A 54,979-nucleotide genomic window follows, 5' to 3' on the forward strand; every position below is an offset into this window, starting at 1 on the left:
GACCCAGGCGATGACGCTCGCGCTCTCGCTCTACCTCTTCCAGAACGACAGCGGCCTGCGCGGCAATAACGGCCTCTCGGGCCTCCAGAACATCCCCGGCCTCGCCCAGACCAGCCAGGCGGTGATCTCCATCGCCTTCTTCTGGGCCTCAGCGCTCGCCCTGGCGCTCGGCTACGTGCTCTTTGCTTGGGTCACGTCGGGCAAGATGGGCAGCGTCATCCGCGGCATCCGCGACAACGAAAGCCGGGTGCGGTTCTTGGGCTACCATGTCGAGACCTACAAGCTCTTCGTCTTCACCCTGACCGCCGTGGTCGCAGGCCTCGCGGGCGCGCTCTATTACCCGCAGGCCGGGATCATCAACCCGGCCGAGATCGCGCCCATCGCCTCGATCTATCTTGCGGTCTGGGTCGCCATCGGCGGGCGCGGACGGCTCTACGGCGCGGTCCTCGGCACGGCCTTCGTGTCGCTTCTGTCGAGCTGGTTCACCGGCGGCGGCGCGCCGGATGTCGATCTGGGCGTCTACCGCATCCAGTGGACCGACTGGTGGCTGTTGCTCCTGGGCCTCTCCTTCGTGGCGGTCACGCTCTTTGCGCCCAAGGGGCTGGGCGGCCTCGTGGACCTCGTGAGCGACCGCCTTCCGCCCTTCCGTGTCGGCGATTACGGTCCCGACAAGGGCGCGCTGCGTCGCGAGGAGGGGCAGAAATGAAATCGCTCCTCGAATTGTCGGGCGTCTCGGTCTCCTTCGACGGGTTCCGCGCCATCAACAACCTGAGCTTCCAGATCGGCGAGCCTGAGCTTCGCGCGATCATCGGCCCGAACGGGGCCGGCAAGACGACCTTCATGGACATCATCACCGGCAAGACCCGCCCCGATGAGGGCCGGGTGATCTGGGGCGAGAAATCGGTCTCGCTCCTGAGGATGTCCGAAAGCCAGATTGCGCGCGCCGGGATCGGGCGCAAGTTCCAGAAACCCACCGTGTTCGAGGCGCAGACCGTACGCGAGAACCTTGCCATGGCGCTAAAGAACCCGCGCGGGCCCTTCGACGTCCTGCTCTATCGCAAGACCGAGGCCGGAGCCGCACGGATCGAAGAGTTGGCCCGCGAGGTTGGTCTTCACGACGATCTGCCGCGTCAGGCAGGCGCGCTGAGCCACGGTCAGAAGCAATGGCTGGAGATCGGGATGCTGCTTGCGCAGGACCCGCGCCTCCTGCTCGTGGACGAGCCCGCCGCGGGCATGACGCCCGCCGAGCGCGAGCACACCACCGACCTGCTGAAGCGCGCGGCCCGCACCCGCGCGGTGGTGGTCGTCGAGCACGATATGGAGTTCGTCCGCCGTCTCGACTGCCGCGTGACCGTCCTGCATGAGGGCTCGGTTCTGGCCGAGGGCAGCCTCGATCACGTCACCGCCAATCGCGACGTCATCGACGTCTATCTGGGCCGCTAGGAGGCGCATATGCTCGAGATCCGCGACCTGACCCTGCATTACGGCCAGAGCCAGATCCTGCACGGCATGTCTCTCGATGCCGCCCGCGGCGAGGTGACCGCGGTGATGGGCACGAACGGGGTCGGCAAGACCTCGCTCCTGAAGGCCATCGCCGGGCGCCACCCCTATTCCGGCGGCACGATCCGGCTCGATGGCGAGACGCTCTCCCATCCCACCGCCTACCAGGCTGCCCGCGCCGGGATCGCCTATGTGCCGCAGGGGCGCGAGGTGTTTCCGCTGATGACCGTGCAGGAGAATCTCGAGACCGGCTTCGCCTGCCTGCCCCGCGGCGAGCGAGGCGTGCCCGGCCATATCTTCGAGCTTTTCCCGATCTTGAAGGAGTTCCTCGGGCGGCGCGGCGGCGACCTCTCGGGCGGCCAGCAACAGCAATTGGCCATCGCACGCGCTCTGATCGCGCGCCCGAAGGTGCTTCTGCTTGACGAGCCGACCGAGGGCATTCAGCCCAACATCATCCAGCAGATCGGGCGGGTGATCGCGACGCTGCGAGACGAGGGCGCCATGGCCATCGTCCTCGTGGAGCAGTATTTCGACTTCACCTGGGGGCTGGCAGACCGGTTCACCGCCGTGACCCGCGGCGAAGTCTCCCTGTCCGGCAAGGCCGGTGAGGTCGACCGCGACGCGCTTCTGGCGCAGGTCTCGATCTGACAGGAGCGCGAGGACGCAGCGGCGGGGCTTGAGGCGCGCCGTCCTGCGGCCTAACGATCCGGGCGAAGGAGTGCCCGATGCGCGACACCGCCCCCCTGCCCCTGACCCGCGACCTCGTCCTGATCGGCGGCGGTCACACCCACGCATTGATCCTGCGCCGCTGGGCGATGGACCCGCTGCCGGGCGCGCGATTGACGCTGATCGACCCCGGCCCGACCACCGCCTATTCCGGGATGCTTCCGGGCTTTGTCGCCGGGCATTACGCGCGCGAGGAACTCGAGATCGACCTCGTGCGGCTGGCGCGCTTCGCGGGCGCACGGATCATCCTTGGACGTGCCGAGGGCATAGACCGCGCGTCCCGCGAAATCCACGTCGCGGGACGGCCGCCAGTTGGCTACGACATCGCCTCGCTCGATATCGGGATCACCTCGGACCTTCCCGACCTGCCGGGCTTTGCCGAGCACGCGGTTCCGGCCAAGCCGCTCGGCCCCTTCGCCGATGCCTGGGCCGCTGCGCGCGACATGCCCGGTCCGGTTGCCGTCATCGGCGCAGGCATCGCCGGAGTGGAGCTGGCCATGGCCATGACCCACGCGCTCCGCGAGCGTCATGGCGCGGCCGAAGTGCATTTGGTCGAGGCCACCACGGCGCTCTCCGACCAATCGCAGGGCGTTCGCCGGAAACTGCTGGGTCAGCTGCGGGAAATGGACATCACCCTGCACGAGAATGTCCGGATCGTGAAAGTCACCCGCCGCGGCGTCACGCTTCAAGACGGCACGGAAATCCGCGCCCGTTTCGTCGTCGGTGCGGCCGGAGCCCGTCCGCAGACTTGGCTGTCGCAGACGGGGCTGGAGCTTCACGAGGGCTTCGTCTCGGTCAATGCCCGCCTGCAAAGCTCCGATCCCGCGATCTTCGCGGCCGGAGACTGCGCGCATCTTACACATGCGCCGCGCCCCAAGGCCGGGGTCTATGCGGTGCGCGCCGCCGATACATTGCTGAAAAATCTCAAAACCGCCTTGGGATCAGGTTCTTACAAGCAGTACTTCCCGCAAAAAGACTATCTCAAGCTGGTTTCTCTAGGGGACCGCTCGGCGCTTGCGACGCGCTCGGGCTTCAGTCTCTCGGGGCCTCTGCTCTGGCGCTGGAAAGACCGGATCGACCGCAATTTCATGGAGAAACTGCAAGAGCTTCCGCAGCCGAAACCGGTGGCTCTGCCCTGGCCGCGCTCCGCCGGGATGACTGAGGCCCAAGGCCCGAAGCCCCTTTGCGGAGGCTGCGGTGCGAAGCTCGGACATTCCGCCCTGTCCGACGCATTGGCGCGGCTCCCGGAACCTCAACGTCGCGATGTAACCAGTTCGAAATTCGACGATTCAGCGATCCTGACCACCGGCGACGCGCGACAGGTCATGACCACCGACCACCTGCGCGCCATGGTCGAGGACCCGGTGGTGATGACCCGCATCGCCTGCCACCACGCGCTCGGCGACATCTGGGCGATGGGCGCCCGGCCGCAGGTCGCCACGCTCAGCCTGATCCTGCCCCGCCTCTCGGACGCGCTCGCGGCGCGGACCATGTCGGAAATCATGCAGACCGCGTCGGAGATCCTGCGCGGCTGCGGCGCCGAGATCGTCGGCGGTCATTCCTCGATCGGAGCGGAGCTGACCATCGGCCTGACGCTGACCGGCTTGTGCGACCGTGCCCCGATCACGCTGTCTGGAGCAAAGCCCGGCGACGCGCTCATCCTGACCAAACCGCTCGGCTCGGGCACCATCCTCGCCGCCGAGATGCAATACGCGGCCCCCGGCGCGGCGGTCGCGCAGGCGCTGGAGGCGATGTGCCACTCGCAGGAGACCGCCTCGCGCCTCCTCGGCGACGCGCACGCGATGACCGACGTGACAGGGTTCGGACTGGTCGGCCATCTCCAGAACATTGCCATGGCCTCGGGCACCGGCGCGCGCATCGACCTGGCAAACGTGCCCTTCCTGCCGGGCGCAGTGGATCTGGCGGCGCAAGGCCATCGCTCCAGCCTCTACCCGCAGAACCGCGCAATCGTGACCGACGCGCCGGACACGCCCGAGGCCGCGCTGCTCTTCGATCCCCAGACCTCGGGCGGATTGTTGGCCGCCGTGGCGCCCGACACAGCCGCCGCACTGCGCGACGCGCTCCGCAACGCGGGCTATCCGGCGGCGCTGATCGGCACCGTCACCGACCGGATCGGTCAGATCGAGATCGTCTGAAGCACGGCCTCGATCTCGGCGGCGGCCTTGTCCTGCGCCGCCGCGTCGAGGCTCTCGGCCGCGATCCGCGCCACGATCTCGGGTGCGACCGCCTTCATCGAGCGGCGATAGGCCGGATCGTAATGCTCTTCCATCAGCGCTTGCGTGAGCCCGCGCCGGTCGTCCACCGCGATCCGGTCCATCCACCCGTCCACGACCTCATGCCCCCGGAAGCGCCGGAGCGGCGTGAGCTTCTCGCGCAGGCTCTCGGCATCCGAGAGGATGTCGTCATAGGCCTCGGTCAGGTACTCGGCACGCGCCGCGAGCGGCACCTCGATCTCGATCCAGGGCGCGGCCTTCATCGCCGCCCAGAGCGAGGGCGGCAGGGTGATCTCGCCGATCTTGGAGCTTTCCGCCTCGACCACCACCGGCCGCCCCGGGTCGAGCGCGTCGAGCGCTACGCCAAGCGCCGTCTCGAACCCCTTCTGGTTCGGTTGTCCCCCCACCTGCCCGCCGAGAAGCGAGCCGCGATGCCGCGCGAGCCCCTCGAGATCGAGCACCTGAACTCCCCGCGCCTGCAGCCGCCCGAGGATCTCGGTCTTAGCGGTCCCGGTATAGCCCCCAAGCTGCACCAGGCGATGCGGCAGCGGGCGCTCGTAGAGCACCGCGTTGACCAGCCGCCGGAAGCTCCGGTAGCCGCCGTCGATCACCTCTGCCCGCCAGCCGATCTCGCGCAGCATCCAGGCGAACGACCCCGAGCGCTGCCCGCCCCGCCAGCAATAGACGAGCGGCCGCCAGCCGCCCTCGTGATGCGCGAGCGGCCCCTCGATATGCGCCGCGGCGTTGCGGAAGACGAGCGCCGCGCCGAGCTTGCGCGCGAGAAACGGCGATTGCTGCTTGTAGATCGTCCCGACCCGGGCGCGTTCCTCGTTGTCGAGCACCGGCAGGTTGATCGCACCCGGCACATGATCCTCGGCGAACTCCGCGGGGGAGCGCACGTCGATCACGGTGTCGAACCCGTGCGAGAGGATCTCGGGAAAACTGTTGAACGCGCGCGCCATGGCCGCGATCCATAGCGCCTGAGGCGGCCCACGAAAAGCGCGCCCGAAGCAGTTTTCGCAAGCGCACCATTTTCTGCCCGAGCCCTACTGGACACCGCCCGACACCTCGGCTATTTCGCCCCCACCCGAGGGCCCCGCCCTCACCCGTGCCCGGGTAGCTCAGGGGTAGAGCAGTGGATTGAAAATCCTCGTGTCGGTGGTTCGATTCCGCCCCCGGGCACCACAACGCCATCCAATTGCATCCCATATCGTCTAACAGTACCCTGTATTCGTAGGGTTTTACCGGATTGATTGTCCAGCCACGTCCTGCCGCGTACAGCGTAATCTACCCTGTTCGGGGGTATGTTTCGGGGTACGTGACCATATGGAACAAGGCGATACCCCCAATGGTGATGCTGAGTGATGCGAAGATTCGTGCGATCAAGCCCCGGGCCAAGCCGTTTAAGCAGTCGGATTTCGACGGCCTCTATCTTCTCATAAACCCGAACGGCTCGAAGCTCTGGCGGTTCAAGTACCGTTGGCAAGGCAAGGAAAAGCTTTTGGCGCTGGGCAGGTATCCGGAGATCACGCTGTTCGAAGCGCGGACATTGCGCGATGAAGCCAGGCGGCTGATCGCCACCGGCGAGGATCCCGCAGAGCTCAAGAAGGCCCAGAAGCGCAAACAGGCGTCTGAGCAGAACGACACGTATCGAAATCTGTCCGAGGCGTTGTTGGAGAAGAAGCGTCGCGAGGGCCGCGCCGCAGCGACCTTGACGAAGGCTGCCTGGTTTCACCGTCTCCTGTGCGCCGATCTCGGCCATCTTCCAATCGCGAGCATCACCGCCCAAGACGTGCTTATCCCTCTTCGGAAGGTGGAGCAGCGCGGGAACTACGAAACGGCGGTTCGGATGCGCTCCGCGGCTGGGGCCGTGTTCCGATATGCGATTGCTCTGGGCAAGGCCGAGAACGATCCGACCTTCGGTCTCAAGGACGCGCTGGTACGTCCGAAGACCACGCACAGGGCGGCGGTCACCGATCCTGACCAGCTTGGCGCTTTGTGTCGCGCAATCTCCGGGTTTTCGGGACAGCCAACCACGAGGCTTGCCTTGCAACTCCTGGCGCTCACCGCGCTTCGACCTGGAGAACTGCGGATGGCGGAGTGGGCCGAGGTCGATATTGGCGAGGCGACATGGACCATCCCCGAAGCACGCGCCAAAATGCGCCGTCCCCATATTGTGCCGTTATCTGAACAGGCGATCGCGCTTCTAGAGGAACTCCGCAAACTCACCGGATATGGGCGCTTTCTATTCCCCTCCGTCCGCTCTTCGAAGCGCGTCATGAGCGACAACACACTTAATGCCGCCCTGCGGCGTCTCGGCTATAGCAAGGAGGAGATGACTGCGCACGGGTTTCGGGCCACGTTCTCGACCTTGGCCAACGAATCTGGTCTCTGGCATCCGGATGCAATCGAACGCGCTCTGGCCCATGTCGAGAAGAGCGAAGTTCGTCGCGCCTATGCCCGCGGCCAGCACTGGGACGAGCGTGTGAGACTGGCGCAGTGGTGGGCAGACAGTTTGGACAAACTTGCACAGGATCGGGACCCGCATGCTCGATGACTCAGAAGGATCGGCGAAACCAACCGAACGCCTGATGCAGGGCTGGATTTATCGAGAGACGTGGACTACAGAAGAAGCGCTTTTTCTGGCGCTGGGCATATCCCCCGATCAAGAGACAGTTGAATACTGTCTGATTGCGCACGCAGCGCGTCTCGACCGCGCCAGACGCGACGGCATGGACCGAGCCACTCCTCTTGCCTGGCTTTGGTGGGGAGAGAGAAATGGCTTTCCTTACCATCACGAATGGTGGCTTGCAGTGACACCGCGTGGCCCGATTGGATATGACGGGCGACACTTTGCGTTTCACCGAAAAGAGATGCTTTCGGACGCTTATCTTCGATTTGAGCGCCAGTTGATCACCAAGTGGGCAAGGATGCCGAGTTGGACTCCTCAGGAAGCGCTCGACATTTCCCTAAACTTCGAACCGTTCACCTCTGTAAACTGGCTCGGGGAAGGTCCTGAGTTCGGTCCGACAATTCGAGAACGCGAGGATCGGTTCAAACGTCTCAATCGAGCGGTTGCGATTGGCGAGATATCGGAGACGGCGACCCCGAGGGACTATATCCGGTGGCTTGATCGAGCCGGATATATCGTCTCGGAGGCCTGGAGGCGGGCTGTTGGACTTCTGGAGGGGAATGACGTGCCCGACCAAGCGTTAGCCATGCCTTCTGAAAACGAACACCTGCGCCGCGAGCTTGAGGAAAAGGTTGCGGAACTCGAAGCCAGGTCTGTGCGCGAGCAGGCCGAACTCAAGGCATTGTCCAAGGAAAACCAGGCACTACGACATCAACTGAGAGACCGCGCCGAGGATATTGACGCTCTTCGGGCGGAGGCCGACGTGGGTGCGGCAAAGTATCAGGAAGCCATGAAGACCCTCGAGGAACTCAGAGAGAGTAACGAAGGGCTGAAGGCAGATCGCGACACGCGGCAAAAGAAAGCAGCACAAACTCGGCGGATCGTCAGCCTCCAGAAAGCGCTTCTGGCAGCTGTCGTCGACGGATTCGGTTACTCGCCGCGCGAAGGAGGATCAGGCATAGCGCAACATATTTCGGATGCGGCCTCTAGCCTAGGCTTCTCCCTGACCGCGCAGACGATCACATCGCACCTGAAAGAAAGCGCCGACGCGCATGTCTCTCAAGATGATTGGGAGCACCTTTACCCAAGAAAATAAGGGGTTCTCGTTGAATTCAACGGCCGTCCGTTGAATTCAAACCGGCCTTTGTCGCACCGGATCACGCTTGGCTCCATCACTCGAAACAAGGATGGACAACGTGACTTTCGACGACCTCCCAAACGACGCGCTGCTGCGCGAAAAACAGGTCCTTCACCCACATGGGCCTGTTCCCGTCTCCCGATCTACCTGGTGGGCAGGCGTGCGCAGCGGGCGGTATCCCCAACCGGTGAAGCTTGGTCCGCGCACCACGGCCTGGCGTGTCGCCGACATCCGGACACTTCTCAAACAGGGGGTGCTCTGATGTCGAAGAGACGCGATGAGACCCAAGGGCTGTTGGACCTGTTCTCGGCGGTAGGCATGACTGAGCACACGCGTGCCACCAGTCTCGGGGAGAAATCTGCGGAGTCGGAGGCTGACACCAGCGGGCCGAACTTGGGGAAGGACACAGCCCCTGCCCCTGCCCCTGCCCCTGAGGCATCGCCGGAATGCTATCTGCGCGACAAGGACGTCGCGCGTCGCTACGGGGTCTGCCGACAGACCGTCTGGCGCTGGGCCGAGCGTGGAATCCTGCCACAACCAGTACGCTTGTCGCGGGGCGCCACGCGCTGGCGGTTGTCTGAATTGAAGGCTGCCGAGCAATCGGCTTCGCGCTGTTCCAGCGGCGAGCACAATCGCATTGCAGCGTGGACGTCAGATAGCAGGGGACCGCGGTCATGAGCCGGTCCTATCGCAAAATCACCCCGAACATTTTGAAGGTCTATTCGGTCACAGACGTTCAGACGCTCTACGGCGTTTGCCGCAATACCGCATCGAACTGGGTTCGCGCTGGACTCCGGCCTTCGGATAGCTCGACCCCTCAAGTGTTCCGAGGAGCCGAGTTGAAACGGTTTCATGAGGAGCGAGCGGCGCGGAGCAATAAGCAACTTCGGTTCGGCGAGTTCAAATGCCTGGGGTGCGGTAATGCAGTCTTCCCCGAAATCGATACCGTTTCAATTGTCTCGCGACGCGATGGAATACCGCTCGCAGCTGCGACGTGTTGCGACTGCGGCGCGCGCGTGATGAAGTTACTGAATGAGACGGAATGCGACAGGATCAAAAACTGCCTCGATACCAATACAGAGCTGACCCTCGCAGACGAAAGAAAAGCCGCATCCAAGGCCTGTATTGGGAAGAATGATGGGTCTCAAGACGATGAATGGGCCACGTCGAACGATCGTATAATCCTCGACTGGCAGGCCTATGCGGGCCGGTACAGCGAAAAAACAATGCGCTCTCACCTCACCAGCATCCGCGATTTCGAGGCGTTCTCCGGCGGCGTTTGCTTTTCGAAGATCACCAAGAAGCAGGTTGGAGAGTATCGCGACCATCTGGTTCGGATGCTGGCGCTGCCGAAACTGCAAGGCGGGCTAAGTACCTCGACCGTCCAGCATCGAGCCTCGCATCTGAGGACTTTTCTCGAATGGCTCCGCGGACAGGACGGTTACAGACGCCTCAGCAGCAGCCTGCCCGATTACCTCGCCCTTCCCCGAAGCGCGACGGTCCGGAGAACGGACGAGAAAGCCAAAGACTATCCCACGCTCGATGAAGCATGGCGTATGGTGGCGCGGATGCCGACAAGGACGATCCTGGAACGACGCGACCGAGCGATGGTTGCTTTCGCGTTCATCTCCGGGTTCCGGGCCGCAACCTTGACCGCGCTGCGTATCAGGCATGTGGACTTCGAAAACAGGACGGTCGTGCAGGATGCCCGGGAGGTGCCCGCGAAAAACAGCAAGAGCTACCTTGCCAAATGGTTCCCGCGAACAGACGCGTTTCAGGACGTCTTTCTGGCATGGGTCGAAGAGTTAAAAAGTTTGGGGTTCGGCGAGACGGACGCCCTCTTTCCAGCGGCGAATGATCTTGGCACGAGATCGCCAGACGCGCCCAGCATCGATCCGTTGAACTCCAGCAAGCCGTTGCAATGCGCTTTCAAGGAGGCGTCAGAAGCCATTGGCAAGCGGTACACCCCTCATGCCGCACGCCATTCTCTCAAGGCGCTGGGCACCTTGATTTGCCGCACACACCGACATCGTAAGGCATGGTCGCTGAATCTCGGGCATTCAGACGAGCAGATCACGGAGCGGCATTACGGCAAGATGTCTCGAGCGCTCAGCTGCGAGATCATGGACACGCTGTCTTCAGACGAGATGTTCACCGAGGTAGAGAACGAGATCATTATCGACTATTACGAAGATCGTTTTGCGCGGGGCACGCCTGAATACGGAATGGCGCGCCGCTTGGCGGAAAGGCGCGAACGAGCGAGAGGAGGCTGCGACGTGTTGGAGTAGCCGTGTGTGCCCAAAGGCCAAGAGGCGCCGTTTGCCCCGCTTCAGAGCCGCGATCAATGTTTGCTATCGATGTGATGCTGCTCTTTCGGCATCAGTGATCACTGCGCTTCCGTGACGGACGTCCCTTATAGCGATTCCCTCCATTCCATCGAATGGATTGCACCATAAAACCTTGGAATCAAAAACCTAGGCTGCGATTTGGAGGGTACCGTCGGTGAGCTATCCGATAGCGCGGCCTGATCACGATCCGGCAACGAGGATTGCACGACCCCGTCGAGGATAAGAAAATTTCTCGCTATGGGCGATCAGTTGCTGAGCGTGCGTTTCTGGGCCAAAGAGCGTCAGAAATCATCTTCCATTTCCGACACCAGCACTCGAATACCATGCAAACGTCAGACACCGGAAAGGTAGTCCGCCGAAACGTAACCGGTGATCGCCGGTGCGTCGGCGAGGGAAACCTTGCACCAAAGCTGCCCGACCTCGGTGACACAGTCGCGCCGGATCAGCTCGGTGCCGTCCGGAAGACCGAGGATCACGCTAAAGCCGAGGCCCGGGCCCGCGCGAAGCTTCAGGAGCTCTTCGGGGCCGGTGCGCTCGACCACTGTCCTGCTGCCGCTCACGGTGCCGCAGCCGGTCAGAAGGGTCAGGGCGACAAGAGCGGTGAATGCGTAACGGATCATGACGGTCCTCGTGGTTGTTCTGGATCACTTGCCTCACGCGCAGGGAGGTTGCAACGCCGCACCTCCCGACCGGCCCGTCAATCTTCGACATCGCTGACATGCGGTCGCGCAAGGTCACGACGCGCCACGCGCCGATTGATTGCGTCGGGTACCCGTTGGTTCGGCGCCAAGAGCGACATACCGGGGGGTACTCCGACCTGATCCAGCGGAAGCCACGGCGCGGGCGCGCGACGATCCAAGCCCGATTTCGGAAGCATCCGCCGGTTCACGAGAGCAGCGACCAAGTCCTACGATACCGCGGCCGAGAGGAGCGCCGCGCCTCCCAGCGCTCCGCCCAACCCCCGCGAGTATCCAAGGACTTCGGAACCTCCTCCCGGCTCGGCCGTTGATCCTGACACCCGTATAGGAGGAGTTCCGAGATGAACGACCTGGCCCGCCGTCTTGGACTCCGGACCGATCCGGTCATCTTCTTTTCCTCCGCCGCGATCATGGTGCTCTTCGTTCTGGCCCTCCTGATCGCCCCCGAGACGATCCGCGCGGCCTTCGCCGCGGCCCGCAGCTGGATCGTCACCAACCTGGGCTGGTTCTTCATCCTCGGCGTCAATGCCTGGCTCGGTTTCCTGATCTGGATCGCCTCCTCGCGCTATGGCCATCTCCGGCTCGGGCCCAAGGACAGCCGGCCGGAATACACGAACCTCTCGTGGTTCGCGATGCTCTTTGCGGGCGGCATCGGCACGGTCCTGATGTTCTGGGGCGTGGCCGAGCCGATCTCGCATTTCTCCAGCCCGCCGCTGCCGGGCGTCGAGCCGCATTCGCCCGAGGCCGCCCGCGACGCGATCTCGATCGCGCTCTACCATCTGGGCCTGCACACCTGGACGATCTTCACCCTGCCGGGGCTCGCCTTTGCCTATTTCATCTACCGCTACGAGCTGCCGGTGCGCGTCTCCTCGGTCTTCTACCCGCTCCTGAAGGACCGCATCTACGGCACGCCGGGCAAGATCATCGACGTGGCCGCCATCTTGGGCACGGTCTTCGGCGTGGCGGTCTCGCTGGGCCTCGGCGCCAGCCAGATCGCGGCGGGGCTCGACGCGCTCTTCGGGACGGGCGACGGGGTGACAGTTCAGCTTCTGATCCTTCTGGTGCTCGAGATCGTGGCGATCGGCTCCATCGTCGCGGGGCTCGACAAAGGCGTGAAGCTCCTGTCGAACATCAATATCGGCATGGCGGTCCTTTTGATGATCTTCGTGCTGGTCTTCGGCTCCACGCTGTTCCTGTTGCGCGGAATCGTCGAGACCGCGGGGCTCTATCTCTCGAACCTGCCCCGCCTCGCCTTCTGGAACGACATGTTGTCCGACATGCGCCCCGACACGGACGAATGGGGCTGGCAGGGGTCCTGGACGGTCTTCTACTGGGCCTGGACCGTGACCTGGTCGCCCTTCATCGGCCTTTTCGTCGCGCGCATTTCGAAAGGCCGCACGATCCGCGAGTTTGTCTTCGGCGTCCTCCTTGCCCCATCCCTCTTCACGCTGGTCTGGTTCTCGATCTTCGGCTGGCAGGCGATGGGCTTTGACGGCATCGGCGCCGCCGCGCGCGAGGCGATGGGCGACCAGGCGGGTGCGCTCAGCCGCGCGGTGGCCGACAGCGTGCCGCTCGCCATGTTCGCCTTCCTCGAGAACTTCCCCGCCACGCAGTTGGTACAGGGCCTCGCCGTGGTGATCGTGGCGATCTTCTTCGCGACCTCGTCGGATTCGGCGTCGCTGGTGATCGACATGCTCTGCACCGGCGACGGCACCGCCGGGCCCGCCTCCCAGCGCGTGTTCTGGGGCGCGTCCGAGGGCGTGGTCGCGGGCATGCTGATCGTCCTTGGCGGCCGCGCGGGCCTCGACGCGCTGCAACAGGTCATCACCGTGGTCGGCCTGCCGGTCTTCATCCTTGTCTTCGCGATGATCGTCGCGATCCTGATGGGTCTAAGGCAGGAGGATATCGACCACATCACCATCGGCGAGAGACCGACGGCGGAGAGTTTCGGGAAGTCCGGGTAGCCTGGGTCGAGCGGGCTGCTCCGTCCGGACACGAATGCCTCCCGGCGCGGTTCAACTCGCACCATGGCAAGGGCCCGCGGCGGCGTGATTTGTGGCATCGCCACCCGCATTGGCGGCGTATCGCGCGTGTCGGCCCCGGTCCGCAAATTGTGACTTGCCTGGCGATCCGGCTTGAGACACAGCTTGGGCCATGTTGGCGCGGTGGTGTCTCACACTCTTTCTCATCCTGTCCGGCGGCGTGATCGCGGCCAGCCCGGTTGCGTCCGCGGCGATGGCGCTCAACATGCTCTGCGCCGGGACCGGCGATGGGCCGCATCTGCATGCTCCCGACACCGAGAGCGCCCTGAACGCGCACGCACATAGGGATCACGCGGCATCTTCGGAACAGCCCGATCTGCCGGGGAGCCCCGGCACCATGTCCTGTTGCGATCACGCCAGCGTTTCGGAACTCTCCGTGTCGATGCCCGATCAGCCCATCGTGCGTCTTGCGAGCCCGGTTCTCCACGACTGGTCCGGACAGAGCCTGACGGCGCTGTCCCATCCCGACGGCCTCCGCCGACCTCCGAAGGGCTGATTTTGCCATTACCGGGCGCCGCAGAGGCCGCCCGTTCCGCAAATCACTTTCGGAGACATGATGCGACTTTCTATCGTGGCCCTGCTGCCGCTGGCTCTTGGAGGCTGTGTCCAGCCGTTCGAGCCGCCCGCGGTCTCAGCCCTCACTGAGCCGGCCAATCCCGAAACGGCGCGCTTCGCGCCAGCGGGCCCAGGCGTCACCTACACCTCCCGGGCGATCGAAGCCCCGGGCGACTGGCGCGGTCTGAACGACGCGCAGGGACCGGGGGCATCGAGATGACGCGCGTGGCCAGACTGCTTGTCGCCATGGTCCCGCTGGCGCTTGGCGCCTGCGCGGATTCAGGCCTGATCAACTCCGCCTCCGCGCCGCGCGCGGGATTTTCCTTCGTGACCGACGGGGCGCGGCGGGCAACCGGCGCCGAGAGCGTCTGGGCGCTGTCCGCGGAAGAGGTCGCCGCGAACGAGGCGCGGGCCCGCGCGCTCCTGCATGGCAAGGTCATCGGGCCCGAGACCGCCGTGCAGGTCGCGCTCATCAACAACCGCGCGCTGCAGGCGGCCTATGCCGATCTGGGACTTTCGGCGACCGAGATCTGGGACGTGGCCCTGGGGCCGGTGTCGTCGCTCGAGGTCACGATCGCAGGGATCGGGCAAGAAGGCCTCGCCCGCTCGCTCGAGGCGACGGTGACCGGCGCGGTGCTCGAAGCCGTGACGCGCGACCGGCGCAAGGCCGTCGCGGAGACCGCCTTCCGGCAGGCGCAGTTCGAGGCGCTGGCCGCGACGGTGGCGCTGGCCGCCGACGCGCGGGAGGCCTGGATCGATACGGTCGCGGCCTTCGAGGCGGAGGCGCTGGTCGGTCGCGCGCAGGAGACCGCGGATGCGGCCTCGGAGCTGGCCGCCGAACTGGGCCGCACCGGTGCGCTCAACCGCGGCGAACAGGCGCGCGAGCATGTCTTCACCGCGGAGCTGGCCGCCGAGCGCGCCGATGCGCGGCTCGAGGCGCAGCTCGCCAAGGAGAAGCTGACGCGGCTCATGGGGCTTTACGGGTCCGACATCGCCTTCCAGGTGCCCGACCGGCTGCCCGGTCTCCCGGGCAGCCGTCCCGGTCGCGCCGATATCGAGCGCCTTGCGCTCACGCACCGGACGGATCTGGCGCTGGGACGGCTCGAACTCGAGGCCGTCGCGCAGGAATACCGGCTCGCCGGGGAGAAGCGCATGGTGTCGGACGTGTCGCTGATGGCGGGCGTCGAGGCGGAGCGCGAAGACGGCGCGACCGAGCTGTCGCCGGTGCTCGAGGCGACGTTCGAGATCCCGATCTACGACACCACCAAGCCCACCCGCCGCCGGGGCGAGCTGGCCTATATGCGTGCGGCGCACGAGTTGGCGCAGATGGCGATCAATGCCCGCTCCGAGGCGCGCGCGGCCCATGCGGCGGTGACCGGCAAGTACAACGTCGCGCGTCACTGGCGGGACGAGGTTCTGCCGCTCCGGCGCGTGATCGATGAGGAGGCGCTGAAATCCTATAACGGGATGCTCTCCTCGACCTTCGAGCTGATTGCCGACGCCCGCGAAGGGCTCGAGGCGCAGCTCAGCTATGCCGAGGCCAAGGCCGACTACTGGCATGCCGAGGCCGAACTGGCCGCCGTGATCTGGGGCGGACCGACAGGAGGATCAGAGTGATGAACCGCAGACAGGTTTTGACCGCGGGCGCCGGGGCCGTCCTCGCAAGCGCCGCCGCCGCGGAAACGCGCTTCCGCGACCTGCCCGAGGCCGCCAGTTACGACAGCCCCGACACGCAGGTCCCCGAACGGCCCGTATCAGGACCGGATTACAACCCGGTCGTGACGCTGAACGGCTGGTCCCTGCCCTGGCGCATGAACGGCAACGTCAAGGAGTTCCATCTCGTCGCCGAGCCGGTGGAGCGGATCATGGCGACCGGCATGATGGCGCGTCTCTGGGGCTATAACGGCCAATCGACCGGCCCGACCATCGAGGCGGTCGAGGGCGAGCGGGTGCGCATCTACGTCACCAACCGCCTGCCGGAGCACACCTCGGTCCATTGGCACGGGCTGATCCTGCCCTCGGGCATGGACGGCGTGGGCGGGCTCAGCCACCCGGCGATCCCTCCGGGCAAGACCTTCGTCTACGAGTTCGACCTGACCAAGTCCGGCACCTTCATGTACCACCCCCACGCGGACGAGATGGTGCAGATGGCGATGGGCATGATGGGGCTCTTCATCGTGCACCCGCGCGACCCGGCCTTCATGCCGGTCGACCGCGATTTCGCCTTCCTGCTCGCCGCCTATGACATCGACCCCGGCACCTACATCCCGCGCGTGGCGGAGATGACGAACTTCAACATGTGGACCTGGAACAGCCGGATCTTCCCCGACATCGACCCGTTGGTGGTCAACAAGGGCGACCGGGTGCGCGTGCGCTGCGGCAACCTCACCATGACCAACCACCCGATCCACATGCATGGCTACGATTTCGAGGTGACCTGCACCGACGGCGGCTGGGTGCCCGAGACGGCGCGCTGGCCCGAGGTCTCGATCGACATTCCCGTGGGGGCCATGCGCGCCTACGAGTTCGACGCCGTGCACGAAGGCGACTGGGCGATCCACTGCCACAAGTCACACCACACGATGAACGCGATGGGGCACGACCTGCCGACCTTCATCGGCGCGGACAAGAGCCGCCTGACCCGCATGCTGCGCCGCCAGCAGCCGGGCTACATGCCGATGGGCACCGCCGGGATGGCGGACATGGCCGAGATGTCGATGGAACTGCCCGACAACACGGTGCCGATGATGACCGGCTGGGGGCCGCACGGGCCCTTGGAGATGGGCGGCATGTTCAGCGTCGTGAAGGTGCGCGAGGGCATCGCGCCCGACGATTACTACGACCCCGGCTGGTACAAGAACCCGCCGGGCACCGAGGCCTGGGAATGGACCGGCGAGCTGCCCGAAGAGGCCCGCAACACCAGCCCCGAGACGATCTACTCGCCGCGCGATCACGTCAGGCGCGGCTGATGATCCCGGGCGGCCCCGAGCGCGGGCCGCCCCCGTTTTTCCCTGTCTTGAAAGGACACCCCATGAAGACCCTGATGACCCTCGCCTTTGCCCTTTTCGCCGCGACCGCGCATGCGGAAAGCCACAGCGCCGAGATGCCGATGAGCACCGGCACGATCACCAAGGTGGACACCCAGTGGAACCGCCTGACCATCGATCACGGCCCGCTCGAGAACCTCGAGATGGATGCCATGACCATGGTCTTCGAAGTGGCGGTGCCCGAGATGCTCGAAGGTCTCTCCGAAGGTCAGGAGATCTCCTTCACCGCCGAGCGCGTGAAGGGCAAGCTGACCGTGACCGAGATCGCGGACGAGTGATCCCCGGCTCAAACTGATAGTGCTGCGCCCCGGGAGACCGGGGCGCGGTTTCGTCTCACCCGGGGCCTTCCTCTTGCGACAGATCAAGGATCGCCGATCGCGGCCCATGGCACAGTCCGAGCGTCATCGCGAAGAGGAGTGAGACATGGTGAGATCGTTGCTTCCGCTGGCGCTTGTTGCCCAGCCGGCCCTCGCCGATACGGACGGGTATGGCCACATGAGCCATTGGGGCTCCGGCTATGGCGCGGGCATGATGTTTGGCCCGGTCCTGTGGCTGATCGTGATCGGACTGATCGTGGCCGCGCTCATCTGGTTCGCGCGCCGCGTCGACGGCGCGCCGCAGCCGGGACGAGAGAAGGATGCGCTGTCCGAGCTCGACCTGCGCCTCGCGCGCGGCGAGATCGATCCCGACGACTACTCGGCCCGGAAAGCGCTTCTGACCAAGTGAGACAGGCGGACGCAGGCCGCATCAGCCGCCGCGTCGCGTCGATCCGTCCGGTTCACACGGACACGGGCTGTCCTTGAAGGCGACACGAGAACGCCGGGGCGCTCACATGCCGCGTCCCGAAGGCTCAGCCCGCCCGCAGTAGGCCCCGTCGTCGCATCCGCGCGACCGAGCCTTGCGGCTCATTCCTTGCGGTAATCCGAATGGCACGCGGCGCAGGCCTTCCCGACCTCCTTCATGACCGGCCCGAGATCGCCCGGGCTCTTGACGGTGCCTGCCAGCGACGCGGTGATCTCTTCCAGGTGCTTCGCGTGCCCGGCGAAGGTGTCGAACTCCTCCCAGATGACCGGAAGCGCTTCCGATTTGGGGTCGGTCGCGTTGATCTCGAAGAGCGAGGGAATGTAGGAGGCCTCCTCGGACAACGTCGCGAGCGCCGCGTTGACGGCATCCGCGTCGAAGGCGGTCTCGCCCTTCGCCATCGCGCCGACGGTCTTCATCTGTTTGGCCATCTCGGACATGCCGATCATCCGGTTCATGACGTCCGGATTCTTCACTCCGCTATGCGCGACGGCCACGGTTCCGGCGGCGATCAATGCCAGGGCAATGTAGATCTTCATGGGGGTCCTCTGTCCTGTCTCTTGGCGAAACCGTGTGAACGGCTCCGATATTCGGTGTCTGATGTGAAGGTGTCTCAGTTGATGCCGTTGGCCCGCTGCAGTTCGCGCACATAGGCCACGATGTTCGCGACATCCGCCCCGGTCAGCCCGGGTTGAGGCGGCATGCTGCCGAAGTTCCAGTGATGGGCGCGAACGCCGTTCTGGACAGCGAGCTGGAAGGCCATGTCGCCGTGATGGCTCGGCTCGTAGATCTTGTGAACGAGGGGTGGGCCGGAGCCATTCCTGCCCGCGGCATTCTCGCCGTGACACGCCGCGCAGACCGCGTCGAAAGCGCGCTCGCCGAGCACCGCCTCGTACGACAAGGACTGGGGCAGAGCGACCGCGACGAGCGCTTCGCCCTCGGCGGGCGCCGCAGCGGCGGGATCGTCCGTCGGCGAGGTTTGAAGGTAGATGTAGGCGCCGCCTGCAAGCGCGAGTGCCGCCACGACGGCCAATAGTGTCGATTTCATACCTGGAGTCCTGATTGGCATGGCCGGAATGCCATGCGGTCATCGTCGGTGCGCCTAAGGCGCAGTCGCGGTGTGACCGGATCAGGCCCGCGGAGGCGGCAGATCGCGCGCAATGACGATGGAGCGCGGCGGGGACGATCCCGCAGGGCGCAGCGCCCGCGCAACCACAGGAGCCCAGACGGAGAGCTCCGCCACATTGGGCAGCGTGTAGATCGCCGGACCGCAGCCCGGACCCTTGTGGCAGCCGTCGATCTCGGCGTGATCTCCCGCGCCGTCGACCTCGATGCAGTCGACGCAGTCCGCGACCATGCTCGCCCCATGCGCCGTCTCGTGCGCGGAGACGGCACTGGGCCAGGCCGCCCAGGCACAGGCCAGAAAAGACAGCAGGATAAGGATGTGCCGCATGGGGCCTCCGTTGCTCGGCCGTAGTTATCGCTTCGGTCCCGACCCAAGGTCAATCGGCCCCGCGCAACTCTTCGGTATCGGCGTCACGGAGCGGTCTCACAGCTTCTGCGCCCGCAGCCGCAAGGCGTTTCCGATGACCGACACCGACGAGAGGCTCATCGCCGCCGCCGCGAAGATCGGCGAGAGAAGAACCCCGAAGAACGGGTAGAGAATACCGGCCGCGATCGGCACGCCGGCCGAGTTGTAGATGAAGGCGAAGAAGAGGTTCTGCCGGATGTTCCGCATCGTCGCTTCGGCCAGCCTGCGCGCACGCACGATCCCGGTGAGATCGCCCTTCACCAGCGTGATCCCGGCGCTCTCGACCGCCACATCGGCGCCGGTGCCCATGGCGATGCCGACATCGGCCTCGGCCAGCGCGGGCGCGTCGTTCACGCCGTCGCCTGCCATCGCGACCGAAAGCCCCTCGCTTTTCAGGGATTTCACCAAGGCGTTCTTGTCCTCCGGGCTGACCTCCGCATGGACCTCGTCGATGCCGAGCTCCCTGGCCACGGCTTCGGCCGTGGCGCGGGCATCGCCCGTCGCCATGACGATCCGGAGGCCCAGCTCGTGCAGGCTGCGGATCGCGTCCGGCGTCGTCTCTTTGATCCGGTCGGCCACGGCCACGAGGCCCGCCAAATTGCCGTCGACCGCGACGAACATCGCCGTCTTGCCCTCGGTCTGCAGCGTCTTGGCGCGCTCGGCCATCGCTCCGGTCTCGACCGAGAGGTCGCGCATCAGCGCCGCGTTTCCTAGCGCGACCGCGCGGGAGCCGACGGTGCCGGTGACGCCCTTGCCGGTGATCGCCTCGAAATCTCGGCTGTCTTGGCGCGCAGCACCGCGCTCCTCCGCGCCCGCGACGAGCGCTTCGGCGAGCGGATGCTCCGATCCGCGCTCGAGCGCGGCCACGAGTGTCAGGAGCTCGGTTTCGTCGATCCCTTGAACCTCCACATCGGTGAGCGTCGGCTTGCCTTCCGTCAAGGTGCCGGTCTTGTCGACGATGAGCGCATCGACCTTGGCGAAGCGTTCGAGCGCCTCTGCATCCCGGATCAGCACGCCTGCGTTGGCGCCGCGACCCGACGCCACCATGATCGACATCGGCGTGGCGAGGCCGAGCGCACAGGGGCACGCGATAATGAGGACGGAGACCGCGGCGACGAAGGCATAGGACAGCGCGGGGCTCGGCCCGAGGACCCACCAAGCAATGAACGCAAGAAGCGCCACCCCGACCACAGTCGGAACGAAATAGCCCGCGACACGGTCGGCCACCGCCTGGATCGGCGCGCGCGAGCGCTGCGCCGAGGCCACCATCTGCACGATCCGGTTCAGGGTCGTGTCCTCGCCGACATTCTGCGCCTCCATCAGGAAGGAGCCGGTCTTGTTCAGCGTCCCGCCGGTGACGGGTTCGCCCTCCACCTTCTCCACCGGCACCGGCTCTCCGGAGATCATGCTCTCGTCGACCGAGGAGCGGCCTTCGGTCACGACCCCGTCGACCGGCACGCTCTCGCCCGGGCGCACCCGCAGGATGTCGCCCGATGCCAGGTCCTCCAGGGGCACATCGCGCTCGGTATCGCCTTCGACGCGCCGCGCGGTCTTGGGCGCGAGATCCATCAAGGCCCGGATCGCGTCGCCGGTGCGCTCGCGCGCGGCAAGCTCCATGACCTGGCCGATCAGCACGAGAACCAGGATCACCGCCGTCGCTTCGAAATAGACGGGCGTCATCCCCATCCCGTCCCGCATCTGCGTCGGCAGGACGCCGGGCGCGAGCATCGAGACGATCGAGAACAGGTAGGCCGCGCCCGTCCCGAGCCCGATCAGTGTCCACATGTTGGGGCTGCGGTTCTTCACCGACGTCCAGGCGCGCTTGAAGAACATGCGGGTGAACCAGACGACAGGCGTCGCCAGCGCAAATTGCAGCCAGACGAAGGTCGTGTGCCCGAGCCATTCGTCGATCGGGATGCCGACATGCGCGCCCATCTCCAGAAGGAACACGGCCGCCGCGAGCGGCGCGGTGATCCAGAGCCGCCGCTTGAAATCGACGTATTCGGGATGCGGGCCGCTGTCGAGCGAGGGCGTCATCGGCTCGAGCGCCATGCCGCAGATCGGACAATCGCCCGGATGGTCCTGCACGATTTCAGGGTCCATAGGACAGGTGTAGAGCGTGCCCTCGGGCATCGGCTCGGGCTCGGGTCTGTCGCCGAGATAGGCCTCCGGATCGGCCTCGAACTTCGTCTTGCAGCCCTTTGAGCAAAAATAGAATTTTTCGCCCTCATGCTTGAGGAAATGAGCCGCAGTCGCCCGCTCGACGGTCATCCCGCACACCGGATCCTCCGCGGTGCGATAGGTCTCGGGGGAGTCCTCGAATTTCCGCCGGCAGCCCTCCGAGCAGAAATGGTAGGTATGGCCCTCATGGACACTTGTGGGCTTTCCCGCATCCGGATCGACCGTCATGCCGCAGACGGGATCCCGGATGATCTCAGCGCTCTTGGTTGTTTCGGCGTCGGCCATCGCACAAGCTCCCCTTCTGTCGCGGTCCGATCAGAGACTTGGGGCTTCCAGTGACCGGAAGGTCAAGGGCGTGTTGCGATATTCGTCACCTGCGTCCCGAGAGCGCGAGGTAGGACAGGCTTGCGTTGTGCAGATCAGGCTGACCTGCACGAACAAGAAATCCGGTTCCGGGGCAAACTCTCCGCGGCCACAAGGGCGATGCGGCCACGCTCCGTCGAGCCCGCCCGCGCTTCCGGGTCGGCGAGAGGGTTTCTCGCCGACCCGGGCTGACAGGCCTTAAAGCGTGCCTTCGTTGGTCAGCGACATGATCCCGGCGGTCGTGCCGTCGCTATAGGCGATGCACTGCCAGGGCGCGCGCATCTCGCCGACGCCGACGCGGACCATGGTCCCGGCTTCGGAAAACTCCGAGCCCAGGAGCACGACGTCGGGGTTGTTGGTCTCGACCGTCACATCCCGAAGGCAGGCCTGCTCGGCCGCGGTCGGGATGGATGCGGAGACCGAGGCGTCGGACGTGCCGCCGACATCTGCGCAGGCCGCAAGAAGGCCAAGGGCGGTCAGCGCTCCGAAGACGCGTGTGTGTGGTCCGGTCATGTCAGCAATCCTCCGCGGGCAGCATGGTGACGCTGGAATAGCGCCCGTTTGCGGTGACGATCTCGGCACAAGCGCCGGTGTCACGGTTGAACCAGTAGGTGGTCAGGCCCTGGCTTCGCACCGGCTGGTATCCGAGCGCCATCAGGCCGCCCTCGGCCTGTCCGGCGCGGGCCCCTTGGAATTCGCTCAGATCATTGGCGCTGCCGACGCTCGGCATGCCGGCCTCGGGAGCGGGTGCCATCGAGGAGCCGTCATCCTCGACGCAGCCCCCGAGGATGAGGGGAGCCGCGAACACGGCCAGGGCGCTTCTTGAAAAGGTCATTGGGTCTCTGTCTCCGAAAAAAGGGAAGGATTGGCCCGAAAGGCGCTCACTCGATACCGATGATGACGGAATAGCCCGACGGTGCGCCGGTGCGGTTGATCACTTCGATCACGTGATCGCCCGATTGCCAGAGCTGGCCCCGGTACTCCCGGTCGCTGCTGATCTGCTCGAGCAGGAAGCTGCGGTCGGGATTGAAGATCTGGTAAGAGATCGGGCCGCCATCCGGCGCGACGCGCGTGTAGAGATTCTGCCCGTCGCGCGCGTTCAGGAGGTAGCGATGCGACTCTCCCGGGGCCAGTGTCCCGCGCAGCTCGGCCCCGGAGGTGCCAGCGGCGAATTGCACGCGGGTCTCGCCGCCGCCTCCGCCGCTCGCGACAGGCGTCGCCGCCGGGGCGGAAGCCTGGCCGGTGCCCTCGATCAGGAACTCGCCCGCCGCCCAGCCCTGGGCACCGGGATCGGCCAGCGTCGCGATCTGGCACCAGCGCCGCCCCTCGGACATCCGGCAGCCGAGATTGCGCACGCCTTGGCCGTTGCGAAGCTGCGTCACGACCGCAGCCCCGGCCGAGGGGGCCGAGCGCATATTGAGCTGACCGCCGCCCGAGACCGCGACCTCGAAGAAATCCGGGCCCCCTTCGAGCCCGTCGGCGTAATCCGCCTGCACACTCGGCGCCATCGCACCGGTGACCGACAGATCGAGCGTGTAGCTCGAGCTCTCGCCCCGGCGCGCGGCGGCGCGGTAGAGGAAGACCGCGACGGTATACTCACCCGAGGCCGGAAGCGTGCCGACCCAAGCGTTCATCGGATCGGTGAACTCGCCGATCACCAGCGCCTCGTCGCCAAGCCCGCGCCCGGGCTCGTAGATGTTGAAATAGGTGGCCGCGTTATTGGCAGTCATCGCAACCGACATCGTCTGACCGGCTTCCGCACCGATCCGGTAGAGCACGGCGTCGCGCCCGCTGACACTGTCGGAAATGCTGGTCCCGGTCGCGCCAGCAGGGAAGCGGACATCGACGGTTCGGTCCTGGGCATCGGCGCTGAGGCCGATCGCCACGAAGAGGCTGGCTGCGAGAAGAATGCGGGATATGCGCATGGGAATCCTCAAGGATCATGAATTTTTTGCGTAATGGGAAAACAACGACACGAGGATCGCGCAGACCGCCTCTCGGATCAAGCCTGAGGTCTCAGACCGCGGAACCACGCAGAGCGGCGTCTCCCTCCGGTGTCGTCCCGGTTCGGCGCTCACGGCATATGCGCAACAGGATTTTACCACCGGGACGTGTGCGACCCGGCAAGGGTGCGGGTCCGGGATCAGGCGTTATGCTGTCCGGTGCCGCACAGATTAGGGCAAAAAGCCATGAAACACGTCGCCATGATTCTGGCCGCGTCCTGTTCTATCGCCGTTCCTTACGAGATCGGTGCACAGACCAGGGACGGTCATGTGCAGTTCAATATTACCGGTGTTACCCATTACGACCCTGCCGAGCTTCTCGGCTTCGCTTCGCATCTGGTCCTCGAGCGGACCGGGCGGACCTCGATCGGCGATCTCGCCCAGACGGTCGAGACGATCTATCTCGAGGACGGCTACTTCCTGGCCGAGGTCTTCATCGCCGATGACGGCCACACCCTGGTCGTCGACGAGGGCGAGATCGGAACCCTGTCGATCGAGGGCGTCGACGCGGACACGGCCCGGCTGATCCGCGCCTATATGAGCCCCGTCGTCGCCAAGCGCGGCGTCACGCTCAAGGAGTTCGAGCGCGCGATCATGCTGGTCGAGGACATCGAATCCGTGACCGCCTCGGCCGAGTTCGACTACCCCCCGGGTCAGGCACATGCGCATGCCCGGATCGTGGCCGAGGCCGTGGACACCCGCTTCGGGTCGGTGACGCTCGACCATCCCTCCCGCGAGATCGGCGAGACCCTGACGCTCAGCCTGAGCCAGACCTATCTGAGCGCGCTGACCCCCGGCGATCTCCTGCGCTTCGATCTGGCCGGAAATGCCGGGTATGACGGCGAGAGCAGTTCGCTCTGGGGCGCGGCGACCTACCGCCTGCCGCTCGGCGGGTCCGGTGCCTTCGCCGAGGGCTACCTCGGAACCGTCACAGCGGAGCGTGATGCCAGCGGAGCGCTTCAGCAGACCGATATCCTCGGGCACACCGCCCTCCTGGCGCTCGGATACCCTGTCGTCCGCGATGTCGAGACCTATGGCTACGGGCTGCTCGAACTGCGCCGCTCCTCGTCGGATGTCGATGTCGAGGGGCAGTCCTTCGACAGCACCGTGGATGCGGTCAGCGCGGGCTGGATCTTCGGCAAGGCACTCGAGACCGGCGGCGCCTACGAATATGCGCTCAACCTGACCCACGGACGCCAGCGCGACGACAGCGGCGCGCAGACGGATGGCGACGAGACGTTCTCCTATCTGCGCTTCGGCTTCGGATACGAGCACCCGGTCGGCTGGTTCGGACCGGACTCGACCGTCCGGGCCGAGCTCTGGGGCCAGGCGTCCTCGGATCAGTTGCCCAGCATCGAGGAGTTCCATCTCGGCGGGCGCTGGGACGAGCGCGGCTATCTCTTCGCCGAGGCGCAAGGCGACAGCGGCTATTCCGCGACGCTGGAGGTCAGCCGCGATCTCTTCCCGGGCGGCGGCACGGTGCAGCGGCTCCGTCCCTACGGCTTCGTCGATATCGGCCGGGTCTCGAACAACGATGCGACCGGCGACGAGGCTGGTGACATCGAGCTCGCCTCGCTCGGCCTCGGCCTCGATCTCGAGTTTTCCGGCGGCTTTCTCGCCCGCACCTATGTTGCAACCCCGCTCAAGGACGGCGCGGACACCGAGGCAGGTGATCCGGCGCTCTACCTCGGCCTGACAAAGAGTTGGTAACCGGCATGACCCGACATCCACTGATCCTGGCCGCGGTCCTCGCGGTTCTTCCCGTCTCCGCCTTCGCCAATGGCAATCACTTCGGTTTCTGCATCGGCGTCGGAAACAAGCATTCGAGCCCCGATTGCGCTGCCGGAGGCGGCGGTGGCACGACCACTACCGCAATCCCGAGCACCGTACCGACCGCGACCCAGCTTCCCGCGACCGGTCCGGGGCAGCCGACCACGCCCTCGCAGACCCAGACCGTCATCAAGGTCGACCCGCTGCCCCAGCAGGTCGTGACCGGAACATCTCCGGTCACCCCGTCCCAGCCCAGCCCGTCGATCACCGGACAGGGGATCGTGGTCACGCCGATCCAGACCCCCGTCCTGACCGGCGTCGGCCCGGTGCCTCTCCTACAGACGACGCCGACACCCTCCTTCACCGGAGGCCAACCGCAGCCGATCGTCCTGCAGCCCCTGCCCCAGCAGGTGCTCACCGGCACCGGACGTCCGCCGGTGCCCCAAGGCGTGCCCAATCCGCCCTTCACCGGAGGCCAGCCGCAGCAGATCAACGTGCAGCCCCAGCCCCAGCAGGTGCTCACCGGCACCGGACGACCGCCGGTGCCCCAAGGCGTGCCCAACCCGCCGCTCACCGGCACGCAGCCCCTGCCCGTCACGGTGACGCCGCAACCGCAGGCCGTGCTGACCGGCACGAGCCCGGTGATCCCGCCCCAGGGCACCCGCGGCCCGTCCTTCACCGGTCAGCAACTGCCGCCGATCGTCGTCGTGCCGAACCCGCCGACCACGGTCACCGGCTACGGCCCGGTCTCGGCCAGCGTGATCATTCCGCCGACACCGGAGCGCGTGCCGCAGGCGACGCCGCAGCTCGTGCCGACCCGCGTGCCCACGCCGACGCCCCAGGCCGTGCCGCAGCGCATCCCGCAGCTGATGCAGAGAGTTCCGCAGGCGGTTCCCCAGGCGATTCCGCAGGCGACGCCGACCCAAGTACCGCAGGCGATACCGACCGCGATCCCGCAGCGGGTGCCGCCTCTGGCAGCCGGACAGACGCCGCAGCGCGGTCCCGTCGCGGTTCCTCAACAGGTTCCGACAGCAATCCCGCAAGCGACGCCGCAACAGGTTCCGACCCCGATCCCGCAGCAGGTGCCGACGGCGACAGCGCAGCGGACACCGGACCTCGCCCCCCAACGGGTCCCGACCGCCCAGCCCCAGCAGGTGCCGACCGCGATCCCACAAGGCACGCCCACGCAACAGCCGCAGCGCGTGCCGACTGCCACGACGCAGACGGTGCCGCCCCGGGGCCCCGCCACGACCGTCGCCACCGGGCAGACGCGCCCCCATACCCCGGGAACAAGCGTCCCGCAGGTCCCGTCGACCCTCATCATGCTGCAGCGCCCGAAACCGCGCCCCGCGCGCCAGCTCGTGATCTCGACCTCGGGCGGAGCCAAGGTCGCCCACACTCCGACCCTGGCGAAGCCGCCGCTCGCGCCCGAGCACATCACCCGCACCCTGGGTCGGCAGGAGCAGCACGACGCCCCGAAATTCGCCGGACGCGACGGCCGCACCTGGCGGTGCCTCGCCAGCGGTCACGGCAAGCGCAGGACGTATGCCGACAGCGAGGCGGCCCAGGCCGGCGCCCTGCGCCATGTCGGGTCCGTAGACGTGCTTGGCCGCGACCTTCCCGCTTTGCACCCGAGACACGCGAACTGCATCATCTCGATCAAGCGGCGGAAAGATTGAAGACGGGTGCGGCAGGCGATCGAGGGTCGCCTGCCGCGTCGCCGCCTCGCGTGCTCCGCAACCGAGCGACTTCCGATAGGGCGACGATCCGATTGACTGGCCACAAGGGGGGGCCGCACGCATCGGTCGCACCTGCTGAGAATGTTGGGTCGTTTCTGACCGTTTCCGATCCAGCCCAAACCGAACGGCACTGCCCCCGGATCGACATCATCGTATCGGTGAGATCGGCCTCCCTCGTCCTGATACCGTCTCCATGATGCGCACCTGCGCGCAGGTTCGAGCACCAAGTACCCCCTGCCTTCGACGTCTTCCATGCGTCAGCCCGCAGCGAGCGGTGCCCGCCACCTCACGGTCGTTCCCGTCTGCAGAGTGACGCGCATCCCACCCAAGACAGATGCTCACCCGAGCGGGCCTCGATCCGGAGTACTGAACAAGCCAATCCCTCCCGCGCGGTCACATGACGGCGAGGCGCACGCGCGTCTGACTTGTCCTGTGACCGAACCGGCCCACCATCCCAAGCGCCGAAATTGCGTCGCGGGACCAACCTGCGGCCCCTCTGTCGAAGCTCAGAAAGGGATGGAAGATGAAAACACTCTCACTCGCTCTCACAGCCGCGGTGGTCGCCGCACCCGCCCTCGCGGAAGATGTGTCCTATACCGTGGATGGCGAAGCGTTCACCGGCTATTGGGCCGAGGCGGAAAACCCCAAGGGCCTCGTGCTGATCGTGCAGGACTGGGACGGCATGACCGATTACGAGCGCCAGCGCGCCGACATGCTGGCCGAGATGGGCTACAACGCCTTCGCGCTCGACATGTTCGGTGACGAGACGCCGACCGAGACCGTCGATCACCGCCGTGCCGCGACCGGCGCGCTCTACGAGGATCGCGAGCGGATGCGGGCGCTGATCCAGGCCGGGATCGAGCAGGCGACCTCGCTCAGCGACATCGACCGGATGGTGGTCATGGGTTACTGCTTCGGCGGCGCCGTGACGCTCGAGATGGCCCGGAGCGACATGGCGGACATGGCGCAGGGCTACGCCACCTTCCACGGCGGACTCTCGACCCCGGAGGGCCAGTCCTGGGACGGCGACGAGCCGCCGGTCCTCGTCATGCACGGGGGCGCGGATACGTCGATCACGATGAGCGATGTCGCGACCCTGGCCGAGGAGATGGAGGCCTCCGGCAATACCTACACGATCGAGGTCTACTCGAACGCCCCGCACGCCTTCACGGTCTTCGACTCCGATCGCTACCAGGAACGCGCCGACACCGCGAGCTGGGAGGCGTTCTCGACTTTCCTCGAAGAGCGCTTCGACGGCTGATCGGCTGAAGTGAGAGACGCGCCGCGGCCAGCCGGGTCGCGGCGCATCCTATATCACGGAGCGACACACGTCTCGGGTGAGCTCCCCAATCGCCACACACGCAACACCGCCGAGCCGTTGTATCGAGACGCACGACGATCCGCCTGACGACGCCCTATTGGCTCTATTTGCAGATATCCGGGTCACATTTTTGACCCAATCTCACCATGAAAAAGGTGACAAACACGCCCCTAGCACCGATGATGGCCGGGTTTCGTGCCGATTGTCCTGGTTAGGGTTGCTGATGAAATTCATTCCAGAATTGGAGGGCTTGCGCGGCCTTGCCGTCGCCCTCGTCGTGATACTGCACACCACGCCTTGGCTGCCCAATGCCGGGCTTGTCGGCGTGGAACTGTTCTTCGCTCTCAGCGGCTACCTCACGGCGCGCATCGCTCTCGAGCAGGAACTGAGCTGGACCGATTTCATGGCCCGCAGGCTGCGCCGCATCTGGCCGCTGCTGCTTGTCGTCTGCCTCGTGTGCTTCGCCGCCTTCTCGACCTTCGAGCGGCCCTATTGGGAAGCGGTCGGCGCAGCGGTCTTCCTTGAAGGCCCGCGTTTCGCAACCGGAGCGATCACCTATATCAGCCACACCTGGACGCTGACGGTCGAAATCCTCTGCTACGCCATCATCGGATTGCTCGCGCTCGGACGCGACAGGCTCCAGTTCGCCATCGGCGCGCTCGTTTGCGCCGTGTTCAGCGTCGTGCTCTGGAGCATGCTCGATACCTCCGGCATGCATAAAGCGGCATATGGCCTGCCCATCTCCCGGGCATCGACGATTTTCCTCGGAGCCATCCTCGCCTGCTTGCCGCCGCTGAAACGCTCGGTGGCGCAGTGGGCGGCACCGGCCGCCTTGATGATCCTGGGGTTCATCGCGATTGGCACGACCGCGATACCGGTGGCGGTCGTCGGACTGCTTGCGATGGTTGCCGTCGCAGGGCTCGTCGCCGCACCGATGGCGCTGATGCGCGCGCCGGGCCTGACGGCCCTTGGGCGGATCTCGTTCGGGGTCTATCTCTGGCATTTCCCCATCGCGATGATCCTGGTGGACGCGCCAGCCGTGGCGTCCTTCACCATCACCTCGCTCGTCTCGATCCTGCTGGCGCGGCTGACCTACCAGACGATCGAGATGCCGTTCCGGTCGCCCCGGAGCGACCGGGCCGGTTTGCGCAGATCGGCGGAGTTCAACGTCGGCTAGGGAGAGCCCATGACGTAGTCGGGGCGGATGCCGGTCGCGTCGGTATCCAGGTCGAGATCGCGACCGGAGGGAAAGCCGTGATCGGTGACGAGGGCTGCGGCAATCCCGGCGACGCGCGCGCCGAGGATATCGGTGTGCAGGCTGTCGCCCACCATCACGATCCGCTCGCGCGGCACGTCCGGCACCCGCGCGAAGGCGAGATCGAAGATATTGGCGAAGGGCTTGCCGTAGAACTCGGGCGCAACGCCTGTCCTGTCCGCGAGGCGATGCGCATACGAGCCGGGCTCGACCGAGAAGCCCTCGGCGCGCGGCGCGACGATATCGGGATTGCCGACCAGGACCGGGCGTGGCCGCTCGAGGAGAGCGGCCTCCAGAAGGCTCTGCCGTTCCTCGGTCCAGGTGGCGCTGCCGATCATCAGGACCGCGTCGACCGTGTCGTAATCCTCAGGGTCGTCGCGCAGGCGACGGTGGTCCAGCGCGTCGAACTCGGCCGCGTCCACGCCGTCGCTGACCATCAGTCCCCAGCGGCGGCCCGCGCCGTCTCCGACCGCGACGGCCAGGGCCTTGCGGCTCGTGACCACGTCCTCGGGCGCGAACTTGAAGCCGAGACGCGCGTATTTCTCCATCAGCCGGTCATGCGGAAACCCGGCGGCGTTCGACACCACCAGCACCCGTTTCCCTGCGTCCTGAAGCGCCGCGATGCGCTCGGGCGCGCCCGGGATCGCGTCTTCGCCGACATTCAGGACCCCGAACGCATCGAGAAAGAAGGCGTCGAAGCGCGGCGCGAGATCTGCGAGCGACGCCACTCTCTCCGGAGCAGCGACAGGGCTCGGCGCGTCGGGAAGGCGGGCGCGTGCGGCCTCGTAGGCCGCAAGCGCCGCGTCCGAGGTCATGGAGGTCAAATGATCGCCTCCCGGACCTTGGCCGAGACCCATTCGCTGAGCACAACGGCGGCGAGGATCACCAAGAGGATCAGGCTCACCTGCGGCCAGGCGAGGACGTTGAGCGAGGATTGCAGCTGCAGCCCGATGCCCCCGGCCCCGACGAGGCCCAGCACCGTCGACTCGCGGATGTTGATGTCCCAGCGGAAGACCGCGATGCCGGCGAAGGCAGGCAGGATTTGCGGCACGATCCCGTAGGCCATGACCTGCCAGCGGCTCGCGCCGGTGGCGGTGATGGCCTCGACCTGCACGCGGTCGATCTCTTCGATGGCCTCGTAGAGCAGTTTGGCGCAGAAGCCGATCGACCGGATGGCGATGGCGACGACGCCCGCGAAGACCCCCGGCCCGATGATCGCGATCAAGAGGAGCGCCCAGATCAGCGAGTTGATCGAGCGTGTCGAGACGATGATCAGAAGCGCGATTGGCCGCACGAAGAGCCGCGAGGGCGTGGTGTTGTTGGCGGCGAGAAACGCCACCGGCACCGCCAGCAGGAGCGAGATGAGCGTGCCGAGCGTCGCGATGTTGAGCGTGTCCCAGATCGGACGGCCGAGCTGCGCGATATACTCCCAGCGCGGCGGGGTGGCGCGGCTCCAGATGTCGCCCGCGATCCGCGGCGCGTCCCTGACGAAGAACCAGGTCGTCGCCGCCGAGATCTGCTGCCAGCAATAGAGAAACACCGCGAGCCCGATCAGCCAGCCGAACCAGCGCACCAGGCTCTGCCCGGTGGTGCGACGGCGCCAGGTGGTGACGCCCCCCTGTTCCGAGACCGGCATTACTGCACCCTCGCCCGGATCACGCCCGAGAGATATTCGAGCGCCATCACGATGCCGATGATCAGGATCAGGATGGCGGCGGCGGTGTCATACTCGTAGCGGTCGAAGGCGGTGTTGAGGGTCGCGCCGATGCCACCCGCGCCGACGAGCCCGAGGATCGCGCTTTCGCGGAAGTTGATGTCGATGCGGTACATCGACAGGCCCACGAGACGCGGCATCACCTGCGGCTGGACGCCGTAATTGATCCACTGCATCCAGCGCGCGCCCGAGGCGCGGATCGCCTCGGCCTGCACCCGGTCCATCGACTCGATGTCCTCGGCCAGGAGCTTCGACAGGAAGCCGATGGTCGCGAAGGAGAGCGTCAGGAAGCCCGCGAGCGGTCCGAAGCCGAAGATCGCCACCAGGAGGATCGCCACGATGATCTCCTGCAGCGCGCGGCTGATCGCGACGATGGCGCGGCAGATCACGTAGACCGGCAGCGGCGCGATGTTGCGCGCGGCGCCAAGGCCGATGGGGATCGAGATCAGGATGCCCACGACCGAGGCCGCGACGGTCATCACGATGCTCTCGATCAGCCCGGCCCAGATGTCGCCCCAGCGCGAGACGAAATCGGGACGCGTGAAGGACAGGATGAATTCCCAGCCGCGGTCGAGCCCCTCGTAGACCCGGCCCCAGTCGACCTCGATGGTCAGGACAGCGGCGATCATGTAGGCGACGAAGAGCGCCAGGAGCCCCCAGCGCAGCGCCGGATTGCTGACCAGCGGCGGCTTGCGCCAGCGGCGCCCGAGCATGTCGTCGAGCTCGCGATGGGTGGTCATTCCGCGGCCTCCCCCTCGCTCTCGGCCTCGTCCTCGTCGACCTTCTCGATGGTGGCCTCCCAATCCTCCTCGCCGTAGATCTCGGTCAGCTTGTCGGGCGTCAGCCCGTCGGGCGGCCCGTCGAAGACGATCTCGCCGAAGCGCAGGCCGACGACGCGCGGCACGAAGCGCTGCGCCAGCGCCACGTCATGGATGTTGATGATCGCGGCCAGCCCGCGCTCGCGGCAGAGCTCGGTGATGAGCCGCATGATCTGGCGGCTGGTCTTGGGATCGAGCGAGGCGGTCGGCTCGTCGACCAGAAGAAGCTTCGGGTCCTGGATGAGCGCGCGGCAGATGCCGACGCGCTGCCGCTGACCGCCCGAAAGCTCGTCGGCGCGCTTGTCGGCCATGTGCAGAAGCCCGACGCGATCCAGAAGGCGGAAGGCCTCGTCCACGTCTTTCTGCGGGTAGCGGCGCAGGAAGCTGCGCCAGAAGCCCACATAGCCGAGCCGTCCCGACAGGACGTTCTCCATCACCGTCAGCCGCTCGACCAGAGCGTATTCCTGGAAGATCATCCCCATCTCGCGCCGCGCCCGCCTGAGCGCGCCCGCGCCGAGCCCGGTCAGCTCGGTCTCGTCCAGCCAGACCTCGCCCTCGGTCGGCTCCACGAGCCGGTTGATGCAGCGGATCAACGTGGACTTGCCCGCCCCCGAGGGTCCGATCAGCGCCAGAACCTGGCCGCTCGGCACTTCGAGGTCGACCGCTTTGAGCGCGGTATCCCCGGTCTTGTAGGTTTTCGTAAGTGTCTTGAGCCGCAGCATGTCCCGTCCCGGTCTTGTCGTTGGGACGGCCCCCGGTACCGGGGACCGTCCGAAAGCCCATTGCCGCTTATTCGCAGGCGTAGCTGACGTCGTTCGCCGCGTCGATCTTGCGGATCACGTCCCACTCTTCCTTGTAGGTGATCGGGATGAACTGCGCCTCGCCGTTCTTCGAGAACTCCTCCTGAAGCGAGGTGCCCTCCCATTCGAACTCGAAGAACGCGTCCTGGATCGCCTGCTGCAGCTCCGGCGTCAGGTTGTAGACGACGCCGTAGCCGGTCGTCGGGAAGGTCTGCGAGGTGTAGAGCACCTTAAGCTGGTCATTGGTGACCACCTCGCGCTCGACCATGCGCTGCTTGACCGAGTTGGCGATCGAGGCGGCCGGGTAGTCCTTGTTGGCGACGCCGAGGATCGAGTTGTCGTGCTTGCCCGAGAAGACCGGCTCGAAGTCACGCTCGGCCACGAGGTCGAAATCGCTCTTGAGGATCGCCGAGGGCGCCTTGAAGCCCGAGTTCGACGTGGGCGAGGTGAAGGCGAGCTGCTTGCCCTTGATGTCCTCGACCGCCTCGATGCCCGAGTCGGGATAGGTGATGATCTCCATCTCGTAGCCGTAGGAGCCGTCCTCGGCCGCCATGATGGTGAACGGGTGGAAGCCCGCGCAGTTCACCGCGAGCGGGTTCGAGCCGGTGTTGAAGCCCGCGATATGCAGGCGGCCCGAGCGCATCGCCTCGATCTGCGCCGCGTTCGACTGGACCGGGAAGAAGACGATCTCCTTGCCGGTCTTCTCGCCGAGGAAGGTCAGGAAATCGGCCCAGGCCTCCTTGTAGACCGCCGGATCCTCGACCGGGGTATAGGCGAAGATCAGCGTGTCCGGATCCAGAAGCTCGCTCTCGTCGGTCGGCGTATCGGCGATCAGGTCGCCATCGGTGTCGCAGTAGCGCGCATCGAGATCGCCGCGCTCGCAGTCCTGCGCCGAGGCCGCGCCGCCCATCGACAGCAATGCCGCAACGGACACGCCGAGAAGCGTGGAAAGTCGTGAAGTCATGTCATCCTCCCTTGGGTGCGGCTTGCCGCCGCCTTGATCACGCCGGGCCTCCGAACCCGACGATCTGGTGCCTAAGCTCGCCGCGACGGCCTCCGGGCACAAGTCATTATTCGCGGGCGAATGAACGATCCTCTGCCTTTCCCGACGGAAGGTTGCGGCTGCGAGCGGGGACCGGCTGACCTGCCCCGCGCAGCCGGTGCCGGATCGCGGGAAACGGAGCGATCCCTGGACCGACGCGAGACGACGGTCTCGGCCTTGCCTCAGAACGCCGTCCGAAGCTGATCCGCGGCCTTCGCCAGAAGCACGAGATCGACACCGACCGCGGTAAACCGCGTGCCGCGCTCCATGAAGTGGCGGGCCTGCGCGTCGTCGAGGCTCAGGATGCCCGAGGGCACGCCGATCCGGGCCAGACGCGCCAGCGCGTCGTCGATCACGGCCATGACCTCTGGATGGGACGTCTGTCCGGGGAATCCCATGCTGGCGCTCAGATCCGCCGGTCCGATGAAGATGCCATCGACGCCGTCGACCTGCGCGATCTCCTCGAGCTGTTCCATCGCCGAGATCGTCTCGACCTGGAGGATGAGGCAGAGCTCCTCGGAGGCGCGCGCGAAATACTCCTCGACCCGGCCGTAGCGCGTGGCCCGGATCATCCCGGCCATGCCGCGGATGCCGTGCGGCCCGTAACGCATCGCCGAGACCGCCGTCTGCGCTTCCTCGACGCTCTGCACGTAAGGTACGAGCAAGGTCTGCGCGCCCATGTCGAGAAGCCGCTTGAAGAGCACCGGATCGTTCGCGGCGGGCCGGACGACGGCCGAGACCTCCGGATATTGCCCGATGGCCTGCAGCGCCGGGAGGACCTCGATGGTCTCGACCGCGGCGTGTTCGCAATCCACGAGAACCCAGTCATAGCCCGCCCCGGCCAGCATCTCGGGCACGGTGTTGCCACCCAGGGTGTTCCAGATGCCGATCTGCTGCTCGCCGGCGGCAAGACGGGCCTTGAAGAGGTTCTTGGGCAAGTTCATCGAAGAAAGTCCTGTTGGGAAAAGCGACGTCTCAGCCCGCGTAGCCGAAAAGGCGCGGCAGGAAGAGAACGATTCCGGGAAAGAGCATCACCATCACGAGCGCGACAAGCAAGGCCGCGAGGAACGGCCAGATCTCGGCGATGATCTCGCGCAGCGGGATGCCGGTCACCGCGTTGATGACGAAGAGAAGGATGCCGTAGGGCGGCGTGATCAGGCCGATCATCGAGTTGACCACCACGAGCACGCCGAAATGCACGAGGTCGATGCCGAGTTCGCGGCAGGTCGGGATGAAGAGCGGAACGATAACGAGGATGATCGTCGTCGCGTCGAGCACGCAGCCCAGCACCAGGATCAGGAGGTTCACGCCGATCAGGAAGACGATGGGCGAGACGTCGATTCCGGTCAGGAGGTTCGACATCATCTCGGGGATGTTCTCCGAGATGACGATGAAGTTCAGGATCAGCGCCCCGCCGATCACGATCCCGACCGCCCCCGACGCGCGGGCGCTGTCCACGAAGATGCGGTAAAGCGTGTGCCAGCTGAGCGCGCGGTAGAAGAGACCGGCCAGGAGGAGCGCGTAAAAGGCCGCGACCGCCGCGGCCTCGGTCGGCGTGGTGACGCCGCCGTAGATGCCGTAGAGCAGGATGACCGGCATCAGGAGCGCCGGGAAGGCCCGCGCGGTCTTGGCCGGGAGTTCGCTGAGCGGCACCGCCTCGTCGATATCGAGACCGCGCTTGTGCGAGATATAGGCGTTCATCCCCATCAGCACGGCGCCCATCACCAGACCCGGCACGATGCCGCCCAGAAACAGCGCCCCGATCGAGGCGTTCGAGACGAGCGCATAGAGCACCATCGGGATCGAGGGCGGAATGATCGGGCCGATGGTCGCCGAAGCCGCGGTGATCGCGGCGGCGTATCCGCGGGTGTAGCGCCCCTCCTTGGTCATCATCTCGATGATGACCTTGCCGATCCCCGCCGCGTCGGCCACCGCCGAGCCGGACATGCCCGAGAAGATCAGCGACGCGACCACGTTCACATGGCCGAGCCCGCCCCGGAAGCGGCCCACAAGCGCGACGCAGAAGTTCAGCAGCCACTCCGAGATCGTGCCCGCGTTCATGATATTGGCGGCGACGATGAAGAGCGGCACCGCCAGCAGGATGAAGCTGCGGTAGAGACCCTGCAGGATCTTCTCGCCGGTCAGCGCCAGATCGAGCCCGCTCAGGCCCAGATAGACCGTCGCGGCGAGGATGATCGTGTAGCCGATGGGCGTGCCGATCCCGGCCAGCAGGAAGAGCGTCAGAAGGCAGGCGGCCAGTTCGAATGTCATCGCCTAGCGCTCCTCGACGCGGGTGGCATCGGGTGCGTCCTTCAGGAGATCATGGTCCGCGTCCGGAGGTCCGCCGCGCAGGATCGCCACGAAGCGCAGCGCGTAGCGCAGCGCCACGACCACCATGAAGATCGCGTAGATCGAGAAGATGGTGCGCAGGGGAATGCGCTCTCCGGTCAGCGGGTTTTCCACCGTCGAGGTCCGCCGCATCTTCATCCAGTCGATATAGTCGACGGTCGGAAGGAAGGCGTAGAGCATGCCCGCGACGATGGCCGCCGCCGAGATCAGCGCCAGAACCGTCCGGACCCGGCGCGAGCCGGAATTGTAGAGGATGTCAAAGGTGACGTGATCGCGCTCGCCCACCAGGAAGGCATTGGTGAAGAACACGATCCAGACCCAGAGGATCAGGCACAGCTCCAGCGTCCATCCGAAGGGCTGGAGCATCACGTAGCGCGAGAAGATCTGGAGGAGAAAGGTGATGAACATCGCCGCCAGCATGGCGGCGGCGATGGGTTCGGCGACGCGGGTGATCAGTCGAGAAAGCTTTTCCAAAACCGTCTTCCCCGCGCCGCCAGAGGGTCTCGCGATCAGTTGCCGAGCGCGTTCACCGCTTCGAGGACGCCCTCGGGCCAATCATTGGCGAAATCGCTTTCGAGATACATTTTCTGCACCTGATCGCGGAACGCGGCAACATCGGGCTCGTAGATTTCGACGCCATTCTCTTCGATGAAGGCGCCAAGCTCCTCTTCCTTCTGAAGCTGCGCGGCGCGGCCCGCATCGGCGGCGGCGACGGCGGCCTCGGTCACGGCGGCCTGCTGCTCTTCGGTCAGACCGTCAAACACGGCCTTGGAGATCGCGATGAAGTTCCAGTCCACCAGATGCGAAGTGAGCGCGATCTGGCAGGTGACCTCGTAGAATTTCGCGTCCACCACGGTCGGCAGCGGGTTGTCCTGCCCGTCCACGGCACCGGTCGAGAGCGCGGTATAGACCTCGGAGAAGGACATCGGCGTCGGCGACGCGCCCAAGGCCTTGCCGAGGAACTGCCACGCATCGGTGCCGGGCATCCGCAGGTTCACGCCTTCGAGATCCGCGGGCGTCTTCACGTCCAGCTCGTCGCGGCACTGGCGCAGGTTCACGTGGCGGCGGCCCAGATACATCGGCGCCAGGAGCTTGACGCCAAGGTCATCCTCGGCGCGCGCCTTGAACGGATCGAACAGCTCGTCGTTGAAGACCGCGACCTGGTGATCGGCGTCCTGAAGCACGTATCCTGCGGTGAAGATCGAGAATTCCGGGAAGAACTGCGCGAGCTCCTGCGCCGAGGTGATCGACATCTCGAGATTGCCGCGGCTGATCGCCTCGAGCTCGGTGCCCTGCGCGAAGAGCGTCGCGTTGTAGCTCGGCTTGTAATCGGCGAAGTCCGAGACCGCCGGGCCGAAGACCTCGGCCATCGCTACGGCGCGCTGATCGGTCTCGGATCCGGCCATCGACATGCGAAGCTCGACCTTGTCCTGCGCCACGACCGGAGCCGCGGCGAGCGCGCCTGCGGCCACGAGCGCGGACAGCGCGACGCGTCTGGTAAATCTGGTGATCATCTTTTCTCCTCCCGTGAGACAAATCCTGAATTCATCCCGCACCAGCATGGTGAACACATACCCTTTTGCAAGATAATTTTAAAAATCTCTGATATTTTATGCCCTCACCCGCGACCGAGCCGAGGGATACTCACCCGCTCGCGCCTCTGGGCCGAGACCTGGATCCCCTCGACCACCTGCAGGGTCCGGACGCCTTCGAGCCCCGAGACGAGCGGCTCCTCCCGGCCCAGGACGACCTCGACGAAATGCCGGATCTGGTTGACCAGCGGGTCCGACGCGCCGCGCACCAGCGAGGTCGCCGAGATCGGCATCCACCAGTCGGGAGCGCCCCTATGGGTCCAGAGCCGCATGTCCGGGATCGACAGCGCGCCGTCGGTCCCGCCGATATGGTAGCAGCTCTCCGGCGTGACCGGGTAGACCGGATATTCGCCCGAGGTCATCTCCCACGACCAGGGCGACACCGTGCTGTCGGAGACCGAGATCGTCCCGACCGCGCCGCTCTCGAACTCGAGCACCGCTGCCGCGACGTCCTCGTTGGCGAAGCCGCGCATAGACGGGCTGGCGGTGGCCTGCACCGCCACGACCTCTCCGCAGAAATGGCGCATCAGGTCGACATCATGCACGAGATTGACCGAGATCGGGCCCGCGCCCGGCTCTTTCCGCCAGGGCGCCGTGTCGAAATAGCTGTCGGGCTTGTAGAACCAGCAGGTCGCCTGCACCGCGCGGATTATGCCGAGCCGCCCCTCGGCGATCACCTCTTTCGCCGCGCAGCTCAGAGGATTGTGCCGCCGGTGATGGCCGACGAGAAGCGGCACGCCCGCCGCCTCGGCGGCCTCGACCAGTGCCATCGCATCGGCGGCGCTCGTGCCGATGGGCTTTTCGATCAGCGCCGGGCATCCACGCGCCACCGCGGCCTGCGCTTGGTCGACATGCAGGCCGGTCGGGCTCGCCAGGAGGACGCCGTCGAGCGCGGCCTCGTCCAGCATCTCGTCGAGCGATGGAAAACACCGGACGCCCAGCGCATCGGCCGACGCCTGCCCGTCTGCGGAGGGATCGGCGACGGCGACGAGGCGTGCACCGTTGCAGGCCGCGATGGCGTCGGCATGGCGACGACCGACCAGACCCAGACCGGCGATTCCGAGGCGGCAGTGATCGGCCATCGTCTCCTCCTAAAGACACGCGCCCGGGGACGCGACACCGGAGAGGCTATCGGCGCGTTCCGTGGCTGGCAAGAATATCTGGTATTTTTAGCATTATCGGCTAACGTCGAAACCCGAGGGACCATACGGCACATCAGATGCCCGCGGAAATCCAGGGACTGTCAGACGAGGACCGATGCCCAACAGCACCCCGACCGTCGGATCGAGTACTTACGCGCGCATCAAGCACGACATCATCTTCGGCATCCTCGAGCCGGGCGCGAAGCTGAAGCTCGATGCCCTGAAGGCCCGCTACGATGCCAGCCTGTCGACCCTGCGCGAGACGCTCAACCGGCTGGTCAGCGACGGCTTCGTCGAGGCCCCCGCGCAGCGCGGCTTCCTGGTCAAGCCGGTGTCGCGCGCAGACATGGAGGAGATCGCCGAGCTGCGCATCCTTCTCGAGACCCACGCGCTGCGCCTGTCGATCGCCAATGGCGATACCGAGTGGGAGGGCAATCTCGTCGCCGCCCATCACAAGCTTCACGTCATGGAAGAGCGGATGCGCGCCGGCGAGGAGAGCGAGAAGGAGACCTGGAAGCGCTACGACTGGGAGTTTCATCTCGCCATGATCGCGGCCTGCGGGTCGCAGAACCTGATGTCCCTGCACCGGACGCTCTTCGACAAGTACCAGCGTTACCAGAACCTCGTCCTGACCTATCGCGGCGAGATCGCCGCCCGCGAGCACAAGGTGATGTTCGAGGCCGCTCTCGACCGCAAGCCGCAGGCCGCCGCCGAGATGCTGGAAGAACATGTCCGCAAGGGTCTCGCCCACACGCTCGCGGCGCTGGACTGAGCGCGCCCCCTGCTTACTCGGTCGGCGCTGACGGCGCCAGCCCCGCGCCCTCTCCGATGGCCTTCCGCGCCAGCCGCAGAAACTGCGCGCGCTCGGCGGCGTCGAGCCCGGCGAGAACGTCGTCCTGAAGCGCTTCTACGATCGGCAGCACGCGGTCGAACAGGTCCCGCCCAACCGGCGTGGCGCGCACGTCTCGCGCCCGCCGGTCGCGGGCGCTGACGGCGCGCGTGACGTAGCCCTTCTGTTCCAGCCGGTCGATCACGCCCCCGATGGTCGCGCGGTCATAGGCGATCTTCGCAGCCACGCCCGCCTGGTCGATGCCGGGATGGGTGATCACCGCGTCCATCGCCGCGAATTGCACTGGTGTCAGGTCGAACCCGGCATCCTGAAGGTGCTTCGAGAAGACCTGAGTCGAGAGCTGATTCAGTCGCCGGATCAGGTGCCCAGCCATCCCATGCGCTTTCATGTCACCCCAACCTCGCCCCCAAGCCGTTTCAATCACTCTACTTTCCCAAGATAGTTTGTATACATATTTTCAGATTGAAAATTAGTATGAATAGTTACTAAAAGTGACGCAACACAGCGGGAGGACAGGCGATGCAGTTCTATCTGGAAGGGTTTCGCGGCGGCGATCCGGACATCAAGCCGGCGGCGCCCTGCCGTCGCAATCGCGGCCAGCACGCCCCCTTGCCCGACCGCGTCGACGTGCTGATCGCCGGATGCGGACCGGCGGGGCTCTGCCTTGCCGCGCAGCTCTCGCAGTTCCCCGAGATCGACACGATGATCGTCGAGCCCAAGCCCGGCCCTATCGAGAAAGGCCAGGCGGACGGCATCAACACCCGCACCATGGAGATGTTCCAGGCCTTCGGCTTCGCCGAGACCGTCAAGCGCGAAAGCTACTGGGTCAACCAGACAGCCTTCTGGTCGCCCGATCCCGACGCGCCCGACCGCATCCGCCGCATCGGCCGCGTTCAGGACGTGCCGGATGACAGCTCGGAGATGCCCCACACCCTGATCAACCAGGCGCGTGTGCACGAGCTTTTCCTGAACGTGATGAATAACTCCCCCTCCCGGCTCGAGCCCGACTATTCCTGGGCGGTGCGCGATCTCGTCATCGATCCCGAGGCGGTCGATCACCCGATCACCGTCACGCTCGAGAACACCGGCATCAACGCGGGCGAGACCCGGACCGTGCGCGCGAATTATGTCGTCGGCTGCGACGGCGCCCGCTCGACCGTGCGCAAGGCCATCGGCGGCACCCTTCAGGGCGATGCCGCGCATCAGGCCTGGGGCGTGATGGACATCCTCGCCAATACCGATTTCCCCGATGTCCGGCAGAAATGCCTGATCACCTCGTCGACCGAGGGCAATATCCTGATCCTGCCGCGCGAGGGCGGCTATCTCTTCCGGATGTATGTCGAGCTCGACAAGCTCAATCCCGAGGAACGCGTCTCGAGCCGCAACCTGACCGCCGATCACATCATCGCGGCCGCCAACCGGATCATGCGGCCCTACAGCATCGACGTGAAAGAGGTCGTCTGGTGGTCGGTCTACGAGATCGGGCACCGGCTGTCCGACCGCTTCGACGACGTGCCCGAGGGCGTGGATCGGAACCCCCGCGTCTTCACCGCGGGCGATGCCTGCCACACCCACAGCCCCAAGGCCGGGCAAGGCATGAACGTGTCGATGCAGGACGCCTTCAACCTCGGCTGGAAGCTCGCCCATGTGCTGACCGGCCGCGCCGCTCCGGGCCTGTTGCGCAGCTATGCCGCCGAGCGCTGGGTCGAGGCCAAGCGGCTCATCGACACCGACCATGCCTGGTCGCGGATCATGTCCGCGCCTCCCGGGCAATCCGAGCTCGACGGGGGCGACATGCCCCGCTTCCAGGCGCAATTCATCGAGAATCTCGAATTTACCGGCGGTCTGGCGGTGCAGTATGACCGCTCCGACCTGACCGCCGCGCCGACGCATCAGGCGCTGGCGACCGGCCTGCCCATCGGCCGCCGCTTCCATTCCGCGCCGGTGGTGCGGGTCGCGGACGCGATGCAGATGCAGCTCGGTCACGTCGCCGAGGCGGATGCGCGCTGGCGTCTCTACGCCTTCGTCGGGAGGGACGACAGCACCGCGCCCGGCTCGCAGATCCACGTGCTTGCGGAGTGGCTGGCGCAGGACCCCGCCTCGCCCATCCTCCGCCATACCGGCCCCGACGAAGATATCGACGCGGTGATCGACCTGCGGGTGATCTTCCAGCAGAGCTTCGAGGACCTGGCCATCGAGGATCTGCCGCCGCTTCTTTTGCCCGAGAAAGGACCGCTCGGTCTGCGCGACCACGAAAAGGTCTTCTGCGTCGATCACAAGGGGCGCGGAGACATCTTCGAGATGCGCGGGATCGACCGGGCGCAGGGCTGTCTCGTCGTGGTCAGGCCGGACCAGTACGTCGCGCATGTCCTGCCCCTCGACGGCACCGAAGAGCTGTCGGCGTTCTTCTCCAAAGTCCTGCTGCCGAAAGCGCGGCAAGCCTGACGCGGAGCTGACCGCAACGACGCCGCGACCGACCCCGGCCTTTGGTCTCTATTTGTCCTCCCCCGGCTCGCCCACTAAGGTCGCGGACGCACCGCTCATCAGCCCCGAGGCTTTGCCCATGTCCCACGGATTGTCCGTCGATCAGGTCTCGTTCCGCTACGGCGCGAAACAGGCACTCGACGGCGTGAGCTTCGACGTGGCGCCGGGCCGCTTCGCCGCGCTCCTGGGGCCGAACGGCGCGGGCAAGTCGACGCTTTTCGGCCTGCTCACGCGGCTTTTCACCACGCCGGACGGCACGATCCGGGTGGCGGGATGCGACATCGCCTCCGAGCCGCGCCGCGCGCTTGGGCAGATGGGCGTGGTGTTCCAGTCGCCGACCCTCGATCTCGACCTGACCATCCGGCAGAACCTCGCCTATTTCGCCGCGCTTCAGGGGCTCTCCGGGCGCGATGCCGCGCGCCGGATCGACGCCGCGCTCGACCGGCTCGACATCGCCGAACGCGCCGGTGAGAAAGCGCGCAATCTCAATGGCGGCCACCGGCGGCGGACCGAGATCGCCCGCGCGCTCATCCATGAGCCAAAGGTTCTGCTGCTCGACGAGGCGACCGTCGGGCTCGACGCCGCGGCGCGCCAGTCGATCACCGATCACGTCCACCGCCTCTGTGCCGAGGACGGGCTGACCGTGCTCTGGGCCACGCATCTGACCGACGAGGTACAGGACAGCGACCGGCTGGTGGTTCTGCACCAGGGCCGCATCCTCGCAGATGGCGAGACCGCGGCGCTGCGAGGGCCGGACAGCCTCAAGGACTACTTCCTGCGCGTCACCGGCCTGCCGGAGGCCGCATGAGACATCTTCTGATCGCGCTCCGCGCCATCGTCGCCCGCGAGGCCCTGCGCTTCATCCACCAGCGCGAACGCTTCCTTGCGGCGCTGGTCCGCCCGCTGGTCTGGCTGATCGTCTTCGCCGCGGGCTTCCGCGCCGCGCTGGGGCTGTCGATCATCCCGCCCTACGCGACCTACATCACCTACGAGACCTATATCGTGCCGGGCCTCTGCGGCATGATTCTGCTCTTCAACGGGATGCAGAGCTCGCTGAGCCTCGTCTACGACCGCGAGACCGGGTCGATGCGGCTTCTTTTGACCGCGCCCCTGCCCCGCGGCTGGCTTCTCTTCTGCAAGCTCCTGGGCTCGACCCTGATCGGGACGCTGCAGGTCTATACCTTCCTCGCGATCACCTGGGCCTACGGGATCGAGATGACGCCCTGGGGCTATCTGGCCGTCTTCCCGGCGCTGGTGGTCTCGGGGCTGATGCTGGGCGCGTTGGGGCTGGCGCTGTCGTCCTTCATCAAGCAGCTGGAGAACTTCGCGGGCGTGATGAACTTCGTGATCTTCCCGATGTTCTTCCTGTCGACCGCGCTCTACCCGCTCTGGAAGATGGCCGAGAGCTCGTCGCTCCTGCGCGACATCTGCGCGGCCAACCCCTTCACCCACGCGGTCGAGCTGATCCGCTTCGCGCTCTATCTGCAATGGAACGGCTGGGCGCTTCTCTGGACCGTGCTTGCGGGCGCGGTGTTCATGGCGCTGGCGCTCTGGGGCTACGACCCGGCACGTGGACTCGTACGCCGGAAGGGCTGAGGCCACCGGACACGAAAAAGCCCGCCTGGACAGGCGGGCTTCCCGGCCCCGAGGGGCAGATACGCGTACCCGATCAGGCGGCCTTGATCTCGACCAGCTCGATATCGAAGGTCAGATCCTTTCCCGCGAGCGGGTGGTTGGCGTCGAGCGTCACGATCGTGTCGCTCACCTCGGCCACGGTCACCGGCATCACCTGCCCGGCCTGGGTCTGCACCTGCAGCTGCGTGCCGGGCTCAAGCGGGATATCCGCGGGGATCTGGTCGCGCGGGACCTCCTGGCGGGCATCCGGGTTCGGCTGGCCATAGGCGTCGTCCGCGGCGATCTCGACCTTCTTGGTGTCGCCGACCGTCATGCCGGGCAGCGCGCGGTCGAGACCGGGGATGATCTGGCCGGAGCCCACGGTGAACTCGAGGGGCTCGCGACCGGCGCTCGAATCGAAGGTGGAGCCATCGGCAAGCGTGCCGGTGTAGTGGATGCGAACGGTATCGCCGGATTTGACCTCGGACATGATGTCTCCTTTGCGGGAAATGGGGAAAGGGTTGCGGCATGCGGCACCGGGTCGGGTGCGCGAAGAGTCTCTGGCAGCGCTCTGGTCCGTCCGGACCGATCTGGGCGACTGCGTATCGTGCCGCTTTGGGCTTGTCCCAAGGCTAAGCGCCGCTCGGCCAGAATGCAAACGATCGGCGATCTTCCGCTCACACCATGTCGGAGATCACCTCGGATGGGGCGGCGGTTGACGCTTTGGAGACGGATTCCCACGTATAGACCAACAACATCACCGCCGCATGTGGCATTCACGCCATGCTTGTGTCGCGCTCACGCGTCTGCGCATTGCATCGCGCCCCTGTGCGGACAGAATACGCCGCGACCGCGCGATGGCGGCCCCGCCGGGGCCTGTCGTGCTTGCCCATGCGCGCGACGACTGAAACGACCAGACCCGACCGACGCTGGGATGCGCCCCGTCGTTCCGAAAGAAAGGCCGCTGCTATGATCGACCGCCGTACACTTCTTGCTTCGAGCGCCGCCGCGCTGGCGATGCCCGCCGTGGCAAACGCGTTCACGCTCGACCCCGTTTTCCGCCCGCAGACAGTCTCGATCCGCTCCGACCTGGAGCCGGGCCAGCTTCTGGTGCTGCCGCGCGCGCATTTCCTCTATTTCGTCGAGGCTCCGGGCCAGGCGCGCCGCTACGGCGTCGGCACCGGCAAGGCCGGGCTCGAGTTCACCGGCTCCGCCGTGATCGGCGCCAAGAAGGAGTGGCCGACCTGGCGTCCGACCGACGAGATGATCGAGCGCGAGCCCAAGACCTACGCCAAGTTCAAGGACAACGACTATGTCGAGCCCGGCGGCCCCGGCAACCCGCTTGGCGCACGAGCGCTCTACCTCTTCCAGAACGGGCGCGACACGTTCTTCCGCATCCATGGCACGACCCAGCCCGGCTCGATCGGCCGCTCGGTGTCCAACGGCTGCATCCGGATGATCAACGACCACGTGATCGACCTGTACGAGCGCGTTCCCAAGGGCGCCAAGGTCACCGTTCTCTGAGCCGATTTTTCGCTCAAATGCGGCGGCGGGGCATTGCCATTGCCGCGTCGCCGCCTCATTCTTGCCGCGATTTTCCTATTCATTCCACTTTAACGAGTAGCCTTCAGACTGCAGGCGGAGAATTTCATGGCCTCATTCGCGATCATCCTCGGCAGTCTCGCCGGCCTCTGCGCCGGGCTTATCGGCTGGTCGCTCATGGGAATGGGACTTGCGACCTCTTTCGGTCTTTACATCGCCACCAGTCTTGCCATTGGTTCGGTAGGGATCGTCGCTACGATGCGCGCCCCCGAGCCGTCGCCCGCGGCCCTTTGAGCGGCAAGTTTACGCTGGACGTTCAATCCCCTCACAGGGATTTTTCTTGTCGAATCGGGCCCAATTTGGCATAGCCGCAGCCGCGACGTTACCTCTATCGACCTGCTCCTCTACCAAGGCTCAGCCCATCGATCTTGCACTGACTGAGCCGACCTGCCGCACTTCCGCGGGCAGTTGACTATAGGAGAAACGACGATGGCTACTGGCACCGTCAAATGGTTCAACACCACCAAAGGCTACGGCTTCATCGCCCCCGATGGCGGCTCCAAGGATGTGTTCGTGCACATCTCCGCTGTCGAGCGCTCGGGCCTGACCGGCCTTGCCGACAACCAGAAGGTCACTTTCGACATTCAGCCCGGCCGTGACGGCCGCGAGTCGGCAGTGAACCTCGCCCTGGCCTGAGGCCTCGGATCACGGTTGAAAAAGGCGCCCCCCGGGCGCCTTTTTTTGTGTCCGAAGCACGTGGTCAGCACACGGCCCGGACGATATCGACGGACGTCCGACTTATTCGTCGTCCTTGTCCGCGTTGCCGCTCTTGGTGGTCGCGGCATCAAATCCGGTTTTGGCGTTGTCGCTAATCAGGCCCTTCGGCCCAGTGACAAGCGCCTCTGCTCCCCGGTCCGCACGCTTATCGTTCTCGGACGCCATGTTGTGCCCCTTTGCAAAGGCGGGGCCGGCAAGGGCCAGTAGGGCAGCAGCGATCAATGCAATCGTCTTGGTCATCATTTTCTCCTCCTTGAGTGGGAGAAGCCACGACACCCCTCGGGCGGAAGTTTCAGACCGGAAAGATCACCCTTTCGTGAACCCGGTTCGGATCACCGCGCCCGCGCCGCGAGCTCCGCCACCCAGGGGCCGATATCGGCCACGACCCGCGACACGCCTTCGGCCGAGGGATGGATGCCATCGGGCTGCATCAGGTCGCCCTGCCCCGCCAGGGGCACGCCGTCTTCGCGGAGCGCCATGAAGAAATCCGGGTAGAGCAGCGTGCCGTAATCCTGGCTCAGCTCGACATACATCCCGTCGAACGCCGCCTCGTAGTCCGAGCCGTAATTGCCCGGCGCGTCGATCCCGACCAGAAGCGCGGGCAGCCCGCGCTCCGCGACCTCGGCGAGGATCGCATCGAGATTGTCCTTCGCGGTTTCCGGAGCGATGCCGCGCAAGAGGTCGTTGCCGCCGAGCGACACGATCACCGCGTCGGTCTCATCGTTCAGGGACCAGGCGACCCGCGCGCGGCCGCCCGCCGTGGTGTCGCCCGAGACCCCGGCATTGACCAGCGTCGCGTCGACGCCGTTGGCGCTCAGCCAGTCCTGCAGCTGGGGGACGAAGCCCTCGCCCTGCGGCAGCCCGTATCCTTGCGTCAGCGAATCGCCCAGCGCCACGATCTCCAGCGTGTCCGCGGCAGCGGCGCTGCAGAGCAGCAACATCGCCGCACCCGCCTTGCTCGCGCGCAGAGCGACCCCATATCCAACTGAATTCGACATTTCAGAAGGCACCCTCATGTCCGATTCCGTCCTACGACTCAAAGATGTGACCTTGAGCCTCGAGGGCAATGCCGGTCCGGTGGAAATCCTGCATGGGATCGATCTCGAGGTCACCCAGGGCGAGACGATCGGACTCGTCGGGCCGTCCGGGTCGGGCAAGTCGTCGCTTCTGATGGTCATGGGCGGTCTCGAACGCGCCACTGGCGGCGAGGTGCGCGCGCTCGGCCACGATCTGACCGCGATGGACGAGGACGCGCTGGCGCGCTTCCGGCGCGGGCATATGGGGGTCGTGTTCCAGTCCTTCCACCTGATCCCGACCATGACGGCGCTCGAAAACGTGGCCACGCCCCTGGAACTGGCGGGCCACGCCGACGCCTTCGACCGCGCCCGCGCCGAGCTCGAGGCGGTGGGTCTGGGCAAACGTGCCGATCACTACCCCGCGCAGCTCTCGGGCGGCGAACAGCAGCGCGTCGCGCTCGCGCGCGCCTCCGCGCCGCGCCCGGAGATCCTGCTGGCCGACGAGCCGACGGGCAATCTCGATGGGACCACCGGGCAGGCGATCATGGACCTCCTCTTCGACCTGCGCGACCGCCACAAGGCGACGCTCGTGCTCGTCACCCATTCCCGCGCGCTCGCCGATCTCTGCGACCGCGTCGTGCGCCTGACCGACGGGCGCGTGGCCGACACCCAGATCAAGGCCGCCGCGGAATGAGCCTTGCGATCGCGGCACGGCTTGCGCGACGCGAGCTTCGGGGCGGCCTAAAGGGGTTCCGCATCTTTCTCGCCTGCCTTGCCTTGGGCGTGGCCGCCATCGCGGGCGTCGGATCGGTCCGCGCCGCCATCGAGGCCGGCTTGCGCGACCAGGGCGCTGTCCTTCTGGGCGGCGACGCCGAGGCGCAGTTCACCTACCGCTTCGCGACCGAAGAAGAGCGCGCCTGGCTCGACGAGATCTCCACCGCGGTCTCCGAGGTCACCGATTTCCGCTCCATGGCCGTCACCGGCGAGGGCGAGAGTTCAGAGCGCGCTCTGACGCAGGTGAAATCGGTCGACGACGCCTACCCGCTCCTGGGCGAGATGGTGCTCGACCCGCCGATGCCGCTCTCGGACGCGCTCGACGGCGCCGAGGGCCTCCCCGGTGCGGTGATGGCGCCGCTTCTGGCCAATCGCCTGGGTCTCGCACCCGGCGACACGTTCCGCCTCGGCGACGCGCAATTCCACCTTTCGGCGATCATCGAGCGCGAGCCCGACGATGCCGGGGGCGGTTTCGATTTCGGGCCTCGCACGCTAATGCGCACCAGCGCGCTCGAAGGCTCGGGCCTTCTGGAGCCCGGCACGCTTTTCGAGACCGAGTACCGCGTGCTCCTTCCCGAAGGCACCGATCTCGACGCGCTCGACGCGGAGGCGCGCGAGCTCTGGCGCGACAGCGGCATCCGCTGGCGCGATGCCCGCAACGGCGCGCCCGGCACCGCCCGCTTCGTCGAGCGGCTGGCGGCCTTCCTGGTGCTCGTGGGCCTCTCGGGGCTGGCCGTGGGCGGCGTCGGCGTCTCCTCGGCGGTGCGGTCCTACCTGGCGCGCAAGACCTCCGTCATCGCGACGCTGCGCACGCTCGGCGCCGAGCGGCGGGTGATCTTCCTGACCTATTTCCTGCAGATTGGCGCGCTGGCCGCGCTCGGGATTGTGCTGGGCCTGATCCTCGGGGCCGCCGTGCCCCTCGCCTTCGCGCCGATGATCTCGGCCGCCCTGCCGGTGCCGACGCTCTTCGGTCTGCACCCCGGACCGCTCGCCGAAGCCGCGATCTACGGCGTCCTGACGGCGCTGCTCTTCACGCTCTGGCCTCTGGCCCGGACGGAAGAGGTGCGCGCCGCCACGCTCTTCCGCGACGCGCTCGGCACCGCCCGCGCCCTGCCCGCCACCCGCTTCGTGCTCTGGACCATCGCGCTCCTCGCGCTTCTCATCGGCGTCGCGATGCTCTTCTCGGGCGATGCGCGCCTGACGCTCTGGACCGCGGGCGGCATCCTGGGCTCGCTCCTGATCCTCGTGGGCGCCGCGATCCTCGTCCTCCGCCTGGCCCGCGCCGCCACCCCCGCCGCGCGCGGCAAGCCCGCGCTTCGCTGGGCGCTGTCCTCCATCGGCGGCCCGCGCGAGGAATCGGTGTCTGTCGTCCTGTCGCTGGGCCTCGGCCTCGCCGTTCTCGCCGCGATCGGCCAGATCGACGGCAACCTCCGCGCCGCGATCAGCCGCGACCTGCCCGAGATCGCGCCCTCCTATTTCTTCGTCGACATCCAGAAGGACCAGATGGACCGGTTCCTCGAGATCGTCGAGGCCGAGGACAGCGTCGAGCGGATCGAGAGCGCGCCGATGCTGCGCGGCGTGGTGACCGAGATCAACGGCGTCGACGCGACCGAGGTCGCGGGCGACCACTGGGTGATCCGCGGCGACCGCGGCATCACCTATGCCGCCGCCCCGCCCGAGGACACCCGCGTCGTCGCCGGGGAATGGTGGCCCGAGGACTATTCCGGCCCACCCCAGGTCAGCTTCGCCCGCGAGGAGGCCGACGAGATCGGGCTCGAGATCGGCGACGAGATCACCGTGAACATCCTTGGCCGAGACATCACCGCGACCATCACCTCGTTCCGCGAGGTCGATTTCTCCACCGCCGGGATCGGCTTCGTCATGCTCTTCGATCCGAACTCGGTGAGCGGCGCGCCGCATACCTTCATCTCGACCGTCTACGCCCATCCCGAGGACGAGGCGCAGGTGCTGCGCGCCGTGGGCGAGGCGCTGCCCAATGTCACCGCGATCGGCGTCCGCGACGCCATCGACCGGGTCTCCGAGCTTCTCGAAGGCATCGCCGAGGCGGTGCGCTGGGGCGCTGCGGCCACGCTCGTCACCGGGTTTCTCGTCCTGATCGGCGCGGCCGCGGCGGGCGTCGGCGCACGCACCTATGAGGCGGCGATCCTCAAGACCGTCGGCGCCGCGCGCGGACGCATCCTGGCGAGCTTCGCGCTGCGCGCGGGCCTTCTGGGCGGCGCGGCGGGGCTCGTGGCGATCCTCGCGGGCATCCTTGGCGGCTGGGCGGTCTCGACCTTCCTGATGGAGACCTCCTACGCGGTGATCTGGCCCTCGGCCCTGGGCATCGTCGCGGGCGGCGTGCTGGCCACGCTCCTCGCCGGTCTGGCCTTCGCCTGGGCGCCGCTCGCGGCCCGGCCCGCGCAGGTGCTCCGCGCCCGGGAATGAGGCTTGCACCCCAGCCGCGCGGGGCCTAACCCCCGTGGCAAAGGAGACCGCCCATGTCAGAAACCCTGCCCGCCGCCGTCACCGCACCGCTCAGTCGCGCCCAGAAGGCCGAGATCCTGAACCTCGTCCGCCGCGCCGCGCGCGCCGAGATCCTGCCCCGCTTCCGCCGCCTCGCCCCCGGCGAGATCGACCAGAAAAGCGGCCCGCAGGATCTCGTCACCGAGGCCGACCGCGCCGCCGAGGCGATGATCGCGCGCGCCCTCCAGCGCCGCTTCCCCCATGCCCTGATCGTGGGCGAGGAGAACGTCGCCTCCAATCCCGGGCTGGTGGCCAAGCTCGCCGAGGCCGAGACCGGCTTCACCATCGACCCCGTCGACGGCACCTGGAACTTCGCCAACGGCATCGCCGCCTTCGGGGTGATCATTTCGATGACCCGCTACGGCATCCCGGTCTGGGGCATGCTCTACGACCCGCTCCTCGACGACGTGATCGAGGCCGAGGCCGGCGCGCCCGCCGAATACCGTCGCGGCCGCGCGCCCGCCCGCCGCCTCAAGGTCTCGGGCGGCGGCGCCATCGAGGATCTCGGCGGCTTCGCCAGCCTGCACCTCCTGCCCGAGGCCAAGCGCATCGCCATGGCCACCACCTTCCCGCGCTTCCAGCGCCTGACCTCGCTGCGCTGCGCCTGCCACGAGTTCCGCACCTTCGCCCAGGGTGGCGTCGATTTCGTGCTCGCCGCCGGGCTCACTCCCTGGGACCACAGCGCCGGGGCTGTGATCGGCGCGCGCGCGGGCGGCGTGGTGAGGCTGCTCGACGGATCGGACTACCGCGCCGACCGGCGCGAGGGCTACCTGCTCGCCGCCGCCGACGAGGCCACCTGGAACCGCCTCCGTGATCTCTGGGCGTTCCTCCTCGAAGACTGACGCCCCACCCCACGAAAAAGCGCGCGAGGCCTCCGCCCCGCGCGCCTTTCTTTGCGTTTCTTCTTTTTCCAAATACGCCACGCGACGCTCACCGCCCGCGCCGCGCCAGGTCAGGCGCCCCTACTCCGCCGCCTCGGCATAGTCCTCCATCGGCGGGCAGGTGCAGATCAGGTTGCGGTCGCCATAGACATTGTCGACCCGGTTGACCGGCGGCCAGTACTTGTCGACCCGGAACGCGCCGGGCGGGAAGCAGCCCTGGTCGCGGCTGTAGGGCCGGTCCCAGTCGCCCACGAGATCCTCGACCGTGTGGGGCGCGTGCTTCAGCGGGTTGTTCTCGCGGTCTATCTCGCCCTCCTCCACGGCGCGGATCTCGGCCCGGATCGCCAGCATCGCGTCGCAGAACCGGTCGAGCTCGGCCTTGGTCTCGGATTCCGTCGGCTCCACCATCAACGTGCCCGCCACCGGCCAGCTCATCGTCGGCGCGTGGAAGCCGCAATCCACCAGCCGCTTGGCGATATCGTCGACGGTGATCCCGGCGCTCTTCTCGAAGGGCCGCGTGTCGATGATGCATTCATGCGCGACCCGGCCCTCGGGCCCCTTGTAGAGCACGTCGAACGCCCCCTCGAGCCGCTTGGCGATGTAGTTGGCGTTGAGGATCGCGACCTTGGTGGCCTGCGTGAGCCCCGCGCCCCCCATCATCAGGCAATAGGCCCAGGAGATCGGCAGGAGCGAGGGCGAGCCGAACGCCGCTGCCGAGACCGGCCCCGGCGTCTCGCCCGAGCGCGGATCGGAGGGCAGATGCGCCGCCAGGTGCTCCTTGACGCCGATCGGACCCATGCCGGGACCGCCGCCGCCATGCGGGATGCAGAAGGTCTTGTGCAGGTTCAGGTGGCTCACATCGCCGCCCAGGTCGCCCGGACGCGAGAGACCCACCATCGCGTTCATGTTGGCCCCGTCGATATAGACCTGCCCGCCATGGTCATGGGTGATTTGGCAGACCTCCCGCACGGTCTCCTCGAAGACCCCATGCGTCGAGGGATAGGTGATCATGATCCCCGCCAGCTCGTCCGAGTGCTTCTCGGCCTTGGCGCGGAAATCCTCGATATCGATCGAACCCTTGGCATCGCATTTCACCGGCACCACCTTCCAGCCGACCATCTGCGCCGAGGCCGGGTTGGTGCCATGGGCGTTGACCGGAATGAGGCAGACCTTGCGATGCCCCTGGCCTTGCGCCTCGTGATAGGCGGCGATGGTCAGAAGCCCCGCATATTCGCCCTGCGCGCCCGAATTGGGCTGCATCGAGATCGCATCGTACCCCGTGATCCAGCACAGCTTTTCCGAGAGATCGGTGACCATCTCGGCATAGCCCTCGGCCTGATCCGGCGGGCAATGCGGGTGCATGTTGGCGAACTCGGGCCAGCTGACCGGCATCATCTCGGCGGCGGCATTGAGCTTCATCGTGCAGGAGCCGAGCGGGATCATCGCCCGGTCGAGCGCGAGGTCCCGATCCGCGAGGCGGCGCATGTAGCGCATCATCTCGGTCTCGGCGCGGTTCATGTGGAAGACATCGTGCTGGAGATAGTCGCTCTCGCGCAGAAGGTCCTCCGGCAAACGGTAGCCCGCCTCGACCGAGCCCACCTCGCGCTCGACGCCAAAGGCGCGCCAGACCCGCTCGATGGTCGCGGGCCGCGTGGTCTCGTCGACGGTGATGCCGATCTTGGTGTCGCCCACCGGCCGCAGGTTCACGCCGTTCTGGACGCCCGAGGCCAGCACGCCCTTCTGGAACAGACCGACATCGACGGTGATCGTGTCGAAGAACACCTCCGGCTCGATCGCGAAGCCCGCCTCTTCCAGACCGCGCGCCAGCCGCACCGTCTTGCGATGGATGCGCTGCGCGATGGCCTTGAGCCCCTCCGGCCCGTGGAAGACCGCGTAGAACCCCGCCATGACCGCCAGGAGCGCCTGCGCGGTGCAGACATTCGAGGTCGCCTTCTCGCGGCGGATATGCTGCTCGCGGGTCTGGAGCGCGAGCCGGTAGGCGCGGTTGCCGCGCGCATCGACCGAGACGCCGACCAGCCGTCCCGGCAGCGACCGCTTAAGCCCGTCGCGGCAGGCGATGTAAGCCGCGTGCGGGCCGCCATAGCCCATCGGCACCCCGAAGCGCTGGGTCGTGCCCACGGCGATATCGGCGCCCATCGCGCCCGGCTCCTTCAGAAGGCAAAGCGCCATCGGATCGGCGGCGACGACGCCCAGGGCGTCCGCCTCGTGCAGTGCCGCGATCTGGTCGGTGAAATCGCGCAGATGCCCGTTGGTGCCGGGATACTGGAAGAGCGCCCCGAAGACCTCGCCGGGCGCGAGCGTGTCGGGATCGCCGACCACCACCTCGATGCCCAGGGGCCGCGCGCGGGTCTTGACCACGCCGATGGTCTGGGGATGGCAGTTCTCGTCGACGAAGAAGCGTGTCTCTTTCGACTTCGCGCCGCGCTGCGCCATGGTCATCGCCTCGGCCGCCGCCGTCGCCTCGTCGAGAAGCGAAGCGTTCGCAATCTCGAGCCCGGTCAGGTCCGACACCATCGTCTGGTAGTTCAGAAGCGCTTCGAGCCGCCCCTGGCTGATCTCGGGCTGGTAGGGCGTGTAGGCGGTGTACCAGGCGGGGTTCTCGAAGATGTTGCGCAGGATCGCGGGCGGCGTGACGGTGCCGTGATAGCCCTGTCCGATGAGCGAGGTGACGACCGTGTTCTTCCGCGCCACCTGCCGCATGTGATAGAGCAGCTCGCGCTCCGAGAGCGGCTTGCCCCAGTCGAGCGGCGCCTCCTGGCGGATGCCCTTGGGCACCGTCTCGCCGATCAGCTGGTCGATATCCTCGACGCCAAGCGCCTCGAACATCTCGGCCATCTCCGAGGGCGACGGGCCGATATGGCGGCGGTTGGCGAAATCGTAGGGCAGGTAGTCGGTCGGCTCAAAGGGCATCGAAACCTCCATCACGGGGGCCATCGCGCCGGATCGGGCGCGCCCCCTGCAGCTTCTTCTTTTGAAAAATACGCACGAGATCCCGAAGCGGACGCCCGCGCCGGGGCCCCGGGACAACGCGCCCGGGACGCCCGAAAACGATCAGGCGATGAAGTCCTTGTAGGCGGCTTCATCCATGTAATCGTCCATCACCGAGAGATCCTCGACCTTGATCTTGAAGAACCAGGCCTCGCCCTCGGCATCGTC

At 66.4% G+C, this 54,979-nt stretch carries 54 protein-coding genes and 1 tRNA gene (2 of these 55 cut by a window edge); 30 read left to right on the top strand and 25 right to left on the bottom strand.

Annotation, left to right across the window (positions count from 1 at the left end):
- From urtC to selD, 4 genes are all read left to right on the top strand, one after another.
- Window positions 1-706, top strand: partial view of an urea ABC transporter permease subunit UrtC gene (gene urtC, locus ACFQ4E_RS03510; RefSeq protein WP_386801536.1) — the 3' portion only. Its footprint begins 524 nt before the window's first position; the window shows 706 of its 1,230 coding nt (coding positions 525-1,230); its start codon lies beyond the left edge, outside the window; it ends in the stop codon at window positions 704-706.
- Complete coding sequence (gene urtD / locus ACFQ4E_RS03515) at window positions 703-1,443, top strand: urea ABC transporter ATP-binding protein UrtD (RefSeq protein ID WP_386801537.1); 741 nt, start codon at window positions 703-705, stop codon at window positions 1,441-1,443. Before urtC ends, urtD begins: the two co-directional genes overlap by 4 nt.
- 9 nt (window positions 1,444-1,452) lie before the next feature.
- The gene (gene urtE / locus ACFQ4E_RS03520) at window positions 1,453-2,148 is read left to right on the top strand and encodes an urea ABC transporter ATP-binding subunit UrtE (protein WP_386801538.1); all 696 of its coding nucleotides are present in this window, start codon (window positions 1,453-1,455) and stop codon (window positions 2,146-2,148) included.
- A 77-nt stretch (window positions 2,149-2,225) separates the two neighbouring features.
- Window positions 2,226-4,382, top strand: a complete 2,157-nt coding sequence (selD, locus tag ACFQ4E_RS03525) for a selenide, water dikinase SelD (RefSeq protein ID WP_386801539.1) — start codon at window positions 2,226-2,228, stop codon at window positions 4,380-4,382.
- On the opposite strand, the gene mnmH is transcribed toward selD, so the two are convergent.
- A complete protein-coding gene (mnmH, locus tag ACFQ4E_RS03530) occupies window positions 4,364-5,422 on the bottom strand; it encodes a tRNA 2-selenouridine(34) synthase MnmH (RefSeq protein WP_386801540.1) in 1,059 nt (352 codons plus the stop codon). The genes selD and mnmH overlap by 19 nt on opposite strands.
- A 148-nt stretch (window positions 5,423-5,570) precedes the next feature.
- Between mnmH and ACFQ4E_RS03535 the strand changes: the two genes are divergently transcribed.
- From ACFQ4E_RS03535 to ACFQ4E_RS03560, 6 genes are all read left to right on the top strand, one after another.
- Window positions 5,571-5,645, top strand: a tRNA-Phe gene (locus ACFQ4E_RS03535).
- Window positions 5,646-5,808: 163 nt separating this feature from the next.
- A complete protein-coding gene (locus ACFQ4E_RS03540; protein WP_386801541.1) occupies window positions 5,809-7,017 on the top strand; it encodes a tyrosine-type recombinase/integrase in 1,209 nt (402 codons plus the stop codon).
- Complete coding sequence (locus ACFQ4E_RS03545; RefSeq protein WP_386801542.1) at window positions 7,007-8,188, top strand: hypothetical protein; 1,182 nt, start codon at window positions 7,007-7,009, stop codon at window positions 8,186-8,188. Before ACFQ4E_RS03540 ends, ACFQ4E_RS03545 begins: the two co-directional genes overlap by 11 nt.
- Before the next feature lie 91 nt (window positions 8,189-8,279).
- On the top strand, window positions 8,280-8,492 hold the full coding sequence (locus tag ACFQ4E_RS03550; protein WP_386801543.1) for a helix-turn-helix transcriptional regulator: 213 nt from the start codon (window positions 8,280-8,282) through the stop codon (window positions 8,490-8,492).
- A gap of 56 nt (window positions 8,493-8,548) precedes the next feature.
- Window positions 8,549-8,908, top strand: coding sequence for a helix-turn-helix transcriptional regulator (locus ACFQ4E_RS03555; protein ID WP_386801635.1), 360 nt, complete (start codon window positions 8,549-8,551; stop codon window positions 8,906-8,908).
- Window positions 8,905-10,518 (top strand): tyrosine-type recombinase/integrase, encoded by a 1,614-nt coding sequence (locus tag ACFQ4E_RS03560; RefSeq protein ID WP_386801544.1) that lies wholly within the window; start codon window positions 8,905-8,907, stop codon window positions 10,516-10,518. Before ACFQ4E_RS03555 ends, ACFQ4E_RS03560 begins: the two co-directional genes overlap by 4 nt.
- A 392-nt stretch (window positions 10,519-10,910) precedes the next feature.
- Here ACFQ4E_RS03560 and ACFQ4E_RS03565 read toward each other — a convergent pair whose 3' ends face one another.
- Window positions 10,911-11,198, bottom strand: coding sequence for an SH3 domain-containing protein (locus ACFQ4E_RS03565; RefSeq protein ID WP_386801545.1), 288 nt, complete (start codon window positions 11,196-11,198; stop codon window positions 10,911-10,913).
- Between the two features lie 419 nt (window positions 11,199-11,617).
- Between ACFQ4E_RS03565 and ACFQ4E_RS03570 the strand changes: the two genes are divergently transcribed.
- From ACFQ4E_RS03570 to ACFQ4E_RS03595, 6 genes are all read left to right on the top strand, one after another.
- A complete protein-coding gene (locus ACFQ4E_RS03570) occupies window positions 11,618-13,240 on the top strand; it encodes a BCCT family transporter (RefSeq protein ID WP_386801546.1) in 1,623 nt (540 codons plus the stop codon).
- A 190-nt stretch (window positions 13,241-13,430) separates the two neighbouring features.
- Window positions 13,431-13,814: a hypothetical protein gene (locus tag ACFQ4E_RS03575; protein ID WP_386801547.1), complete on the top strand. Its 384-nt coding sequence runs from the start codon at window positions 13,431-13,433 to the stop codon at window positions 13,812-13,814.
- A 284-nt stretch (window positions 13,815-14,098) separates the two neighbouring features.
- A complete protein-coding gene (locus ACFQ4E_RS03580; protein ID WP_386801548.1) occupies window positions 14,099-15,490 on the top strand; it encodes a TolC family protein in 1,392 nt (463 codons plus the stop codon).
- Window positions 15,490-16,842: a multicopper oxidase family protein gene (locus tag ACFQ4E_RS03585; RefSeq protein ID WP_386801549.1), complete on the top strand. Its 1,353-nt coding sequence runs from the start codon at window positions 15,490-15,492 to the stop codon at window positions 16,840-16,842. Before ACFQ4E_RS03580 ends, ACFQ4E_RS03585 begins: the two co-directional genes overlap by 1 nt.
- A 62-nt stretch (window positions 16,843-16,904) precedes the next feature.
- A complete protein-coding gene (locus tag ACFQ4E_RS03590; protein WP_386801550.1) occupies window positions 16,905-17,198 on the top strand; it encodes a copper-binding protein in 294 nt (97 codons plus the stop codon).
- Between the two features lie 145 nt (window positions 17,199-17,343).
- Window positions 17,344-17,646 carry an SHOCT domain-containing protein gene (locus ACFQ4E_RS03595; RefSeq protein ID WP_386801551.1) on the top strand — a complete coding sequence of 101 codons (303 nt, stop codon included), beginning with the start codon at window positions 17,344-17,346 and terminating at the stop codon, window positions 17,644-17,646.
- A gap of 179 nt (window positions 17,647-17,825) precedes the next feature.
- On the opposite strand, the gene ACFQ4E_RS03600 is transcribed toward ACFQ4E_RS03595, so the two are convergent.
- From ACFQ4E_RS03600 to ACFQ4E_RS03630, 7 genes are all read right to left on the bottom strand, one after another.
- Window positions 17,826-18,260 (bottom strand): c-type cytochrome, encoded by a 435-nt coding sequence (locus ACFQ4E_RS03600; RefSeq protein ID WP_386801552.1) that lies wholly within the window; start codon window positions 18,258-18,260, stop codon window positions 17,826-17,828.
- Between the two features lie 74 nt (window positions 18,261-18,334).
- Complete coding sequence (locus tag ACFQ4E_RS03605; protein ID WP_386801553.1) at window positions 18,335-18,769, bottom strand: c-type cytochrome; 435 nt, start codon at window positions 18,767-18,769, stop codon at window positions 18,335-18,337.
- Window positions 18,770-18,850: 81 nt separating this feature from the next.
- Window positions 18,851-19,174 (bottom strand): hypothetical protein, encoded by a 324-nt coding sequence (locus tag ACFQ4E_RS03610; RefSeq protein ID WP_386801554.1) that lies wholly within the window; start codon window positions 19,172-19,174, stop codon window positions 18,851-18,853.
- 96 nt (window positions 19,175-19,270) lie between these two features.
- Window positions 19,271-21,718, bottom strand: coding sequence for a heavy metal translocating P-type ATPase (locus ACFQ4E_RS03615; RefSeq protein ID WP_386801555.1), 2,448 nt, complete (start codon window positions 21,716-21,718; stop codon window positions 19,271-19,273).
- A 276-nt stretch (window positions 21,719-21,994) separates the two neighbouring features.
- Window positions 21,995-22,309, bottom strand: coding sequence for a hypothetical protein (locus tag ACFQ4E_RS03620; protein ID WP_386801556.1), 315 nt, complete (start codon window positions 22,307-22,309; stop codon window positions 21,995-21,997).
- A gap of 1 nt (window position 22,310) precedes the next feature.
- Window positions 22,311-22,631, bottom strand: a complete 321-nt coding sequence (locus ACFQ4E_RS03625; RefSeq protein ID WP_386801557.1) for a hypothetical protein — start codon at window positions 22,629-22,631, stop codon at window positions 22,311-22,313.
- A gap of 46 nt (window positions 22,632-22,677) precedes the next feature.
- Complete coding sequence (locus ACFQ4E_RS03630) at window positions 22,678-23,721, bottom strand: SH3 domain-containing protein (protein WP_386801558.1); 1,044 nt, start codon at window positions 23,719-23,721, stop codon at window positions 22,678-22,680.
- 264 nt (window positions 23,722-23,985) lie between these two features.
- Here ACFQ4E_RS03630 and ACFQ4E_RS03635 point away from each other — a divergent pair, with 264 nt between their 5' ends.
- From ACFQ4E_RS03635 to ACFQ4E_RS03650, 4 genes are all read left to right on the top strand, one after another.
- Window positions 23,986-25,509: a ShlB/FhaC/HecB family hemolysin secretion/activation protein gene (locus ACFQ4E_RS03635; RefSeq protein ID WP_386801559.1), complete on the top strand. Its 1,524-nt coding sequence runs from the start codon at window positions 23,986-23,988 to the stop codon at window positions 25,507-25,509.
- A gap of 5 nt (window positions 25,510-25,514) precedes the next feature.
- A complete protein-coding gene (locus ACFQ4E_RS03640) occupies window positions 25,515-27,248 on the top strand; it encodes a hypothetical protein (RefSeq protein ID WP_386801560.1) in 1,734 nt (577 codons plus the stop codon).
- 583 nt (window positions 27,249-27,831) lie between these two features.
- Entirely contained in the window at window positions 27,832-28,569 is a 738-nt protein-coding gene (locus tag ACFQ4E_RS03645; protein ID WP_386801561.1) for a dienelactone hydrolase family protein, read from the top strand.
- 283 nt (window positions 28,570-28,852) lie between these two features.
- A complete protein-coding gene (locus ACFQ4E_RS03650; protein WP_386801636.1) occupies window positions 28,853-29,806 on the top strand; it encodes an acyltransferase family protein in 954 nt (317 codons plus the stop codon).
- Here the strand turns inward: ACFQ4E_RS03650 and ACFQ4E_RS03655 are convergent.
- From ACFQ4E_RS03655 to ACFQ4E_RS03700, 10 genes are all read right to left on the bottom strand, one after another.
- On the bottom strand, window positions 29,803-30,699 hold the full coding sequence (locus ACFQ4E_RS03655) for an HAD-IIA family hydrolase (protein WP_386801637.1): 897 nt from the start codon (window positions 30,697-30,699) through the stop codon (window positions 29,803-29,805). The two genes, ACFQ4E_RS03650 and ACFQ4E_RS03655, sit on opposite strands and share 4 nt — an antisense overlap.
- Before the next feature lie 5 nt (window positions 30,700-30,704).
- Entirely contained in the window at window positions 30,705-31,520 is an 816-nt protein-coding gene (gene phnE, locus ACFQ4E_RS03660) for a phosphonate ABC transporter, permease protein PhnE (protein WP_386801562.1), read from the bottom strand.
- Window positions 31,520-32,338 carry a phosphonate ABC transporter, permease protein PhnE gene (gene phnE, locus ACFQ4E_RS03665; RefSeq protein WP_386801564.1) on the bottom strand — a complete coding sequence of 273 codons (819 nt, stop codon included), beginning with the start codon at window positions 32,336-32,338 and terminating at the stop codon, window positions 31,520-31,522. The genes phnE (ACFQ4E_RS03660) and phnE (ACFQ4E_RS03665) overlap by 1 nt, the downstream gene beginning before the upstream one ends.
- Window positions 32,335-33,138, bottom strand: a complete 804-nt coding sequence (gene phnC / locus ACFQ4E_RS03670; RefSeq protein ID WP_386801565.1) for a phosphonate ABC transporter ATP-binding protein — start codon at window positions 33,136-33,138, stop codon at window positions 32,335-32,337. The genes phnE (ACFQ4E_RS03665) and phnC overlap by 4 nt, the downstream gene beginning before the upstream one ends.
- A gap of 67 nt (window positions 33,139-33,205) precedes the next feature.
- Complete coding sequence (phnD, locus tag ACFQ4E_RS03675; protein WP_386801566.1) at window positions 33,206-34,180, bottom strand: phosphate/phosphite/phosphonate ABC transporter substrate-binding protein; 975 nt, start codon at window positions 34,178-34,180, stop codon at window positions 33,206-33,208.
- Between the two features lie 260 nt (window positions 34,181-34,440).
- The gene (locus tag ACFQ4E_RS03680; protein WP_386801567.1) at window positions 34,441-35,202 is read right to left on the bottom strand and encodes an HpcH/HpaI aldolase family protein; all 762 of its coding nucleotides are present in this window, start codon (window positions 35,200-35,202) and stop codon (window positions 34,441-34,443) included.
- Window positions 35,203-35,233: 31 nt separating this feature from the next.
- Window positions 35,234-36,529, bottom strand: a complete 1,296-nt coding sequence (locus ACFQ4E_RS03685; protein ID WP_386801568.1) for a TRAP transporter large permease — start codon at window positions 36,527-36,529, stop codon at window positions 35,234-35,236.
- A gap of 3 nt (window positions 36,530-36,532) precedes the next feature.
- Complete coding sequence (locus ACFQ4E_RS03690) at window positions 36,533-37,081, bottom strand: TRAP transporter small permease (RefSeq protein WP_386801569.1); 549 nt, start codon at window positions 37,079-37,081, stop codon at window positions 36,533-36,535.
- A 35-nt stretch (window positions 37,082-37,116) separates the two neighbouring features.
- Window positions 37,117-38,121, bottom strand: a complete 1,005-nt coding sequence (gene dctP, locus ACFQ4E_RS03695) for a TRAP transporter substrate-binding protein DctP (RefSeq protein ID WP_386801570.1) — start codon at window positions 38,119-38,121, stop codon at window positions 37,117-37,119.
- A gap of 104 nt (window positions 38,122-38,225) precedes the next feature.
- Complete coding sequence (locus ACFQ4E_RS03700) at window positions 38,226-39,281, bottom strand: Gfo/Idh/MocA family protein (RefSeq protein WP_386801571.1); 1,056 nt, start codon at window positions 39,279-39,281, stop codon at window positions 38,226-38,228.
- Window positions 39,282-39,456: 175 nt separating this feature from the next.
- Between ACFQ4E_RS03700 and ACFQ4E_RS03705 the strand changes: the two genes are divergently transcribed.
- A complete protein-coding gene (locus ACFQ4E_RS03705; RefSeq protein ID WP_386801572.1) occupies window positions 39,457-40,113 on the top strand; it encodes a GntR family transcriptional regulator in 657 nt (218 codons plus the stop codon).
- A gap of 13 nt (window positions 40,114-40,126) precedes the next feature.
- Here the strand turns inward: ACFQ4E_RS03705 and ACFQ4E_RS03710 are convergent, their stop codons facing one another.
- Window positions 40,127-40,579 carry a MarR family winged helix-turn-helix transcriptional regulator gene (locus ACFQ4E_RS03710; protein WP_386801573.1) on the bottom strand — a complete coding sequence of 151 codons (453 nt, stop codon included), beginning with the start codon at window positions 40,577-40,579 and terminating at the stop codon, window positions 40,127-40,129.
- Window positions 40,580-40,710: 131 nt separating this feature from the next.
- Between ACFQ4E_RS03710 and ACFQ4E_RS03715 the strand changes: the two genes are divergently transcribed.
- The 3 genes from ACFQ4E_RS03715 to ACFQ4E_RS03725 all read left to right on the top strand — a co-directional run bounded on the left by ACFQ4E_RS03715 (window position 40,711) and on the right by ACFQ4E_RS03725 (window position 44,271).
- On the top strand, window positions 40,711-42,636 hold the full coding sequence (locus ACFQ4E_RS03715; RefSeq protein WP_386801574.1) for an FAD-binding monooxygenase: 1,926 nt from the start codon (window positions 40,711-40,713) through the stop codon (window positions 42,634-42,636).
- A 118-nt stretch (window positions 42,637-42,754) separates the two neighbouring features.
- Window positions 42,755-43,483 (top strand): ABC transporter ATP-binding protein, encoded by a 729-nt coding sequence (locus ACFQ4E_RS03720; protein WP_386801575.1) that lies wholly within the window; start codon window positions 42,755-42,757, stop codon window positions 43,481-43,483.
- On the top strand, window positions 43,480-44,271 hold the full coding sequence (locus ACFQ4E_RS03725; protein WP_386801576.1) for an ABC transporter permease: 792 nt from the start codon (window positions 43,480-43,482) through the stop codon (window positions 44,269-44,271). Before ACFQ4E_RS03720 ends, ACFQ4E_RS03725 begins: the two co-directional genes overlap by 4 nt.
- A 73-nt stretch (window positions 44,272-44,344) precedes the next feature.
- Here ACFQ4E_RS03725 and ACFQ4E_RS03730 read toward each other — a convergent pair whose 3' ends face one another.
- Window positions 44,345-44,779, bottom strand: a complete 435-nt coding sequence (locus ACFQ4E_RS03730) for an FKBP-type peptidyl-prolyl cis-trans isomerase (protein WP_386801577.1) — start codon at window positions 44,777-44,779, stop codon at window positions 44,345-44,347.
- 479 nt (window positions 44,780-45,258) lie between these two features.
- Between ACFQ4E_RS03730 and ACFQ4E_RS03735 the strand changes: the two genes are divergently transcribed.
- The 3 genes from ACFQ4E_RS03735 (at window position 45,259) to ACFQ4E_RS03745 (ending at window position 46,527) form a co-directional block, all read left to right on the top strand.
- Complete coding sequence (locus tag ACFQ4E_RS03735; protein WP_386801578.1) at window positions 45,259-45,813, top strand: L,D-transpeptidase; 555 nt, start codon at window positions 45,259-45,261, stop codon at window positions 45,811-45,813.
- A gap of 126 nt (window positions 45,814-45,939) precedes the next feature.
- Window positions 45,940-46,125 (top strand): hypothetical protein, encoded by a 186-nt coding sequence (locus ACFQ4E_RS03740; RefSeq protein ID WP_386801579.1) that lies wholly within the window; start codon window positions 45,940-45,942, stop codon window positions 46,123-46,125.
- A 195-nt stretch (window positions 46,126-46,320) separates the two neighbouring features.
- Window positions 46,321-46,527 (top strand): cold-shock protein, encoded by a 207-nt coding sequence (locus tag ACFQ4E_RS03745; RefSeq protein ID WP_386801580.1) that lies wholly within the window; start codon window positions 46,321-46,323, stop codon window positions 46,525-46,527.
- Between the two features lie 102 nt (window positions 46,528-46,629).
- Here ACFQ4E_RS03745 and ACFQ4E_RS03750 read toward each other — a convergent pair whose 3' ends face one another.
- Both ACFQ4E_RS03750 and ACFQ4E_RS03755 read right to left on the bottom strand, forming a co-directional pair.
- A complete protein-coding gene (locus ACFQ4E_RS03750) occupies window positions 46,630-46,848 on the bottom strand; it encodes a hypothetical protein (protein WP_386801581.1) in 219 nt (72 codons plus the stop codon).
- 92 nt (window positions 46,849-46,940) lie between these two features.
- Complete coding sequence (locus ACFQ4E_RS03755; RefSeq protein ID WP_386801582.1) at window positions 46,941-47,549, bottom strand: arylesterase; 609 nt, start codon at window positions 47,547-47,549, stop codon at window positions 46,941-46,943.
- Window positions 47,550-47,622: 73 nt separating this feature from the next.
- Here ACFQ4E_RS03755 and ACFQ4E_RS03760 point away from each other — a divergent pair, with 73 nt between their 5' ends.
- Genes ACFQ4E_RS03760 through ACFQ4E_RS03770 form a run of 3 tightly spaced genes read left to right on the top strand, consistent with a single transcriptional unit; the run spans window position 47,623 to window position 51,763 of the window.
- On the top strand, window positions 47,623-48,318 hold the full coding sequence (locus ACFQ4E_RS03760) for an ABC transporter ATP-binding protein (RefSeq protein WP_386801583.1): 696 nt from the start codon (window positions 47,623-47,625) through the stop codon (window positions 48,316-48,318).
- Window positions 48,315-50,843, top strand: coding sequence for an ABC transporter permease (locus ACFQ4E_RS03765; RefSeq protein WP_386801584.1), 2,529 nt, complete (start codon window positions 48,315-48,317; stop codon window positions 50,841-50,843). Before ACFQ4E_RS03760 ends, ACFQ4E_RS03765 begins: the two co-directional genes overlap by 4 nt.
- 53 nt (window positions 50,844-50,896) lie before the next feature.
- Window positions 50,897-51,763, top strand: coding sequence for an inositol monophosphatase family protein (locus ACFQ4E_RS03770; RefSeq protein WP_386801585.1), 867 nt, complete (start codon window positions 50,897-50,899; stop codon window positions 51,761-51,763).
- 120 nt (window positions 51,764-51,883) lie between these two features.
- On the opposite strand, the gene gcvP is transcribed toward ACFQ4E_RS03770, so the two are convergent.
- Window positions 51,884-54,733, bottom strand: a complete 2,850-nt coding sequence (gene gcvP / locus ACFQ4E_RS03775; RefSeq protein ID WP_386801586.1) for an aminomethyl-transferring glycine dehydrogenase — start codon at window positions 54,731-54,733, stop codon at window positions 51,884-51,886.
- Window positions 54,734-54,874: 141 nt separating this feature from the next.
- Window positions 54,875-54,979: the 3' portion of a glycine cleavage system protein GcvH gene (gene gcvH, locus ACFQ4E_RS03780; RefSeq protein WP_386801587.1), read on the bottom strand. Its footprint extends 258 nt past the window's final position; 105 of the gene's 363 nt are visible here — the last part of the coding sequence; its start codon lies off the right edge, out of view; it ends in the stop codon at window positions 54,875-54,877.

Origin of the sequence: Litorisediminicola beolgyonensis, from assembly GCF_042679605.1 — a bacterium.
In the GTDB taxonomy this organism is placed as follows: domain Bacteria; phylum Pseudomonadota; class Alphaproteobacteria; order Rhodobacterales; family Rhodobacteraceae; genus Litorisediminicola; species Litorisediminicola beolgyonensis.

Excerpts from the sequence above, each read along its gene's own strand:
- ACFQ4E_RS03540 (WP_386801541.1), top strand. The coding sequence starts at position 5,809 with ATGGTGATGCTGAGTGATGCGAAGATTCGTGCGATCAAGCCCCGGGCC.
- ACFQ4E_RS03650 (WP_386801636.1), top strand. The coding sequence starts at position 28,853 with ATGAAATTCATTCCAGAATTGGAGGGCTTGCGCGGCCTTGCCGTCGCC.
- ACFQ4E_RS03750 (WP_386801581.1), bottom strand. The coding sequence starts at position 46,848 with ATGACCAAGACGATTGCATTGATCGCTGCTGCCCTACTGGCCCTTGCC.
- ACFQ4E_RS03565 (WP_386801545.1), bottom strand. The coding sequence starts at position 11,198 with ATGATCCGTTACGCATTCACCGCTCTTGTCGCCCTGACCCTTCTGACC.
- gcvP (WP_386801586.1), bottom strand. The coding sequence starts at position 54,733 with ATGCCCTTTGAGCCGACCGACTACCTGCCCTACGATTTCGCCAACCGC.
- phnE (WP_386801564.1), bottom strand. The coding sequence starts at position 32,338 with ATGACCACCCATCGCGAGCTCGACGACATGCTCGGGCGCCGCTGGCGC.
- ACFQ4E_RS03615 (WP_386801555.1), bottom strand. The coding sequence starts at position 21,718 with ATGGCCGACGCCGAAACAACCAAGAGCGCTGAGATCATCCGGGATCCC.
- ACFQ4E_RS03625 (WP_386801557.1), bottom strand. The coding sequence starts at position 22,631 with ATGACCTTTTCAAGAAGCGCCCTGGCCGTGTTCGCGGCTCCCCTCATC.
- ACFQ4E_RS03560 (WP_386801544.1), top strand. The coding sequence starts at position 8,905 with ATGAGCCGGTCCTATCGCAAAATCACCCCGAACATTTTGAAGGTCTAT.
- selD (WP_386801539.1), top strand. The coding sequence starts at position 2,226 with ATGCGCGACACCGCCCCCCTGCCCCTGACCCGCGACCTCGTCCTGATC.
- ACFQ4E_RS03585 (WP_386801549.1), top strand. The coding sequence starts at position 15,490 with ATGAACCGCAGACAGGTTTTGACCGCGGGCGCCGGGGCCGTCCTCGCA.
- urtE (WP_386801538.1), top strand. The coding sequence starts at position 1,453 with ATGCTCGAGATCCGCGACCTGACCCTGCATTACGGCCAGAGCCAGATC.
- ACFQ4E_RS03760 (WP_386801583.1), top strand. The coding sequence starts at position 47,623 with ATGTCCGATTCCGTCCTACGACTCAAAGATGTGACCTTGAGCCTCGAG.
- ACFQ4E_RS03600 (WP_386801552.1), bottom strand. The coding sequence starts at position 18,260 with ATGAAGATCTACATTGCCCTGGCATTGATCGCCGCCGGAACCGTGGCC.
- ACFQ4E_RS03590 (WP_386801550.1), top strand. The coding sequence starts at position 16,905 with ATGAAGACCCTGATGACCCTCGCCTTTGCCCTTTTCGCCGCGACCGCG.
- mnmH (WP_386801540.1), bottom strand. The coding sequence starts at position 5,422 with ATGGCGCGCGCGTTCAACAGTTTTCCCGAGATCCTCTCGCACGGGTTC.
- ACFQ4E_RS03740 (WP_386801579.1), top strand. The coding sequence starts at position 45,940 with ATGGCCTCATTCGCGATCATCCTCGGCAGTCTCGCCGGCCTCTGCGCC.
- ACFQ4E_RS03700 (WP_386801571.1), bottom strand. The coding sequence starts at position 39,281 with ATGGCCGATCACTGCCGCCTCGGAATCGCCGGTCTGGGTCTGGTCGGT.
- ACFQ4E_RS03685 (WP_386801568.1), bottom strand. The coding sequence starts at position 36,529 with ATGACATTCGAACTGGCCGCCTGCCTTCTGACGCTCTTCCTGCTGGCC.
- ACFQ4E_RS03730 (WP_386801577.1), bottom strand. The coding sequence starts at position 44,779 with ATGTCCGAGGTCAAATCCGGCGATACCGTTCGCATCCACTACACCGGC.
- ACFQ4E_RS03555 (WP_386801635.1), top strand. The coding sequence starts at position 8,549 with ATGACTGAGCACACGCGTGCCACCAGTCTCGGGGAGAAATCTGCGGAG.
- ACFQ4E_RS03545 (WP_386801542.1), top strand. The coding sequence starts at position 7,007 with ATGCTCGATGACTCAGAAGGATCGGCGAAACCAACCGAACGCCTGATG.
- dctP (WP_386801570.1), bottom strand. The coding sequence starts at position 38,121 with ATGATCACCAGATTTACCAGACGCGTCGCGCTGTCCGCGCTCGTGGCC.
- ACFQ4E_RS03630 (WP_386801558.1), bottom strand. The coding sequence starts at position 23,721 with ATGCGCATATCCCGCATTCTTCTCGCAGCCAGCCTCTTCGTGGCGATC.
- ACFQ4E_RS03720 (WP_386801575.1), top strand. The coding sequence starts at position 42,755 with ATGTCCCACGGATTGTCCGTCGATCAGGTCTCGTTCCGCTACGGCGCG.
- ACFQ4E_RS03605 (WP_386801553.1), bottom strand. The coding sequence starts at position 18,769 with ATGAAATCGACACTATTGGCCGTCGTGGCGGCACTCGCGCTTGCAGGC.
- ACFQ4E_RS03735 (WP_386801578.1), top strand. The coding sequence starts at position 45,259 with ATGATCGACCGCCGTACACTTCTTGCTTCGAGCGCCGCCGCGCTGGCG.
- phnC (WP_386801565.1), bottom strand. The coding sequence starts at position 33,138 with ATGCTGCGGCTCAAGACACTTACGAAAACCTACAAGACCGGGGATACC.
- ACFQ4E_RS03655 (WP_386801637.1), bottom strand. The coding sequence starts at position 30,699 with ATGACCTCGGACGCGGCGCTTGCGGCCTACGAGGCCGCACGCGCCCGC.
- ACFQ4E_RS03710 (WP_386801573.1), bottom strand. The coding sequence starts at position 40,579 with ATGAAAGCGCATGGGATGGCTGGGCACCTGATCCGGCGACTGAATCAG.
- ACFQ4E_RS03770 (WP_386801585.1), top strand. The coding sequence starts at position 50,897 with ATGTCAGAAACCCTGCCCGCCGCCGTCACCGCACCGCTCAGTCGCGCC.
- phnD (WP_386801566.1), bottom strand. The coding sequence starts at position 34,180 with ATGACTTCACGACTTTCCACGCTTCTCGGCGTGTCCGTTGCGGCATTG.
- phnE (WP_386801562.1), bottom strand. The coding sequence starts at position 31,520 with ATGCCGGTCTCGGAACAGGGGGGCGTCACCACCTGGCGCCGTCGCACC.
- ACFQ4E_RS03645 (WP_386801561.1), top strand. The coding sequence starts at position 27,832 with ATGAAAACACTCTCACTCGCTCTCACAGCCGCGGTGGTCGCCGCACCC.
- ACFQ4E_RS03595 (WP_386801551.1), top strand. The coding sequence starts at position 17,344 with ATGGTGAGATCGTTGCTTCCGCTGGCGCTTGTTGCCCAGCCGGCCCTC.
- ACFQ4E_RS03745 (WP_386801580.1), top strand. The coding sequence starts at position 46,321 with ATGGCTACTGGCACCGTCAAATGGTTCAACACCACCAAAGGCTACGGC.
- ACFQ4E_RS03575 (WP_386801547.1), top strand. The coding sequence starts at position 13,431 with ATGTTGGCGCGGTGGTGTCTCACACTCTTTCTCATCCTGTCCGGCGGC.
- ACFQ4E_RS03680 (WP_386801567.1), bottom strand. The coding sequence starts at position 35,202 with ATGAACTTGCCCAAGAACCTCTTCAAGGCCCGTCTTGCCGCCGGCGAG.
- ACFQ4E_RS03765 (WP_386801584.1), top strand. The coding sequence starts at position 48,315 with ATGAGCCTTGCGATCGCGGCACGGCTTGCGCGACGCGAGCTTCGGGGC.
- ACFQ4E_RS03550 (WP_386801543.1), top strand. The coding sequence starts at position 8,280 with ATGGACAACGTGACTTTCGACGACCTCCCAAACGACGCGCTGCTGCGC.
- ACFQ4E_RS03755 (WP_386801582.1), bottom strand. The coding sequence starts at position 47,549 with ATGTTGCTGCTCTGCAGCGCCGCTGCCGCGGACACGCTGGAGATCGTG.
- ACFQ4E_RS03705 (WP_386801572.1), top strand. The coding sequence starts at position 39,457 with ATGCCCAACAGCACCCCGACCGTCGGATCGAGTACTTACGCGCGCATC.
- ACFQ4E_RS03620 (WP_386801556.1), bottom strand. The coding sequence starts at position 22,309 with ATGACCGGACCACACACACGCGTCTTCGGAGCGCTGACCGCCCTTGGC.
- ACFQ4E_RS03640 (WP_386801560.1), top strand. The coding sequence starts at position 25,515 with ATGACCCGACATCCACTGATCCTGGCCGCGGTCCTCGCGGTTCTTCCC.
- ACFQ4E_RS03570 (WP_386801546.1), top strand. The coding sequence starts at position 11,618 with ATGAACGACCTGGCCCGCCGTCTTGGACTCCGGACCGATCCGGTCATC.
- ACFQ4E_RS03635 (WP_386801559.1), top strand. The coding sequence starts at position 23,986 with ATGAAACACGTCGCCATGATTCTGGCCGCGTCCTGTTCTATCGCCGTT.
- ACFQ4E_RS03715 (WP_386801574.1), top strand. The coding sequence starts at position 40,711 with ATGCAGTTCTATCTGGAAGGGTTTCGCGGCGGCGATCCGGACATCAAG.
- ACFQ4E_RS03725 (WP_386801576.1), top strand. The coding sequence starts at position 43,480 with ATGAGACATCTTCTGATCGCGCTCCGCGCCATCGTCGCCCGCGAGGCC.
- urtD (WP_386801537.1), top strand. The coding sequence starts at position 703 with ATGAAATCGCTCCTCGAATTGTCGGGCGTCTCGGTCTCCTTCGACGGG.
- ACFQ4E_RS03610 (WP_386801554.1), bottom strand. The coding sequence starts at position 19,174 with ATGCGGCACATCCTTATCCTGCTGTCTTTTCTGGCCTGTGCCTGGGCG.